The sequence below is a fragment of the Marinomonas sp. PE14-40 genome (assembly GCF_051623805.1).
GTDB lineage: Bacteria > Pseudomonadota > Gammaproteobacteria > Pseudomonadales > Marinomonadaceae > Marinomonas.
In genome coordinates this window covers 2,477,149-2,527,500 of sequence record NZ_CP130700.1, presented here as the reverse complement: position 1 = coordinate 2,527,500, position 50,352 = coordinate 2,477,149, and the positions used below count along the sequence as shown (strand labels likewise).

Genomic DNA, 50,352 nt, shown 5'->3' with positions numbered 1-50,352 from the left:
AACTGGAGGACCGAACCCACGTATGTTGAAAAATGCGGGGATGACTTGTGGATAGGAGTGAAAGGCTAATCAAGCTCGGAGATAGCTGGTTCTCCTCGAAAGCTATTTAGGTAGCGCCTCGTATCTCACCATTGGGGGTAGAGCACTGTTTGGGCTAGGGGGTCATCCCGACTTACCAACCCCATGCAAACTCCGAATACCAATGAGTGCAATTACGGGAGACACACGGCGGGTGCTAACGTCCGTCGTGGAAAGGGAAACAACCCAGACCGTCAGCTAAGGTCCCAAAGTTACAGTTAAGTGGGAAACGATGTGGGAAGGCTTAGACAGCTAGGAGGTTGGCTTAGAAGCAGCCATCCTTTAAAGAAAGCGTAATAGCTCACTAGTCGAGTCGGCCTGCGCGGAAGATATAACGGGGCTAAACTGTACACCGAAGCTACGGATGCTTAGTTTACTAGGCATGGTAGAGGAGCGTTCTGTAAGCCGTTGAAGGTCAAGCTGTAAGGCAGGCTGGAGGTATCAGAAGTGCGAATGTTGACATGAGTAACGATAAGGGGAGTGAAAAACTCCCCCGCCGGAAGACCAAGGTTTCCTGTCCCATGTTAATCAGGGCAGGGTGAGTCGGCCCCTAAGGCGAGGCAGAAATGCGTAGTCGATGGGAAACAGGTTAATATTCCTGTACTTGCATATATTGCGATGGAGAGACGGAGAAGGCTAGGCCAGCACAGCGATGGTTGTCTGTGTTTAAGGCGGTAGGCTGGTGACTTAGGTAAATCCGGGTTGCCTTAAGGCCGAGAACTGATGACGAGCCCTCTTTTGGGTGAAGTGGTTGATGCCATGCTTCCAGGAAAAACTTCTAAGCTTCAGATATATGGGAACCGTACCCCAAACCGACACAGGTGGTCAGGTAGAGAATACCAAGGCGCTTGAGAGAACTCTGGTGAAGGAACTAGGCAAAATGGTACCGTAACTTCGGGAGAAGGTACGCCGATTTTGGTGATGGGACTTGCTCCCTAAGCTGAGATTGGTCGAAGATACCAGGTGGCTGCGACTGTTTATTAAAAACACAGCACTCTGCAAACACGAAAGTGGACGTATAGGGTGTGACGCCTGCCCGGTGCTTGAAGGTTAATTGATGGGGTTAGCTTCGGCGAAGCTCTTGATCGAAGCCCAAGTAAACGGCGGCCGTAACTATAACGGTCCTAAGGTAGCGAAATTCCTTGTCGGGTAAGTTCCGACCTGCACGAATGGCGTAACGATGGCCACACTGTCTCCACCAGAGACTCAGTGAAATTGAAATCGCAGTGAAGATGCTGTGTATCCGCGGCTAGACGGAAAGACCCCGTGAACCTTTACTATAGCTTCACAGTGAACTTTGAACCTACTTGTGTAGGATAGGTGGGAGGCTTTGAAACCAAGACGCTAGTTTTGGTGGAGCCACTCTTGAAATACCACCCTGGTATGTTTGAGGTTCTAACTCAGGTCCCTAATCGGGATCGAGGACACTGTGTGGTGGGTAGTTTGACTGGGGCGGTCTCCTCCCAAAGAGTAACGGAGGAGCACGAAGGTGTGCTCAGCATGGTCGGAAATCATGCGAAGAGTGTAAAGGCAAAAGCGCGCTTAACTGCGAGACAGACACGTCGAGCAGGTACGAAAGTAGGTCTTAGTGATCCGGTGGTTCTGTATGGAAGGGCCATCGCTCAACGGATAAAAGGTACTCCGGGGATAACAGGCTGATACCGCCCAAGAGTTCACATCGACGGCGGTGTTTGGCACCTCGATGTCGGCTCATCACATCCTGGGGCTGAAGCCGGTCCCAAGGGTATGGCTGTTCGCCATTTAAAGTGGTACGCGAGCTGGGTTTAGAACGTCGTGAGACAGTTCGGTCCCTATCTGCCGTGGACGTTTGAGATTTGAGAGGAGCTGCTCCTAGTACGAGAGGACCGGAGTGGACGAACCTCTGGTGTTCCGGTTGTCACGCCAGTGGCATTGCCGGGTAGCTACGTTCGGACGGGATAACCGCTGAAAGCATCTAAGCGGGAAGCCTCCCTCAAGATGAGATCTCACTGGAACTTTAAGTTCCCTAAAGAGCCGTTGAAGACTACGACGTTGATAGGCAGGGTGTGTAAGTGCTGTGAGGCATTGAGCTAACCTGTACTAATTGCTCGTGAGGCTTGACCATATAACGCCAAAATGGTTTAGCGTTATATTACGATTTAAAAAGATGGTAAAACATCGCAAGCTGGTTTGAGGCTTGGTTATCGTTAACTTCTCTAATGAAGAGAAGACTATTCAAAAAGTATTGTTAAAGCATAAGCAAATTCGTCAATGAATAAGCCACAAACAGAGCTTGTTCTGACAAACAGAATTTCTTGATAATCACAGAGCGTCTGAACCACCTGATCCCATCCCGAACTCAGAAGTGAAAAGTCGCATCGCCGATGGTAGTGTGGGAGTTCCCATGTGAGAGTAGGTCGTTATCAAGATTGAATTATAAAAAGCCTGATCTTATGATCAGGCTTTTTTTTGTCTGAAATTTACTAGGTAAAGGGTAAGAGACGACAACATCTGAACCACCTGATCCCATCCCATTGTCTAAAAAGAGCCAGAAGTGAAAAGTGGTATCCTTAATGTTTTTGTGGGAGTTCCCATGTGAGAGTAGATCGTTATCAAGGTTACTCTCTAAAGATAAGTAGCCTGATCACTGATCAGGCTTTTTTTTTGCCTAAAATTTATGAGACGACAACGCATCGCCAAGAGTAGGTAATCCCCCCGAAAAATAATAGATATCAGTAGTAGAGTTTACTAAAAAGCTAATTATCGAACTGATAATTAGCTTTTGCTTACTGGCCTAAACACAGATTGAGAGGCTCATCTTAATCTGTATCTTTGAACTACTTATTAGGCTATTGGTTAAATCTAGTATGGAAAGCTTTTAGGCGTGCCTCAAGATCTTCTAGCTGTTCATCCTGCACTTGTGAGACACAAGCTCTTGCACCGTTTATCTGTTCTGAACCTGTATTATTCAAAGAGATAGCACTGATACCATGATAAAGCAGGTTAGTTAGTAGGGCGTCACCATCTAGATTTGGATGGAAGAAGGTGAAGTAGAAACCATCACTGAGTGGTGTTCCATTGTCTTCAGCGTAGACAATTTCAAAACCATATTTAATGAATAAGGCTTTCATTTTCGCCGCTCTATCTTGATATACCTTAGTTAGTTTTAAAAAAGGTAGCTGGCCATCGTTTGATGCTTTTAACATAGCACTTAGGCCATATTGTGTTGAGTGCGTTACACCTGCGGATAAGCCCGCTAAGGCGCCAAAAATTATGGCTTTACCAAATTGGTCATGGGTGAAATTTGAATTGAGAGTTGGGTATTGGCGTTCAAACAGGGCGTCTGAAATGACGAGGTTTGCGATTCTTTGCCCTGCATAGCTAAACACCTTCGAACTTGAAATCAGTAAGATGTATTCATCTGTATAATGAGCAATACTTGGCTGATAAGGTCCTTCACCTGGAACGCTATAATCTTCTCTATAGTCCATGCCAAAGTAAGCAAGATCTTCTATCACAATCACATCATACTTTTTAGCTAAAACCGCTATCGTCTTTAACTCTTCTTCGTTAAAGCAAATCCAAGCAGGGTTATTAGGATTAGAGTAAAGGAGTGTTGTGTATTTGCCACTTGCTAAATGCCTTTCGAGTTCTGCTCCAAGTGCATCTCCTCTGTGGTTGTAAACATCGAAGCTTCCCCATGTTTGACCTATCATTTCTAGCTGGCGCTTTTGATTAGGGAATCCTGGATCAATAAAGAGGGTCGCGCCTTTTTCTTTAGTTCGATTACCTACTAGGAAAGAGGCTAGTGCGCCTTGTGCTGCACCCACAGTGGGAAAACAACCAATTGGGCTTACTTTGATATTCATAAACAACTCACAGAAGCGACTGATCTCCTGCTTGAGTTGTGGTATGCCTTCAAGCATGGGATATTTTGAGGCTACACCAGACTCCAGCGCTTGAATCTCTCCTTCAATCCCTATGCTAGGTGCTGGTAACCCCGGTACTCCCATTTCCATACGGATGTACTTTTCACCTGTGTCTGACTCAATCGTATTCACTAATGCAACGAGTTCTCGAATAGATGCTTTAGCAAGAGAGGGGATCTTGGCTTTGTCTAATGCATTACTGACTTTATGAAAATTTATTGGGGTGTTATCTGTTGTTACTTTGGTCATCATATTTCTACTCTGCTAAAACTGTCTTATTTAATAAGGTTAGAAATATGTTACCTCATACAAAAAAGTGGTTTGAAACATTTAGCGCGAGGATTTTTTGCTTAGTCATTTCAAAAAATAATGCGAGATAATAAAGGGCCGACTCTGAAGACAGGTTTTCATCTTTGTGCTAGATTAGGCGAGTAAGCTTCAGAGTAATTCGCTTTCACAACTAACGCTTTTCAATGTAGATAATGATTTCTCCCACCTTGAAACCAAATTTAGTCATGTCTGTCTTATTAAAGAGTCGATCTTGATCCAGTAAAAACATCCAATCATCAAGTGTGACAGTATAGTTTTCGCCTTCTACCTCAATCTCAAGATCATACTGCCAATATAGTGCAGAGCCTTGAGTTCGGCCTTTTGCTATACCAATAACATCTGCAGCTTGCCCTATGTAGTTATTGTCCCCTACTTTTTCTAGTTGCCATATTCTGATTGACTTCTCTCCATCATCGAATTCAAACCATTCTTTAATTTCTCCTTTATTACCTTGCCAATCAGCCATCATTTTTACATTGAAACGTCTTAGTAAGTTGCCTGAGCGATCTAATATCATGCCATAGGCAACAAGCTCACCTTGAAAAAAAGTTTCTAGCTTCAGTTCAGGCGAACTACCCAGATGCTTATCTAGGCTAGGTGAGCTACAAGCCATGATTGATAGGCTGATAAAAATAAGCGTGATTATTTTGATTAATTTTGTCATGGGTTTTGCTATTCGTCTTTTAAAGCGTTTATTGAATAAAATAGTCATTGTGAGAGCCCTAATAACTGTTTTCTTAATTTGGGTTCTGAGGTGTTTTCGGATAACCAAATAGCCATAAAGGCAGGACCAAATGTTGTGTCTTTAATCACTCCAATTGGCTCAAGGTTTAAAAAAAACTGGCTTTGTCCTTGTGAATCTAACTTAAGAAGCAAACTGTCTTTTTTCTGTACGTCTGGAAATAAACTCGTTAAAGGCTTTAGCCATTTATCTATTTCTTCACTGGTGTAGTTAAGTTTCTGCCATTGATCCTTGGTGGCATCGACTAACGCTTTACTTGAAATCGTTTTTTGATAGATGATTTTCAGTGCTAACTCATCTTGATCTTTGAAGTCTACTTGCTGATTTGTACCGTAGAGTTCTGCTTGATACAAGGTCCAAAATAAGTAACTCATTTCTCCTTCACCTAATTTTGTTAGATGCTCTATGGGAGTGGCATATGCCTGTGAGCTGATGAAAATAATCATTAACCAGTACTTCATATATCACCTAACTTGATAGAAATCAGAGGGAATAAGTTGTCTATATACTTTAACTAGCAGAGGAAAAACGATGGCCCAACTTAAAGCTAAATAGATTAAACTTGTACTTGTTGATAAATGGCTATTACTTAAGGCGCCAGTCTTTATGCCTCCCCAGTAACTTAAAGTCCCTCCAACTGCACCAACTAAAGCTAAAATCCAATAAGCTTGTTTGGTAAACCAAATAAAACTGTGGTTAAAGCTGATACTGAACATCGCCCATAACATGATTAACCAAATAGGAAAAAAGCTAGCATCAGCTTTAAATGTGCCAATATAAAAGTGCAAGCTATCGACACAAACCCCAACCCCAATGAGAGCAAGCAGCTTAATATCCGTTTTCGGACTAGGAGATAGGTAAAAATTCAAACAAATAAAAGCGAAAATAATAGGGGCAGCATATTCAGTTAAAAAAGCGGCCACTAGCCAACTTGCTTGAAAGAGCCCTAAATTAATAAGCCAAAACCACTTCATCTTCTGCACCCTGGTACCTAGGTTTTCTTGCAACTATATGGTGTGTACTGATAACGCGTTCTAAAAAAGCGCCTTCACAATAACTCAAGTAAAATAACCAAAGGCGTTTGAACTCTTCGTTATAACCTAACTGTTTAAGTTGCTCCCACTCCTTCTCGAAAGCCTGTTTCCAGTCGTCCAAGGTCCGAGCATAATGCAAGCCGATATCATTAATTTGATGTATCACCATATCGGTACTTTTTTCAAAGTGGCGAGACATTTCTGCAATGGAAGGTAAGCAACCTCCAGGGAAAATATATTTTTGAATAAAGTCCACACCCTTTCGGTATTGTTCATAACGAGTATCGGCAATAGTGATGGATTGAATGAGCATCTTGCCACTTGGCTTAAGTAGGTTTGAGCAGGTAGAAAAAAAAGTAGGCAGAAACTCATGTCCCACTGCTTCAATCATTTCGATAGATACTAACTTGTCATATTGCCCTGAAAGCTTTCTATAATCTTGTTTGAGAAGGGTGATTTTATCTTCTAGACCAAGTTCATTAACTTGTTTTTGAGCATAATCAAACTGAGCATCTGAAATAGTGGTGGTTGTGACTTTGCAGCCATAATTTTGAGCCATATAAATCGCTAAACCACCCCAGCCAGTGCCAACTTCTACAACATGGTCATTCGCGGTCAAGCTAAGCCGCTCGCAAATGGTTTTCATTTTGTTTATTTGAGCTTGGCTTAGGTTTTGCGCTTTATCATTGTAGATGGCAGAAGAATACTGCATAGAAGTATCTAGAAAGCCTTGGTATAAATCATTGCCAATATCGTAGTGGGCAAGAATATTACGCTTAGATCCTTGTTCTGAATTTATGTTTTTACGTCTTAAAAAAAGGTTTTTTAACTTAGATAACCATCTCATATTTCTTTCTATTTTATCTAGCTCCATAGAGTTTCTTGCCATAACTTGTATGACTTTAGTCAGGTCTGGGCTGGTCCATTTAGAGTCAAGAAAAGCCTCAGCTGCACCTATGCTGCCATTAGCTAGAACATCCTGATAAAAGCTTAAATCACTTATCACTATTTGCCCTTTCAGATCCGTATTTTCATCACCAAAAAAATGACTATCATGAGTTTCAATCAACTCAAGTTGCGCATCTTTAAGTTGGCTAAGTAGGGCAAAAATGATGCGACGACTTTGAGAAACTTTGCCGTCAACCTCAACTGAATTGAGGTGATTTTGCTTAAATTGCTGTCTTTGCTTAACAATATTTTCCATGGAGAACCTCACATCGTAATCAATATATTAGGTGTTAGAGCGGGAGTCTGGGTGAGAGACAAAAGGCACACGTTTAACCAAGAGTTTTAATGCCTGCCAATAAATACCGAGGAGAATTTTGAGTGTCATAGAAGGTAATGACACTAAAGTAGCTCTTAGTTGTTTTGCATCTAACGTTTGTTTTTTTAAGGTAAGAGTCGCATCAAAAACCTTGCTAGCTTGATGATTCTCTATATGCACTATGGCTTTGTGTTCTGGTGGGGTAATTTGCCAATGATAATCCATGTCCATTTCCATAAAGGGAGACACATGAAAGTCTTTTTTAATTTTTACTTCTTGTCCTATTGGGATGAGATAATAGTGTCTCTCTCGCCATGGAGTATTGCTAACCTCAGCTAACATATATTGGCATTCATCTTTTTCGTTGTAGCAAAAATAGAAGTTAATTGGACTGAAATAGAGACCAAGACAGCGGCATTGGGCCAACATCATGACACGGTTTGTATGTTTCCAATGACCACCCAGTTTGGTGATTTTACTTTGGACTCGTTGCTTTAAGTTCCCGCTTTCAGACTTGATGTAATCAGCTTGTTGAAAGCGAATAGGATGAAACCAGCGACTGCCAAAGAGTCTACTTAATTTATTCGTGTGCTCTAGTTCATCTAAATCTAACCCCATCATATAAATACGATAGCTGAACTGGTGAAACACCTTAGCGTAGCGTCTGTGTCGAACGCTGCCAGAATAGATACCACTTTTGAGTGAAATGGGGGACTGTGTAGTGCTTAAACCTGTCATAACTCTGCTCCAAATCGCTTTGTTACATCAAGAGCACTTTTAACGCCATCTTCATGAAAACCGTTATACCAATAGGCGCCAACAAAGTGAGTGTTGTTTTTACCGCAAATGAGATGCCTTTTATTTTGTGCACTCACGCTTTGGGTATTTAAAACAGGATGATGGTAAGTAAAGGACTGAATAATCTTATCAGGGTCTATTGCCGCATCTTGATTGAGGGTCACACAAAAGGTCGAATCATTATTAATACCTTGCAAAATGTTCATAATATAAGTCACACAAGCAGGGTGATCTGATGCTTTATCTAATCTGTAATTCCAACTTGCCCAAGCAAGTTTACGTTTGGGTAGAAGCTTGGTGTCTGTATGGAGTGTGACTTGATTTGGGCTGTAGGGGATACCCGCTAAAATTGCCTTTTCATCAAGACTTGCATCACCAAGTAATTGCAAAGCTTGGTCTGAATGGCAGGAAAAAATGACCTCATCAAAGATCTTTTCATCGCCATTAGCAAATAATAGATGTACGCCATCAGTTTGGCGTGTGACTTGTCTAATGTCCGTGTTTAACTGAATTGCTTGGGTAAGTTTATCTGTGATTTTACTCACATAACTCCGTGATCCACCTTCAACAACATACCATTGAGGCCGATCGACAATATTGAGCAATCCATGATGGAAGAAAAATTGAATGAAGAACTTAAGCTCAAATGACTCCATTTCTTGTAGACTGGTCGACCAAATTGCAGCGCCCATTGGTAAAATGTAATGCTCAGCGAAAAAGCTAGAGAAGCCTTGTTTAGATAAGAAGTCTCCTAAGGTTTTTGCTTGGCTAAAATCATTTTCATGGAAGGCTTTCTTACAAAGTTTATTGAACTTCATAATCTCAAAAATAAGCTTCCAAAATCTAGGCTTTAGTAGGTTTCTTCTTTGAGCAAACAAGCTATTGATAGTGTGACCATTGTATTCAAAACCTGATTTCGGGTTATGAACGCTAAAGCTCATTTCGGTTTCTTTTTTATTAACTCCCAATTTGTCGAGCAACCTAATGAAATTGGGGTAGGTTCTGTTATTGAAAACAATAAAACCTGTATCAATCGCTAGCTTTTCACCCTTATGTTCTATGTCTATCGTTGCCGTGTGACCACCTACATAATGATTTTTTTCATACACTGTGACATTGTGTTTAGTGTCGAGTAAGTGAGCACAGGTAAGTCCTGATATACCTGAACCTATAATGGCAATATTCTTCATTTTTAAACCATCCTTGAGGCGAGTCGTTGCCAAATTGAAAGAGGCAGAAAACTGAAGCACTTCATTAAAAGTACAAAAACTAAGGGGAAATTGATCTCTGATTTTCCTTTTTCAATGCCTTGAGTAATCTTAATAGCGGCTTCTTTACTATTAATAAGCATAGGCATGGGAAAGTTGTTCTTTTGAGTGAGAGGGGTATCTACAAAACCCGGATGTACCGTGGTGACACTAATCTCATGCTCTTTTAAAGATACTGCGAGAGTTCTCCCTAAATAAGTTAACCCTGCTTTAGACGTGCCATAGGCTTCTGCTCTTGGTAGAGGTAATAGTGCAGCGCTAGAACTGACTAGAACGAGACGGCCGCTTTTATTTATATGTTTAAGCCACTTCTCTAAACCATATGCAACAGAGATAAGGTTGATGTTAATGACTCTCTCAAACATTTTTGCATCAAAATTTAGGCTGTCGTCTATGTACTCACAATCGCCCGCATTAAAAATGAGCATGTCTAATGGCTCTCTTAAATCTGGAAAATCTTGATATTCAGTCAAATCAAAACAAAGACTAGTGATATTTAAATTTTGTGTTATCAGCTGATCTAACTTGGCTTGATTACGACCGCAGGCAATTACTTGGTGGCCTTGCCTTGCATAAGCCAAAGCTAATTGATAACCAATTCCTGATGTTGCTCCTGTTATCATAATTCTCATGCTTGGCTCGCTCTAAACTTAATACTTTTAATTAATGCGCCTAACAGAGGTATTTGCTCATAAAGCATGGCACCAAGATCTAGATAATCACGATGGAAAATAACCTTGTCATCTTGGCTTTTGATATGTGAATGACCCTGAACTTTAATCGGTTGTTGTTTATTTAATTTTTTATGACAAAAGGTCATGGTCCAATAAATAGCCGCTTCACTATCGGCTTCTAAAACTTCTTCAACGACAAACTGGCAATGGCTTACTTGGGTGTAGAGTTCATCAAAATAATTAAGCAAAGTGTCTAGGCCTTTAAGCTGATGCATAGGGTCAACAAATTGAACATCTTGGTGATAGATTTCTTTTAGTAGGTGCAAATTGTTAATACCTAACTTGCTATAGGTTGTTATAAAGTTATCTAACCACAATGTATTTGCCATAGTTTGTGCCTTCAGTTTTATGCAGTTTTAGATTAATTAATTACCAATACGCCAGCTAATGAGTTTTAGATCACATTTCTTCTAAATTAGTTTTGGTCTTTGTATTAGGTGATGGCATTGCGAAATAGTTTTGGATTAAAACTAGTCGCTTAAAATGAAAAAAGAGAAGCTTTTAAACTTCTCTTTTCTTAGGATTAACTTTTAATATCTTGTTTTAATTAAGATTAGTTAGTTTTAATAGAAATGCTTGGGAAATTAATAAATGAGTTTTCCAAGAGGGTTAAGAAGCTTAGAAAATCCTTGAGTAAAGTGTAGGGCATCACTTACTAGAGTTAAGCAAATACACCCTTCTTGAGTAATTGGAGAATGAGTATTCTCCTTATCTAACCAGATAAAATCACCTTTTTGATATGTGCCCATATCATCCTCAAAGCTACCTTCTAATAAGAGCGTAATTTCAATACCGGTATGTGTGTGCTGTGGTATCTGTCCGCCTTTATCTATTTTTAGTAGGCTTAAGCGCCTCTCGTTGTCATCAAATTGAAAACGAGCACGAGAAACTTTACCAACCCCCTGCCAAGGCGCTGCATCTAAAGAACTCAGTGCTCTAGGAAGAGGTATTTGACCGTCTTTGTGGCTAATTATCTTCTGATTTTTTGGGGTGTGAGCTGCCACTGTATGTTCATACATTTCTTGGCTAAGGCCGCTTTCTTCAATTGTGTTCTCATCGATAGGTAGCGACATTATTTCATCAATCATACTTTCAGATAAACTAGAGTCGAATGCTTGAGAGTCGGCTTGATCGCTAACTTGATAAGTGCATGCGCTAAAACCATCTAATATGTCTTGCTCAAAGGCTTTCTCTGCTGCTATTTCTGTTAATTGACTGACCTCCTTTTGGCACTGTTCGCACATTTCAATGTGGCTTGACACTATTATGGCGATAGAAGCGTCAAGATCTCCTTGAATAAAGGCGCTTAAAACAGCTTGAGTAGGATGTTGTTTAATCATGGTATTTATCTCCCATTTGCTGTTTTAATTTTGAAAGTGCGAGACGAAGACGTGATTTAACTGTACCTAAAGGAATACCCAATTGTTTGGCCAATTGCTCTTGTGTGAGCTCTTGGTAATAAACCCCTTTAATGATGGACTGCTGTGCAAGAGGTAAAGAGTCGATACTTTTTAAGATCTTTTCATTAAGTAAGTGATCTTTAAATTCAGCGTCATCTGATAACACTTCAACTAACTCAGATGGCCAAATGTCATCTGAAAGGGACAAACTATCTTTGTGTTTCATTTTTCTGAGGGTATCGAAACAAGTGTTACGCATAAGGGTGTAAACCCACGTTGTGGCCGCTCCCTTGCTAGCTTCAAACAGATGAGCTTTTTTCCAAACGAGTGCCATAGTGTCTTGCACTAGTTCATGTGCCATTGCCTCATTGTTTAATTTATTGATGCCAAATCGCTTTATTTTTGGGGCAAAAAAATTAAACAGCTGAGTAAAAGCCTTTTTGTCTCTTTGCTTTGCAACCAAAGTTAGCCAACAGCAAAGTTCTGTCGATAATTGGGGTTGGTTATAGATACCATTATCCTTATTTGTCCCAAAATTCTTTATGCTTGTTTGCATTTTAAATCAGCCATAGTGATCATTTATAGTCCATTACGTTATCAATGAAAATAAGGTTCACTTTTTTATGAATTATTTCCTTGAATATAAGTGATTAAAAAAGTGGTAAGAGATGACAAACTATCGGGCTGTATAAAATGTGCTTTTACCTTATGTGGTATCGGTAGTATTTCAAGCAACCTAGCATTGACCCAATGAGCACTTTCAAAGTTAGGAATAGGGTAAAGTAAGTTTAGGTCTTGATACTGATAGAAAAGCTCTTTTAGAGTGGCTGCTAGTATCGGTTTAGGTATTACAGGTTCTGACTGTGTGGCAATAGGCCAATGCTGTCTTGGTAAGTAATCACCTAAAAGTAGTCCGTCTTCTTGATAATGAAAACCTTGTAGACTTACTAAAAGCTCTCCTTCAACATCAATTAAGAGCACGCCATCATCTCCTTGATCAAAGTCCACCACTTTGACTAGGGTGCCCCAATGGCTAACCGGCGTTAACGAGTCTTTCGTGATAGTAGCGCCCTGTTCTGAATGAGGGAATGAAATAATAAACCCTCGACTTTCTAGTGACGCCATTACCATAGTAAGGTACTTAGCTTCAAAAATTCTAAGCTTTTGCCTGCCCTTGGGCAAAAGGAAAACATGCAAAGGGAAAATAGGCATATTTGTAATGGGTACAGGTGCGCTAGTTAAATTTGGTGATGACATAAGTATTACGACACTTTTATAGGTTCGAATCTTTATACGAGTATCGTATTAAAAGAGATCACTTTTGCTCTATCAATCCTTAAAATAAGTTCAGTTTGATTAAAAATAGAAGGTCGTTAATGATTGAGAGGAAGAGAGATGCCTGTAGAATCATACGTTACCTATATGACAATTAACTTTCTAAGCATAAGGACATCACTTGGATATCAAAATTAGACATTTAGAAAAAGGCGATGCGCCCGCATTAAGAGACATCTATCGCTATGTCAGCGTTACTGAAAATACCTCACAACTACCCTATTTGAACTCTGAAACAATTGATGGCTTTTTTGAACGCCAGAATTGCTACAACCTAGTTGCAGAACTGGGCTTTGATGACGTTGCAGCAAAAGTACTAGGCCATGTGTCTATCATGACCTCGCATAAAATGCGCATGAAGCACTCTGGTGTTTTGATGATAGCGGTGCACCCAGATGCTCACGGTAAAGGAATTGGTAAAACCATGTTGGCTGAGATGCTGAATCAGGCGGATAACTGGCTTAATTTAGTGAGAATTGAGTTAGAAGTGCATGCAGATAATGCTATCGCGATATCCCTTTATCAAAAACTAGGCTTTGAAATAGAAGGGGAAAAACGCTTTAGTATTTTTAAAGAGGGGAAACTGTCTAGTCTGTTGTTAATGGCTAGAATTAAACCAGGTTTTAAACCTTAGTTATTATCTTTATTTTTTAACACGAAGAATACAACGAAAGATTTTGAAAAACTGATACAAATAGTTAAACGCAAAAGTAAATTAGATCAGGGGAATACTTGGTCAAATGGATCATCGACTTATTTAGAAGAAATTAAAAAAGAGGTCGATGAAGTTATCGAAGAAATGCCTAAACAACGTGATTGTTATTTGGAAGATGAATTGGCTGATGCGCTATGGGATTATCTGAATGTCTTACAAGCAATTGAGCAAGAAAGAGGTATCAGCACTGATTCTGTATTGGCACGAGCCTGCCATAAATATGAAGCGCGTATCTCTGGGTTAGAGTCAGGTAAGACTTGGGTTGACATAAAACATGGACAAAAGTTAGCGTTAGCTGAAGAGCAAGCGCAGCAGCCTAGTTAGCTCCTTATTGTTTTAAATACATTTTGAATAAGGTACCGACTTTCATTGCTCAAGGAGGGCTTATGATGTCAGAAAATCCAATTTTAGAAGTGGCTATATTAGATGTGAAGTCGGGGCAAAGTGAGAACTTTGAATTGGCTTTTGGCAAAGCTCAGGCCATCATAGTCAGTATGTCTGGTTACATCTCTCACCAATTACAGCAGTGTATTGAAAATCCTAATCGATATCTTTTATTGGTGAATTGGCAGACTATAGAAGACCATGAAGTGGGTTTTCGCCAATCCCCCGAGTATCAAGAATGGAAAGCATTGTTACACCATTTTTATGACCCTTTCCCTATAGTCGAGCACTATCAAGGTATTTATGCTGGAGCGGTAGAATGAAGCTAGAGCTGCTAGACGAAAAGCATCTGACGACTTTGATTGATTTTGAACTTGAGAATCGTCTTTATTTTGAAAGTCTGATTGCCTCGCGAGGCGATGGTTTTTATCGCCGACCTGTGATTCTTGCTCATATTCGAGATCTAGTATCAGACTATGATGCGGGGGAAAAGTTATCTTGTTTAGTATTTCAAGATGATGAAGTGATCGCTAGAGCGAATATTAAAGATATTAACGATGAAACTTCGACTGCTGAGGTTGGTTATCGCGTGGCTGAAGCCGCTGCAGGTAAAGGCGTTGCAAGCTTTGCATTAGCTGGTCTGATTCGATTAGCCAAGACTCAGCTAGGGCTTAAAAGTTTAACCGCTTGGGTGATGAATAATAACCCTGCTTCGGCGAGAGTACTGGAAAAACAGGGGTTTGTTGAGCAGGTAACCATGCAAAACCATTATTGCCTTAATGGGCGCTACCTTGCTTGCACTCAGTACAAGCTTAATTTAAATAACTAACTTAGCACCAATAAAAAGCCCAGAAAACGGGGCTTTTTATTGGTTAACAAAACCGACACATACACTTTTAATGTTTATGATGATGGTGTTCGTGATGATGCTCTTCGATATCTTCATCATGTATTTCAGGGTCTTGTTCGTATCTTACTCCCATATCTTGTCGTATTTCATCCAAGGTTTGAACCAATTCTAAGCTATGTTGCCAAGTATAATTCGGGCTTTGAATGAGTTCTTCTTCTAAGCAACGATTTACTTCGTCAACTTCAAATTGATAGCCCATACCAGGAAAATCAAAAGCAACGGCTCTTTCATTATTGTCTTTTGAAATCAAACGACACGATTTCGCTTTATGCCAGTCTGTATCAATTTCAATGTAGCCTTTGCTCCCTGATAGAACGGCTCTATTGGGAGAGTGGGACATAATAGAAGACTCTAACGATGCGAGTGCGCCATTATCCCAACCTAGTAGAATCTGGTTATGCACATCTACGTCAGTTTCGCTTAAAATAGCTTGGTTCTGTACAAAATCAGGTTTACCCCAAAAAAGCTGAGCTAGGAAGACAGGGTAAATTCCTACATCTAGTAAGGCTCCACCACCAAGAGTTAGATTATTCACTCTATGCTCTGGGTCTGACGGTGCAACAAAGCATAAGCTTGCTTGAATACTGTTTAACTGACCGATCTCTTCGTCAGCAACCCAATCGATAACTTGCTCAACAACAGGGTTAAAACGAGTCCACATAGCTTCCATAACAAATACTTTGTGCTTTTGGGCTAAAGCATATAGTTCCTGGGCTTGATACTCATTCATAGCAAAAGGCTTTTCACACAAAACCGCTTTACCTGCGAGAATACAAGCCTTGGTTAGTTCGTAATGATGCACATGAGGCACGGCAATATAGATAACATCGACTTCATCACTATTGATTAAAGAGTAATAGTCCTGCAAGGCTAATTCGATATCGAACTCTGTCGCAAACGCATCAGCAGTATCCTTATTGCGTGAGGCCACAGCTCTTAATTCCCCTGATTTAGTAAAGGAGAAATCCCTAGCAAAGTGGTGAGCAATTTTCCCTGTACCTAAAATGCCCCAACGGAAATTTTTCATAAGTTTCTCCTAATACGATAAAGCGTTACTAGTTTTAAAAAGTGACGCTTGCTGTTACTGCTGTTCGAATTAATTTAAGGCCTGTTCAAGTATCTCTAGCCGACTTTCTAAATCTAGGACCTTGTCTTCAAGGTAGCGAACTTTTTCTTCGAGCTCGTTTTGCTTTTCTGTCTTCATTGCTTGCTCTTGTTGCATAGGTTCAGCCGCAAAAGAGGGATTAATATTAGGTGTATATTCGCTAAAGCAATGGATAAAACGAGATTCTCTTTTACCTGGCTCTCTGGCAAGCTGTTGTACATAATTCACACCATTCTTATCTGATAAAGTGTGTAAACAGCTTTCAACTTCTGTCGAATTTGAAAATTGACAGAGGCGGCCGCTACGTGATTTCAGTTCGCCTGGGGTTTGAGGGCCTCGTAATAGTAATAAACAAATGATGGCAAACTCTTGCTCACTAAACTGTCTATCAGAGAACTCGGTATTACAGAATCTATGTTGAAATTTAGCTGTTCTACTATTGAAGTCTGATGTGTCGACGATCAATGCATCTTCTATTAAAGCGTCTATAACTGTTTGAACTTCCCCTTGTGAATAGTTTACAACAGGGTCACGATTCGACTTTTGATTACAGGCATTAGTAAGGGAGTTTAAAGATAAAGGATATTGATCAGGAGTAGTAACCTGCTTCTCCATTAGGCTACCAAGAATTCTACTTTGCGTGTCATCCAGCATAACGATACTCATACTTCATCCTTATGAATTGGTTTCTTGTCTCTCTATTTTATTGTTTTTTAATGAAAAAGGCATTTTTATTAAGAACAATAAGGTAAGTTTTTCTGGGTTCTTTTCAAAATTCTTAGCGTATTGTGGGTGTCCTGTTTTCAGGTTTTGGTCTGTATTTTCATCCCCTTGTGTATAGGAATGAAAAAGACGATCCCAAATGCTTAAAAAGAAGCTGTAATTGGAGTTTGCTTCTTTCGCTAATTGTGAGTGATGAATACGATGCATATCTGGTGTAACAAGAATAAACCTGATGAGTTTATCGAGCTTTTTAGGAAGGTAGCCATTAGCGTGGTTAAACAAAGCACTAGAGTTAAGTAAGACATCAAAAATAATAACGGCTTCGAAAGGAATAGAGAAAACAAAAATGATGACTGCTTTGTAAGCCAGTGATAGTAATATTTCCACTGGGTGAAAGCGAACGGCTGTCGTTAAGTCTATTTGTGGATCGGTATGATGCACTTGATGAATACGCCAAAGGAATGGAAATGCATGACTAGCTCTGTGTTGCCAATAAATGGCTAGGTCGAGAAGTAATATGGCTAGAACTAGACTGACAATAGGCTTATTGCTAAAAAGCTCTAGCCGTAAAAAAGAATTGTCATTTAAGGAAAGGGCAAGAGTCGCTAATAAGATAGGTTGAGCTAACCTTACGACAAATATATCGATAAAAAAAAGAGACAAATTATGACGCCAGCGACGCCCAATTTGCTCTAATTTGACTTTAGGTTTGATGCTTTGCCAAGATAAAAAACTTGTAAAGCACAATAGAAAAATCAGCACTCGAAAGTCATAGTCTGTCATGGTGGTTACATCAAACCTTAAGTCGGCTTTTAAAAGTGAGATAATAACTATCTAGTTGTTGTTATCATCTAGTGCAGGTCAATTTTTTTATGCTGAATTTTGTGAACCAAATCACTTTTTACTCTACTTAATAGTTCAGCAATCACATTAAGGTTCATTTTATCAAGATTTTCAAAGTGGAAACAGTCGCTACCCATATGCGCTGGCTGTAAACGTTCTTCAAAGTGACTTAATAGTTCTGAATCTGGAATGTATAGGCTTAAATAGCCTGGTCTTGCCGCTAATCCGAATAGCCCTTCATGATCAATTTCAAATAAAGGCATACCTGACTTCAAGCTTAAGGTTGCATCTGGGGCGATTAAGCTCATCAATGAAACGATTTCTTGAAAGTCATCCTTCATATGAACAGGGAGTTTATCGAGATAGTCTTGTAGCATTAAACTGGATGTGAGCGCTTGCATACTAACCTCTCTATCGACATAAGTACCTATGGCAGCCTCAAATAATAGGCACTAAGTCCTTTAAATAAAGGACTTAGCTCAAATTAATGTGATAGAGACAAGTAATGTTATGGGTTTACATTACCTTCAGCAGCCTAGTTAGTGCTTGGTCGAGTTGTTGATAGGAACACCCAAAGTTTAGGCGAATAAAGTTCGGATTGCCAAACTGTTTACCATCAGAAATTGCGACACCAGCCTTTAAAAAGTACGCTTCAGCGTTGTCTAACTTAAGGTATGAGACATCTATCCAAGCTAAATATGTCGCCTCAATTTGACTCATTGTACATTGGGTAGGTGCTAGCCTTTGCTGGATTAACGCTCTGTTTTTTCTTAGGTATTTTATGAGGTCTCGATGCCAATCTTGGCATTGAGTATAGGCAGCTTGAGTCGCATCAAAAGCTAATAAATTTGGGTCTGGCATTATCCCTGAACGCGCTAAATTAAATTTATTTTTTAACGTTAAATTTTGTGTCACTGAATAAGCTAGGCCTAAACCCGCAACGTTATAAGTTTTGCTTGGAGCCATAAGTGTGACTGTTCGACTAGCAGCATCTTGGTTTAGGCTAGCAAAAGGTATATGAGTAAGACCTTCGTCTAGAATGAGATCACAATGGATTTCATCTGATACAACAGTGAGATCGTACTTTGCTGCTAAAGCGTGAATTTGTAGTAATTCATCACGGCTAAATACTGTGCCACCAGGATTGTGTGGATTACAAAGTAAAATAAGTTTGGATTTTGTATCAGCGCAAGCGTCAGCAAATGCTTGCATATCTGGTAGCCAGCGGTCATTGATTAATTGCATTGGAATAGAATGTATTTTTCTATTCGCAAGCTCCGCCGCTTTTGTTAAGTGGAAATAAACGGGGCCAGGGATAATGACGGCTTCATCTTCTTTAGTGAAAGCGCGTACTGCTACATGTAAAGCACAAACTAAGCCTGGTAAGTAGTAAATTTGATTGGCTTTTATGTCCCACTGATAGTTGTTTTTTGCGTTGTCTATAATTGCTTTATCAAGCTCTGGGGCTGCTTTTGTATAGCCAAATACACCATCACTTACTCTGTCTTGAATCGCTTTAATGATAGGCTCAGGTGATGCAAAGTCCATATCTGCAACCCACATAGGAATAACATCATTGGGAAACTTATCCCACTTGATACTGTGGGTGTTGTGTCTATCTTTGGCTTTAATCAGGGAGTTTTCCTGTAGGTGGAAGTCTGACATTGATGGTTTCCTTACAAATATAATCCGCGGGAAAATTGATGAAATCAATCGTTAAAGACTATTTATCTAGGCGGCTTGTTAAAGTTTGATGTGTTAATTTACCTAGCGTCAATCTACTGGCTTGTTTGTTACTGAGCAAGTGTTATAAATTCATTTAGTCGTGAAATAAGGGCGAGACCTTGTTCGAAATGAACGCTTTATTAAAAAGAAGTTTTGTTGAACATTTAAGCAACTTATCCTAAACCGACATGGACCAATACAAAAAATCCCTGCATTAAAAATGTGTTATTATAAAAATAATTAATAAAAACAAATAGATATTTTATTTATCTATATTTCAGCAAAGAGTCATAAGCTTGACCCTTTTAATCATTACGTCCTAGTATGCGGTTATTGAACGCGCATTTAATAAAAAGGTAAATTGATGCCTAAAGTAGGAATGCCAGAGATCAGAAAGCCTCAATTAATTAAGGCTGCGATAGAAGCGATTGATGAATTAGGCTTTGCCGGTGCAACTGTTAGTGTGATTGGTAAAAAAGCAGGTGTATCGCCTGCTATTATCAATCATTACTTTGGTGGTAAAAATGGCCTTTTAGAAGAAACAATGAAAAGTTTGATTCGTGAGTTTTTTGATATTTTAAATGCTCAATTAGAAGCGAAACAATCTTATTCATGTAAAGAACAGGTAATAGCAATAGCGAATACTTGTTTTAGTCAGTCACAAACTAGTGCCCAAGCGATGAAGGCTTGGATAGGCTTTTGGGCCTCAGCTATGCATACGCAGAATCTGGCCCGATTACAAAAAGTCTATGCGCGCCGTCTTAATAGCATCTTGGTTGTCACTTTAAGACAACATTTTGCGATTGAAGAGGCGCGTCATATTGCAGCGACTCTGGCGGCTTTAATCGATGGTATGTGGTTAAGAAGCTGTTTAGCTGGTGATGAAAAGCACTCTTCAGAAAGTTTGATTGAAGAGTATTTAGAAATTGTTTTTAAAGTGAAGGATTAGTTAGTAAAAGCGTTAACACGTTAGAAGTACATATAAATACTACTCAATAAATTCGGTTGTATTTTTTAAACGAGACTTATCTCGATTGAAATACTATCAAAGCCCAATGGGCATAAATAAAGAGGGGAAATTATGTTATCTAAAGTTAGTAAGTCTCTATTTATAACCTCAGCCGTTGCTGTATCAAGTGCTGGTATCGCGGCTGAATGTTCGACAGTACGTTTCTCTGACGTAGGTTGGACTGATATCACAGCAACCACTGCTGTTGCTTCTGAAGTTCTTCAGGGCTTAGGTTATAAAACCAAAACTCAACTCTTGTCTGTTCCTGTTACTTATACATCTTTGGCCAATGGCGATATTGATGTCTTTTTAGGTAACTGGATGCCAACAATGGAAGCGGACATTGCGCCTTATTTAAAAGCAGGCACAGTTGAAGATTTAAGAGCTAACCTAAAAGGCGCGAAGTACACACTTGCAGTAAGTAAAAATGCTTATGATGCTGGTGTAAAAACTTTTGCAGATCTTGCTAAGTTCAAGAAGAAGTTTAATGGTCGCATCTATGGTATCGAACCTGGTAATGATGGTAACCGTATAATCCAAGACATGATTAACTCAAATGCGTTCGAATTGAGTGACTTTCAGTTAGTCGAGTCAAGTGAAGCTGGCATGCTTTCTCAAGTTTCGCGTAATACACGTCGTAACAAGTGGATCGCTTTCCTAGGTTGGGCCCCACACCCAATGAATGCTAACTTCGAAATGGAATATCTAGCGGGTGGTGATGATTACTTTGGCCCTAACTATGGTGGTGCGGACGTACACACCAACGTGCGTAAGTCTTATACCAGTGAATGCCCGAATGTAGGTAAGTTGCTAACTAACCTAGAATTCTCTCTAGCAATGGAGAATGAAATTATGGGTGCCATTCTTGATGATGGTAAGAAGCCAAGTCTTGCTGCAAAAGAGTGGTTGGCGAAAAATCCAGGTGCTTTGGATGCATGGTTAGAAGGGGTTAAAACCCAATCTGGTGGTAACGGCATGAGTGCTGTTAAGAGCCATTTAGGCCTTTAAGTTAGCAATACAATAATAATATAAAAATGGCCCAACTTAGTGACTTTAGGTTGGGCCAAGTTTTAAAGAGGGTAAGAGAATGAATTTGGCAGAGGTAAGAATATGAACTGGCTTACGGATAATAAAATACCACTCGGAAGCTGGATGGAATCCTTTGTCGATTGGTTGATCGATGTGGCAGGGGTGTTTTTTGACTTTTTATCTGAGGTACTAGAAACCCTTATTTTAACCTTGGTTGGTGCGATTGAATGGATGCACCCACTGGCCGTCATTGCAGTAGTTCTTGTTGGAGCTTGGTTCCTGCATAGAAGTATTGGTCTATTAGTTTTTATTAGTTTGGCCTTGTTATTGATTTTGAACTTAGGGTATTGGGTAGAAACCATACAGACTTTAGTCTTGGTTGTATCGGCAACCTTTATCAGTGTTTTGATCGGTGTGCCATTAGGGATCGCGGCTGCTCACAGGCCTTGGCTATATACCATAATGAGACCGATTCTGGATTTAATGCAGACCATTCCGACTTTTGTGTATTTGATTCCAACACTTATTTTATTTGGTCTAGGTTATGTTCCTGGTCTTATTTCGACCATTATATTTGCTGTCGCAGCACCTATTCGTTTGACCTACCTAGGTATTAGTAAGGTACCAAATGAGTTAATTGAAGCCGGTTTAGCGTTTGGTTGTACTAAGTCCAAGTTGCTTTATAAGGTAGAGTTACCTGCCGCTATGCCTAACATTATGGCAGGTATTACTCAGTGTATTATGTTGTCTCTTTCTATGGTGGTAATCGCAGCACTTGTTGGTGCTGATGGGCTTGGTAAGCCAGTTATTCGTGCCTTGAATACAGTTAATATTTCACAAGGGTTTGAAGCGGGTATTGCGATTGTATTAGTAGCAATTATGCTTGATCGAATTTGTAAATCTCCATCTCGCGGTAAAGAGGAATAAGCATGGCTGTTATCAGTATTCAAAACTTAGATGTTGTCTTTGGTGATAATCAAGCTGCTACTTTAAACCTAATGGATCAAGGTAAAAATCGAGAGCAGATTTTAGGTGAAACCGGCGACGTTGTTGGTGTTCAAAATGCAACGATTGAGGTAAATGAGGGCGAAATATGTGTCCTTATGGGGTTATCTGGATCAGGTAAATCAACCTTGCTTAGAACACTAAACGGACTAAATAAAGTCGCTCGTGGTAAGTGCCTTGTTCGTGATGGCGATGACATGGTTGATATGGCCACTTGTAATGAAGCAACTATGCGACATATGCGTACTCATAGGGTATCTATGGTATTTCAAAGCTTTGCTTTAATGCCTTGGTTAACGGTGCTTGAAAATGTTGCCTTTGGCCTAGAAATGCAAGGTATGGCAAAAGCTGAACGCTTAGAAAAAGCTATGCAGCAATTAAAAATGGTGAGCTTGGACCAATGGGCTGATAAAAAGCCTGATGAACTCTCGGGTGGTATGCGCCAGCGTGTTGGTCTTGCTCGTGCATTTGCTATGGATACAGATGTACTTTTAATGGATGAGCCTTTCTCAGCGCTTGATCCTCTAATTCGTACCCAGTTACAAGATGAGTTGATTGAACTTCAAAAGACGTTAAATAAAACGATCGTGTTCGTAAGTCATGACTTAGATGAAGCGTTGAAAATTGGTACTAAAATCGCAATTATGGAATCCGCCAATATTATTCAGGAAGATATTCCGGAGCAAATAGTATTGAATCCGGCAACACAATATGTCGAGAAGTTTGTTGCGCATACCAATCCTTTGAATGTACTTAAAGGTGATTCTCTAATGACACCAATTGATAAGCTACAAAAAGAAGGTCACGCTTACCTAGCGGAAAAAGGGCTTAACTTTGCGTTATCAACTGAAGGCAAACTTGAATCTGTTGAAAGTGCTGAAGGCTTTCATTTAATCGTTGATTGGGCTCACGGATTAGACATTAGCAAACTTGCTTTAGGAAGTGTTGTATTAGCGCCATCAGACATTAATATGCGTGATGCGGTAGAAGTGAGATATCAAACACAACAACCTCTTTTATTACAAAAAGAAGGTTCTGTGGTGGGTGTACTTGGGGATCATGATTTTTATCATGCACTTTTAGGTAAGCACTTTTCATCTAATGATAGTTAATTTCCATTAGATCATTTTAATGATTTTGAAAAAGCATAAACTTTACGACAAGGTTTATGCTTTTTTTATGGGGAAATTTAATTGAAGAGGTTAAATAGTCCTATTCAGGAAAGGACATAAGAGTAATTTGAATAGCAATGATAATAACTAAGGTGCCATTAAATCGATTTAGCCAACGCCAGAAAGTAGCTTTACCTAAATAAGGGGCTAATAGTCGACCAATTAAAGTAAGGGATAAAAACCATAATATGGATGCACTTATACCGCCCATAATGAATTCATAGGTATTCGCCTGCCATTGATTCGCTAAGCTTCCCATCAAGATTAATGTGTCTAAATAAAAGTGAGGGTTTAACCAAGTGACAGCCATCGCTGTAGTAAGTAATAAACCTAGTGGCATTTTAGTGTTTGCTTTTGTCAGTAAGAGTGTCTCGTCAGCAAAAGAAGCCTTAATTCTAGATAAGCCAAAATAGGTTAAAAAAAGTACGCCAGCGATACGGGTGACTTCAAGCAGTATAGGGTAGGACTGAATTAAAGCGCCAATCCCTAATGCACCAAGCGAGATGGATATCGCATCACTTAGCATGAACAGAATGGCGATGCTCAAAGCCCAGTGTCGTTTTAAGGCTTGTTCTAATAAGAATGCGTTCTGCGCACCAACAGCAATTATTAAGCTCCCGCCTGTAATAAAACCACTGAGAAAAGCTGCGCTCATTTGTTTACTCCTAAATAGCAAAGTTAAATGTCGTTGGGATTAAGAAACGAGTGGAAGAATATCAATAGACAATATATAAATATAATTAATATAAATAATCATTAAGTAATAAATATAATGTTGGTCTGGTTATGGATTACAAAGCAATTGAATGTTTGAGGCAGGTTGTAGAGTCGCAAGGTTTTGAAAAGGCGGGTGAAATTTTAGGTTTAACTCAATCGGCAGTCTCCCAAAAAATTAAACGATTAGAGCAATCCTATAATAATGTTTTATTAATCAGAGAAAAGCCTCTTCGTCTTACGGATTTAGGTAAAAAATTAAATATGCATTTTATCAAGGTGCAGTTAATGGAGCAGGCACTTGTACAAGATTCTTATGGCGATAAAAGCCTGCAATGTCTCCCTATAGCTATCAATAATGACAGTTTAGCGACTTGGTTTATTGAGGTAATTAGCCAGTTTTCAAAAGGACATAACCGTCGCTTACAAACCAAAGTCGCTGATCAAAGCCAAACACGAGATCTTATAAAAAAAGGGGAAGTTGTAGCCGCTTTAAGTGATGTCGGTTCTATTGTTGCTGGTGGTCAGTCTCTTTATTTAGGCGCTATGGAATATATCTTAGTCGCGAGTCCTGAGTTTATTAAGCGTTATTTAAGTGCTGATTACAGAGAAAAGGATATTCATAATATACCTGCCCTTATTTATGATGAAAATGATCAACTCTGGTCAAGTTACCAACATGAAGTATTAGGTTTACAAAATCATGCTGGCCCTAGTCACTGGTTGCCCTCAACACAAGGGTTTGTGCATATGTTACTCAGCCACTCTGTATGTGCTTTAGTGCCAAGAATACAGGTTAAACAAGAATTAGCAGAAGCAAGGTTAGTCGAATTATTTCCAAATAGAGTACTTAAAGTCCCCCTTTATTGGCACTGGTGTGGGTTAGACTCTGATTTACTGAATGAATTGACCGAGGCTGTTGTTGGTCAAGCTAGACTGAATTTAACTTAATCTATTTTATTCGAGTTGACCTAATGAAAACCTCACATTTTGAGATTTAATTTAAAGTGAATTTTGTTAGACTGCCTGCAATCAAATAAAAGGATTCACTATGATACGTAAATGCTTATTCCCTGTTGCGGGTTATGGCACTCGTTTTTTACCTGCAACCAAATCTATGCCTAAAGAAATGCTACCAATAGTAAATAAACCTTTGGTGCAATACGGTGTTGAGGAAGCTGCTCAAGCAGGGCTAAATAATGTGACTTTTGTAACAGGTCGCGGTAAGCGTGCCATAGCCGATCATTTTGATACCAGTTATGAGTTAGAGCACCAAATTGCTGGAACCAGTAAAGAAGAATATCTCGTTGATATTCGCCATTTGATTAACAATGTGAACTTCTCATATATTCGTCAAAATCAAATGTTAGGGTTAGGTCATGCGATTTTAACAGGAGAGCCTCTGATTGGTGAAGAGGCCTTTGGTGTCGTATTGGCTGATGATCTTTGTATTATGGAAGAGGAAGGTCAAGAAGGCGTATTAGAGCAAATGGTTAAGCTCTATAATCAATTTCGTTGTTCTATTGTGGCGATTGAAGAAGTACCTGCAGATGAAGTTGATAAGTATGGGGTTATTGCGGGAGAGAGCATGGGTGACGGTTTGTACCGGGTAACCGATATGGTTGAAAAACCGGCTATTGATGAAGCGCCATCTAATTTAGCTATCATTGGCCGTTATATTTTAACCCCAGACATTTTTGAAAAGCTAAAAACGACACCGCCAGGGCGTAATGGTGAAGTACAAATAACAGATGCTTTAATGCAACAAGCAAAAGAAGGTTGTGTCATGGCTTATAAATTTAAAGGCCGTCGTTTTGACTGTGGTAGTGTTGATGGATTTGTTGAAGCAACCAACTATTGTTACGAAAATATTTATAAACGCAAGTAGAATTAAGCATAAAAAAACCAGCATTAGCTGGTTTTTTTTGCTTTCTATAAGGCTAGTAACCTATTAGAAGTGTTTATTAAGCACTGGTAGTAGGTTCTTGAATAAACGAGGATTTGCACATAAGACAGTGTCGTTTACATTTGGAGAACCTTGGAAGTCTGCAAATAGACATCCCGCCTCTTTCGCAATAAATAGCGGAGCTTGTGTTTCCCAGTCATAAAGTTTCATTGCCCATACTGCATCAAGCTTACCTGCTGCAACGTTAGCAAGCATAAGTGCTGGTGAATCTTGCATCATGACGCGTGCGCCTTTTTCAGCAACTTCTTTAAGTGTATTAAACTGGCTAGTCATTAGGCTAGAAAGTTTATCTGTACCAGGGAATTGGCTACCTAGTGTGCTGTTCTCGATAGAGCCAATAGATGAGGTACGAATGCGTGAATTATTTAAATAAGCACCACGACCTTTACTTGCGTAAAATTCATCACGAGTTGATGAGTTGATCAGTAGTGCATGCTCTACTTTTCCATTTTCAACATAGCTTATTGTTAATGCATGACCTGAAAGGTTGCGAGAGAAAAGGTGCTGACCTTGAATCGCATCAATAATCCACTCACCTTTTTCACCGGTTTGGATTTCACCTTGTAAACGGGTTGAGATGGTTTCAGTTGGGTAAGCTTTTGCTAAAGTGTGCACGATTGTTTTTTCGGCACCAATACAAATATCTTTGTATGCTTGTTCAGGGTTTTGACCCTGTTCTTTATCAAACAAGATTTTTTCTTGTACATGAAGGATAAAATCAACTGCAGCGCGAGCTGCTTTTAGAGCGACATTAATTCGAGGTTGCATACAATACCATTACATTAAAAGAGACGTCAGTAGGCCTGAAGTCCATAAGCTATCGGAAAAGTGTTAAAGAGCGTTTCGGCCAAATTTCGTGAGTTAAAAGAAGCTCAAAGTGAAAGGCTAAAAGATGGCGCGGATTTTATCCGATTATTGGCTCTGTGACTAGGGTGGGTTGATTAAAAAACAAACAATGTTTGGTTTAATTTAATATTGGCATTGCTTACTCAAGTAAGATGATCTGCTATTATGCCTAGGGAAGCTGTGAATAAATCTTTCCGCCTCAGTGTGTGGATAAAACGCCTGAGATTTAAGGCGAGAGTCGTAACTTAATAGTTACTCTATTGATAAGACTCTCAACTTACTAGATAAGGCTTTTAGGGCACGCCCTTCGGGTCTTTCAGTAAAAGTGTCATCCTGTGTTGTCCCTTCTTGAAAGGTGCCTACATTACGTCAAAGTGACACCTTGTTCGACACTTTTTCTGAGAAGAGGTGACTTAATCGCAGCTTCCCTAGCAAAATATTATCAAATTTAATTGATTGAAAACCATCCAGTGAAAAGAGCATATTTCTAAAATGAATAAGGTACGTATTGTATTAGTTAACACTTCCCATCCGGGTAATATTGGCGCTGCTGCCAGAGCGATGAAAAATATGGGATTAGCAAGATTATACTTAGTTGCTCCTAAGGTTTTTCCAAGTGATGAAGCCAATAGCCGAGCATCAGGTGCTACTGATATTTTAGAAAATGCTGTTGTTGTGGACACATTGGAAGAGGCTATTGCTGATTGTCAGTTAGTTGTCGGAACAAGTGCTAGAGAGAGGCATATTCCTTGGCCTCTCGTGGATCCTAGGCAAGCTGCTGATATAGTTCATGAAGAAGGCTTGGAGTCTGCGTTTGTCTTTGGACGTGAGGATAGAGGGCTTACAAATGAAGAGCTACAACGTTGTCATTATCATGTTCATATCCCTTCTGTAGAAAGTTTTAGCTCTTTAAACTTAGGTTCTGCTGTGCAAGTGATTGCTTACGAACTGCGCATGCGTCATCTGGCGCAAAAGGATGCGCCTATTGTTGCTTCTAAATGGGATGTACCTGCAGCGACAAGTGAACAGCTGGATCATATGCTTACTCACTTAGAATCAGTGCTATCTAAGACTGAATTTTTAGATCCTAAGGCGCCACGTCAAGTAATGACACGTTTTAGACGCTTATTTCAACGTGCTCAATTAGATCAACAAGAAGTGGGTATGTTAAGAGGTGTGTTAACGTCGGTTGATAAACTAGAAGATAAAAGCAAATAAAGTCCTTTTCTAGAGTGAGTGGCTAAGGCATAAAATAAAAGAAGGCGCTCAAGGCGCCTTCTTTTATTTTATGAAGTTGGATAACCTATTTTACTTGGGTCTCAGGGCGGCCTTCTTGTTGCCAATGAGTATGAAATTTCTCTCCCCTCGCAGAATCCGCTCTTTCATAAGTATGAGCGCCAAAGTAGTCCCTTTGTGCCTGTAGTAGATTGGCAGGTAATACTTCAGAGCGATAACCATCAAAATAAGCAAGCGCAGAAAAGAATGTTGGTGCTGGAATGCCAGACTGTGCAGCTAATACTACCGAGTTTCTTAGACCTACCTGCCTCTCTTCTAATTGATCTGCGAAGTAATCAGACAGTAATAGATTGTCCAGTTCAGGTTCTTCAGTAAAAGCGTCAGCTATCTTTTGTAAGAAAGAGGCTCTAATAATGCAGCCGCCACGCCAAATTTTTGCGATATCAACAAAGTTGAGTTTCCAATCATATTCAGCTTGAGCAGCACGCATAATTTGAAAACCCTGTGCGTAAGCACAAATCTTAGCGCTATAGAGAGCATCATGAATGCTAGCTTCAACATGTTCTGCATTAACATCAGCAAGGTCGGTTATACCAACAAGAGTGCTCGCTGCTTGGTATCTTTGGCTTGTCAGCGTACTCAATGCTCTTGAATAAACTGCTTCGCTGATAATACCGGCAGGCACTCCCATTTGAGTCGCACTAATAGCTGTCCAACGACCAGTCCCTTTTTGACCCGCACTGTCTAATATGAGATCAACAAGAGGCTCACCTGTTTTGATATCATCTTGTTGTAAAATGTCGGCTGTAATTTCGACTAGATAGCTATTCAAAACGCCTTGGTTCCATTTTTCAAATAGCTTACCTATTTGTTTAGGGCTATAGCCTAAAATAGAACGTAGAAGGTGGTAGGCTTCACAAATAAGCTGCATATCCGCATATTCGATACCATTATGAACCATTTTTACATAATGACCTGCACCGTTTGGTCCTAGGTATGCAGTACAAGGCTCCCCATCAAAGATAGGTTTGCCAGGGGTTCTGGTTTCTATTGGTTTACCGTCTTCATCAACCTTTGCGGAGACAGCTTCCCACATAGGTTTTAAATACTGCCATGATTCAGCATCGCCACCAGGCATAAGAGAAGGGCCAAACCGAGCGCCAACTTCTCCACCAGATACTGCAGTACCAAAGAATTTTAGTTGATGTTTATATTCTGCTTCACGACGAATAGTATCCGTCCATTGGCTATTACCACAGTCAACAACAATATCATTCGGTTCAAGACCTGCTTGAATTAAGTTTTGACAAACATCATCAACAGGTTGGCCTGCAGGAACTAATAGTACAATAACCCTAGGTGTTGCTAGGTGATCTAGCATCTCTTTAAGGGAGTCACAGCCAATGATTCTTGCTTTTTCTACATCTGTTGGTCGTTCAGCAATTTCACTAGAAAGTACATCCTCTACTTTCTTAGTGTCTAGATCGAAGCCTGCAACACGATAGCCATGATCGGCTAAATTGAGGGCAAGGTTTTTGCCCATAACACCTAATCCAATAAATCCTATATTGCAGTCCTGAATCATATTAACCATAAATTTTGATCTACTTTGTGTGGGGGGTGGGGGATTCAGGTGCAAATTTTACCACGAAGATGTGGTGATATACGTCATATATCAGAGCGCGAAATGAAAAAAACTTAATTTAAGTTAAATTTTAAGAAATTAAGCGATTTTAGTGACTAAATGCTGACTTTTTGGTCAGAAAAAAGGTAATAAAACATCAAAAGTATAAAAACGCTATAAACCCGGTCTCAAAAGTAATAAAACAACAAAAATGTAAAAAATATATCAATAAAAAATAAATTAAGATAAAAATATTGATCTATTGGTTGTTTCCAAATTCTCTTTTATCAATGTATATTTCATAAAAATCATGTGGTTACGGTTAAATTACATAATTATTCTTGGTATTGAAATAAAATAACAAATTGATCTAACAATATTTTTTTTTATATTGATTTGTTACTATAAAAATCAATTAGCATCAGCACATTAAAAAGACGAACTAAGATTCGTTATGTTCATAGAGGAAAACTAAAAATGAGTTCGGCAACTGAGCTTCCAAAGATTCAAAAAAACTTAAATACGCCGGCGCTTGTTGAGCAAGCATTGGCAAATGGAGAAGGACAACTAGCAGACAATGGCGCTTTAGTCGTTGAAACAGGCGCTCGTACTGGCCGTTCTCCAATGGATCGTTTTATTGTTGAAGAAGCATCTAGTAAAGATTCAATACATTGGGGACCAGTAAACCGTCCTTTCCCAGAAGCAAAGTTTGCTCCATTGTGGGAACGTGTAGAAACTTATTTAAATGCTAAAAACTCTTATGAATCTAATATTCATGTTGGTGCTGGCGATGAGTATTATTTACCCGTAATTATGCGTACTGAAACTGCATGGCATCACTTGTTTGGACGTAATCTGTTTATTCGTCCAGATACTTACAATCCAGCATCTAAAGGCGAGTGGCAAATTATTAATGCGCCTGGTTTTGTCTGTGAGCCTGAACGCGATGGGACTAACTCTGATGGCTGTGTCATTTTAAACTTTGCAGCCAAGAAAGTTTTGATTGCAGGCATGCGCTATGCCGGTGAAATGAAGAAAGCTATGTTCTCTGTGCAAAACTATTTGTTACCAGCGAAAGATGTATTACCTATGCATTGTGCTGCTAACGTAGGCTCAGATGACGATGTTACGTTATTCTTTGGTTTGTCTGGTACAGGTAAAACAACCTTGTCAGCAGATCCTGAGCGTTTTTTGATTGGTGATGATGAGCACGGTTGGGGCAAAGATACTGTTTTCAATATTGAAGGCGGCTGTTATGCAAAATGTATCGACCTTTCTGAGAAAAATGAACCACTGATTTGGAAGGCGATTAAATTTGGTACCATAGTTGAAAACGTGGTGTTAGATAAAGAGTCTCGTGTCGCTGATTATGCTGATACTTCTTTGACTCAAAATAGCCGTGCAGGATACCCACGTGAGCATATTGAAAAACGTGCTGCAGGTAACCGTGCAGGTGAACCCAATGCGATCATCTTTTTGACATGTGATTTAACCGGTGTATTACCACCAGTATCTGTTCTAACGAAAGAAGCAGCAGCTTACCACTTCTTAAGTGGCTACACAGCCTTAGTTGGTTCAACAGAAATGGGCGCAGGTAGTGGTATTAAATCTACTTTCTCTACTTGTTTTGGTGCACCTTTCTTCCCTCGTGCTGCTCATGTATATGCTGAGCTATTAATTAAGCGTATTGAAGAGTTTGGTAGTAAAGTTTATCTAGTGAATACGGGTTGGACTGGTGGTGCTCATGGTAAAGGTGGTAAGCGCTTTAGTATCCCTACAACACGTGCGGTAATTTCTGCGATTCAAACTGGCGCATTAGAAAATGCTGAATTAGAGCAACTTGATAAGCTTAATCTTGCTGTTCCTAAGCAAGTTGAGGGTGTTGACTCAGTGTTATTAAACCCAAGAAATACTTGGGAAGATAAAGCTGCCTATGATGTACAAGCACAAGATTTGATTGGTCAGTTTGTAGATAACTTTACTAAGTTTGAAGGTGTTTCTGACAGCATTCTTGCTGCTGGACCGACTCGTTAGTCAAAGTTTCTGCTTAATCTCTTTGTTGATTAACGAAAAAAGCCGCTTTTGCGGCTTTTTTCGTTATTAATGCGGGCAAATGGTCTAGTGGTCGACATCGGCTTGAGTTAGTCTAGATTGATGTTTATTGATAGCCATTGCCATTTAGATTTTATTGACTTCGAACCCGACCTTGATCTTGTCATTGCACGAGCTTATGCCGAAAATGTACAAGCCTTTGTTGTGCCATCAACAAGTTACCAAAGCTGGAGTCGTGTGAGCGAGTTAAAATCTACACGCTCTTCTATACGTGCTGCTTATGGAATACATCCATATTTTTTGGCTCAGGAGAAGTTTGCAAATCTGGATTTTTTAGAAGCTTTTGCTGCTGAAAACAGCGCAATTGCAATTGGTGAAATCGGTTTGGATTATTGGCCTGGAAGCGTTAATTATGAAATTCAAAAACGTTTTTTATTAAGGCAGTTGGATATTGCTCAAAATTTACAGTTACCCGTCATTCTTCATGCAAGAAAAAGCTATGATGAGTTATTACGACTATTGAAGAATTATTCACTAGTTGGTGGCATTGTTCATGCTTTTACGGGAAGTGAAGTGCAAGCGAAGCGCTTTATTGAGCAAGGTTTGCTGTTAGGGATAGGTGGGAGTGTGACATACCCTAGAGCTCAAAAAACGAGACGTATGTTAAAAGGTTTAGCGGATCAGAACTTTGTTTTGGAAACTGATTCACCGGATATGCCGCTTTCAGGTTTGCAAGGTAAGCGAAATGAACCTGTAAATATCGCTAAGGTTGCTACTATTGTTGCTGAACTTAGAGAACAAGATGTTGATCAAGTAGCGGATTACACATCTGTTAATATTATTAAATTGTTTAAAAACTGGAATTAGAGGAAAGTAGACTTGCCTAACGAAAAAGACATCAATGCCCCAATTAAGATCTTATTGCTAGGTAGCGATACTAATATTGGTGAGGAGCTTTTAAGCTTTTCCACTGAGCTTAATGAGTTTTCTTTAACTTCTTTAACGCAAGAAAACTTTTATCAAACACAATTCTCGGTAAGTAGTTTTGAACATTATGATGTTGTGCTTGATGCGTTAAGTATTGGCGCAGATGCGGGTGATTACGCTCAAATAAAAGCCTGTAACATTATGCTGCAAGAAGCTGATGTGAGTATGTTCATGTTAAGTAGTGTTGAAGTGTTTTCTGGTGATAAGGGGGCGGCTTATGATGAGAATGAAGTCCCTGATGCCAAATCCCAGAAAGGTAAGCAGCTTGCTGAAATTGAACAGCTAGTACTTAAAGATGATAACAGTATTGTATTAAGAAGTGGTTGGTTGTTTGGCTGTAAGCAGCAAGATTTCGTTGCCAGCATATTGTCTAAGTTAAAGCTTGGGGAGCCAGTTTTACTTGAAGATGATTTACTTGGTAACCCAACTCCTATCTCTGATTTAGTGAGAGTTGCTTTCTCTTTGATTAAACAAAGGCATTTTGGCTCAAAAAATGCGGGTGTTTATCATTATTCTTGTGCTGAAGACATTAGCTGGTTTGGCTTTGGTGAAGCTGTTTTGACTAATGCATCTCAATTCAATATTCAATTTCAAGCAAGTTTGCAGGCGACAAGCTCTAGCCAGGCAGAAGTAACGGATTTAACGTTATTACGAAAGCAATCTCTTTCTTGTCGTAAAATATTTAATCATTTTGGTGTAAAACAGCGACCTTGGAGAGCAAGTTTAAGGAACTTGGTGAAAGATCTTTATCAAATGAACTAGTTCTGGCAGACTGAAACTGAACCATTAAGAACGAATAACGGGGCGTTAAAGGTGTATAGAATAAATCATAAAATGATATTTATTAGTATATTGACCCAGATTGCATTTGGTTTTTTCTGGTTAACAGCCGCACCTGCTCCTTTAATTTCTGCTCAGCCTGACGTGAGTTTGGTGTTAACGGCTTTGGCGTGTATCGTTACGTTTGTTTATTTTTATGCGTGGTTAATCAGTAGATTACGTTCCAGCTCTCGTTGGGAAATGGCTGGGATTGCTATTTCTCTGTGGCTGTTTTGTGTTTTACCAAACATTTTAATGACACATTTATTATTTGATTTAACCTTAGATGTACAAATTTATATTCTTGCTTTTAGCGCTGTAGCAACTCTGTTAAACGCTATTATTCTTCCTTTTTCTCGATCTTCAAGGTCAATTTTTAAAGGTTGAATCGTATTTTAAACATAAAAGAACCAGCTTTAAGCTGGTTTTTTTATGTTTAGGTGTTTTGACTAAGAGTTAAACTAGATCTGAGAACTCATTATCCACGTTTAAATCAACGGGATTAAGGTAGCCAGGCATCTTGATCTCATTGGCGCTCATTTCTAAGTCATAACCAGATAATACGTCTTTACCAAAGTGGTAAATAGGCAGGCTTTCACCGTGAATTGCGGCTTGGTGGTAATCCTGCGCTGCTTCTACCGTTTTAACCAGTTTTGCTTGGTAGCTTTCTAGCGTTGCTTTGTCATAGCGTTTCTCAAGCATTTCCATTGTTTTTCTAGGTGAAATAAGTACGGCAGTACCATTGTTTCCGCCAAAGCCTTTTGAATTTAATAACGCACCTTGGAAATGATCCTTACCATAGACTTCGTGTTTAAGTTGGAATTTTAGTCCATCAGTATAAACGTCATCAGCGATACTTTCAGTGGTTGTAAAGCCTGGTAGTATCCCGTGTTCCCAAACGCCTAAAGACAAATGAAGTTGGTCGCCACCTGCTGTGCCTTGAGAATGTCCAATAAAGGCTTTCATTGCTGTCACTGGTATGTTTACAGCGTTAAAGCTCTTAGCAACTTGGCTTAACACATGGGACTCAGTAATTCTGTTCTGAGGTGTGCTTGTACCATGAGCTTGAATGAAGGTGTGATTTTTTAAACCTTCTTCGCCAATGATTTTTTGTAAATATGCCATGGCTTTACCCATGGTGAGATAGTTACCAATACCAGGTGCTGAAATGGATTTCTTATGACCATCTGCATAAGCGTAAACAGCTGGCACTGAGCCAAATATTTGTGCACCAAGCTCTATTGCAAGAGCGTCATCCATTATGAGTGTCCACTGGCTAGATTCACCGATAGTGAAGCCAACATTATTGCCAAAAGGACGACAACTGCGAGTGTGATCAGGCTCTTTCAGGTCTTTAATAGCATCGAGAGCCAATAGGGCGCTGTCTTCAGCTAAGGCTCCCATGGTTCTAAAGCCTTCAATGACTTCTGGTGTGATAGGTGCGTCACTGCCGCCAACAATGGCAACACGTGTTTTGCCCGACTTGATGCCTTCAATGGCTTTTTCTAAGTTAAAAAAGTAAGTGGCGCAGGCCCCAATCGAAGTGCCTATCGAACCTACACTGCCTAATACATAAGCGTTAACGAAATCTGCAGGCATTTGTGCATACCCTAAAGGTAAATGCTTAGAGGTTGTGCGCTTTCCTATTAAGGCAGATTTAAGCATGCCACCAAAACCAAGGTCATCCATCTGACCAATAGAGTTAGCTGCGTACACTGCAACTTGGTCAGGTGCAACGGTATCTCTAATGGTTTGCCATGGAATACCGCTATTAGAAAGAGCATCTGACGCACCGTATACAGTCATCTGTAAACCACGTGGATGATTACGAGATTGATATAGCTTTGCAGGATCAAAGCCTGTTGGCAATTGGCCTGCAGCTTTTACGCTTAATGACTTACTGTCTTTAATAAAGGCTTCCAAGCTGCCGTTTATCACAACTTCACTGAGATTGTCTGATAATGCTTTTACTTGCCATTGAGAAGGTAAATCATCAGGAATAGAGCGTGTTTTAATGGTAAAGCTAATGCTCTCACCTTCCGAATTAGGTAATAAAGAGGTGCTTTTATGAATAGAGACCTTATCAACATCAAATAATGAGGGATGGATTCTTCTGATTAGTGTCTTTGCTAAAACATCTTCACTGATTAATTCTAATAATTCTTCAGGCGTATTAGTTTTAATATCACCTTTATACCAGTGACCATGATGGAAATGAGCGGTATTAGTAAGCGTAGCTAGATCTAATAATACCTCTTGCTGGATTGATTTAGGTAGTAAGTCAAAAACAATACGGCGGTATGCTTGGTGTGAAGATGTGCGACCAGCCGGGTTAATTCCGCCAAATCCAACAATAACAGGTAAACGTGCCAATTCAATTTCCTCGATTCAAATATGAATTAAAGTGGTGTCATTGTAATAAAGCCGATAATGCTTAGCCACCTAGAATTCAAAAATAAGTTAATGAATTTAATGATTTATAATTTACCTGCATTTGTATTTCTGATCATTATGCTTTTTGGTTATTTGTTAGAGGCTACTTTTTCGATTTCCTGATCGAAGCGCGCTAACTTGTTATAACTAATAAGTGACTTTATCTCTTCAACATAAGCTTGACCACGCTGAGAATAAGACAATAAACCTGATACCAGATCTACCCCTGTAATACTTTTGTTTTCTTCTCTAAGTTTAGCGCGCTCTTTTCTGAGTGATCTATAAGCCGCATTTGAATTTAAGTTATCGATATAGGCATAAACTGACTCTCTTGCGCTTTTAAACTTTTGTACTTCATGGTCTGCATCTTCATCGCGAGATTCTGGCACTAACCCACAACCTATTTTGAAGCACCATTGGCCAAAGTAGTTATTGCCTTTTAGTGCGAAGCGAGAAGTACCCCAGGCTGACTCATTCGCCGCCTGAGCGAGTACTAGGGACTCTGGGATAATATCTAAATGAGGATAAAGTTCAGCAAGGTTTTCCGGTGTATAAACACCGACCTTTTTTAGTTTGAAGATTTTTCTAAGTGCTGCAAGCCATCTTTTCTCTTCTCGTGTTGGTGGCTCTGCATTGTGAATGATGCGTGTTAATTCATTTCTATCTCGAATCAATAAGGCATTTTTTTCTGCAGCAAAGGGAACTAAGAACTGAAAAAAGGTCTCTTTCCTTTGTTTAATATCTTGAATCTCAGCAAAATTAGGTTTCACTGGCATAGGCTGAAAAGGCGTTGCCTTGTTAATCACAAGCTGGTTCTCAAGTAACGGTGCGTCTTCTTGAGACTGAGTGACTTCTTGTTCGTTAGGGGTGGGCTTATCTCCCAATTTAAACCAAAGAACTAGTACGACAGCAATAGAAATTAGCCAAAGAATTTTTCTGTCCATAAAGATAACAAACCTATTTTGAGCAAATGTGAACAAATAAACTGATCAAAAGATCAATCATGCTGAACCTGAGTACATATTATCGCCAAAAATCGTGACATTTTATAGACCTTGTTGGTCACAAGCTTAAAAAGTCCACATTAATCAAAGCTAATGGAAATGAAAAAGAGTTCATATGTCATGCTTTATGTTTTTTATTCCCTGATTTTCTCCTGAAAATACGATGCTAAGGATTGAGCTTCACAATTTTTAACCGATTTTAGTCGTTCAATGCATGGCTCTAGAGTGCTTATCTAGAGTGGGTGTGGTTAAATTCAATTTATTTTAAGCTTGAGGTTAAAAGCTTGTTTTAACCTTTAAAAGGCGAAATTAAGTTATAAGAGTATTTATGACATCACGATTTACGAGTCTATTTATCCCCTTAGTGATTGCACTATTGAGTTTGTATCTTAGTGTCTATGTGGAGAAAATTCCTGCAGTTTGGCTTGCTCTGCTTGAGTGGCTTCCTTATATTTTTTCTAGTCTTGTGATACTGCTAGCCTGGCATTTTAATAAGGGCTTAATCCTTATGGTGTGCCTGATTCTAATGCTGCCTCTTTTGCCTATTTCAAGTTTAGGTAATCAAGATAATGTTTCAGTTTATTTACTCTTAACAAGTTTGAACCTCGCTCTTGTTAGTCAATTACAAGAACGAGGTTTTTTAAATCGCTTTGCTTTAAACCGTATTATTTTTGTTGCAGTGCAACTTTTATGGTGCTTGGCATTAAGTAAAGCTTGGGTAAAAATTCCTGGGATATCTCTGTATCTAATTAGTATTAAAAGTTTTAGTTTTGCTTTGGTGTTTTTTGTACTGACCTTTGCTATTAGTTTGGCATTTTTAGCAAGTAAATGGTGGTTTAAATCTGATACTTTTAGTGGTGCTATTCTAGTCTCTCTATTGCTTTTAACCTTAATACATTTCTTATCACTTAGTAGTAAGCAAGCGGCCCTTATGCATACGGGCGTCTTCGTTATCTGGTGCATCTATTTGTTAATTGATAGCCATAAGATGGCTTATGTGGATGAGTTAACCCAATTACCAGGACGAAGGGCGCTAAATGAAAGGTTATTAGGCTTATCGAAACATTATGTCATTGCCATGTTAGATGTGGATCATTTTAAAAAGTTTAACGATACCTATGGTCACGATATGGGTGATCTAGTTTTAAAAAGTGTGGCGAATAGTATGGATAAGGTCGCGTCTGGTGGTAAAGCTTTCCGATATGGGGGGGAGGAGTTTGCCATTGTTTTCGCACATAAAAAGAAAGAAGATATATTGGCGGCACTAGAAGGTGTAAGAGAGTCAATCGCCTCTGAGATGGTCGATGTTTATGATAGTAAAAAAGATGCCTACAAAGGCGTCTCTGTCACTATAAGTATCGGTGCAGCCCTTTCAAGCTCTGAACGCCATGCTCAAGATGTTATTAAACATGCTGATCAGCTTTTATACAAAGCCAAGAAAAAAGGTCGTAATTGCGTGATTCTTGAGTGATCTTCCTTAAATTAAGTGTATTAGATCTTTTTATTTGGTTTCATTATACAAAAAATAAAACTTGACCATGTGGTTAATTTTTCTTGATCTGTGTAATTCTTAAGCATATAATTCCAAGATTGAAAAAAACGTTTCTAATTTTGTTTTTTTGAAATCAAGTAATAAATAACGAATTTAATGCTGCTAGAAAGTTTCTAGCGCTGGGTCAAACAAGATTGATCGAACAGAATATTTCATGCCGTCTATTATTTTTAGGTGAGTGAAACTATAAGAGCCAACGTGGTGCAACAAAATATTCAATAACGAATGCCTATAGTTATTGCTTAATTTTGTTGTAGGGGTAAAAGGGGGAGCAGCCAAGCTTCCCCTTTTTTTATGCCTGAAAAAAGCTTCATTATGAATGACTGTTTATCTTTCTAAGTCTATCTTTTGCTTGTGTATTCTTGCTCTTAATAAAACGTGTTATGGTAAAACTTGCTTTAATTAGACTCACTTTAATAGATTGCCTGTAATATCTGACTGAGGACAGCTCCCTGTGGAAGAAAAACGTGCAAAAGATCAGCTAAAAGCTCATATTCGAGCTCAAAATCAAGCGTTAATTTTATCAACTGCAGAGCGTGTTTTTGCTCGACAAGGTTTGGCTAAAACAACGACTCAGATGATAGCAAATGAAGCAGGGTTACCTAAGGCGAATATTCACTATTATTATCGCTCTAAAAAGGATTTGTTAGAGGCTGTGCTGGGTAACATACTTCAACTTTGGTTAGAGTCTGTTAGTTGCTTTGTATTAGAAGATGGGCCAAAAGCCTGTTTAACACGTTATATCAGCGAAAAAATAGATCAGTCACGAATTAATACTAATGCTTCAAAGGTCTTTGCAATGGCCCTGATTGGTGAGGAACCTTTTGTCTTAGAATACTTGAATAAGCATTTTGTGAGTGAGTTAGCGAGAGAGAAGCAAACAATTCAAACTTGGATTGAGCAAGGTGAGATGAAACCTGTTTCAGCCGAGCATTTATTTATTAGTTTGTGGGCATTGACTCAAACTTACGCTGATTTTGATGCGCAAATTAAAATAGTGTTAAATAAGGCTGAGTTGGAAGAAGAGGATTATGGTCAGGCAAAAATATTTGTCACCAACATGATTCTAAGTAGCTGCGGTATCACTGACTAATGTGCCAGTTAGGTTAAAGGTAGAAGATTATGACGCTTGAAAGTGGTATCACATTTTTCCTCGCGATATTTATTTTTGGTATTACGCCAGGACCTGGTATTTTTGCCATTTTAGCTAAAAGCATGACTCAAGGTGCTAGATCATGTAATTGGCTAAGCGTGGGCATGGTGATTAGTGATATATGTTATTTGGTAATGGCGTGTTTTGGTTTAGCAAGCCTTGCTCATGCTTGGGAAGAGGTCTTTCTAATCATTCGTATCTTAGGTGGTGCTTACCTAGTGTATTTAGGATGGAAGATGTGGACTTCTGTTCCAGCGCTCGCCCAAGAATTATCTAACCCAGATTTAAAGGTTAAACAGCAAGATAAATTATCCTCATTTATTCAAGGGTTTATGATTTCGGCTTCAAACCCTAAGGTGATTTTATTCTATATTGCTTTTTTGCCTACCTTTATGGATGTGACTCAGTTAGGCGTACAAGATATTGCTATTGCAAGTTTACTCACATTTATCGCATTGATGACAGGACTGACATTGATTGCGCTAATGGCTGCACAGGCAAGAAAGCATTTAAATTCGCCTAAATCATTAAAGCTTGTGAATCGAACTGCTGGTTCCATTATGGCAACAGCGGGTTTATATGTAGGTCTAAAGGGCTAGGTTAAAAAGTTAGTTCTCTAAGGTAATATAAAGCCGCTAAAACATTGTTGTTTCAGCGGCTTTTTTATCTGAAGCTATAGCTCAAAAAAACTATTAGCGAGTACCGTAGATACGATCACCAGCATCACCCACACCTGGACGTATGTAAGCATTCTCATCTAGGCAACGATCAATAACACCAATATACATAGGCACGTCAGGGTGCTCTTCTTTAAATGCTTTGATGCCTTCCGGTGCTGCAAATAAACAAATAAAGCGAATGCTTTTTGCGCCTAAGTCTTTCATTTTTTGAATGGCAGCAGCGGCTGAATTGCCTGTAGCTAACATAGGATCAACAACGATTATGGTTCTTTGGTCTAAAGAGTGAGGCATCTTTAAGTAATAATCGACAGGTTGTTTTGTATCAGGGTCGCGATACATGCCTATGTGTCCAACACGTGCAGAAGGAGAAAGTTTGAGAACACCTTCTGCTAAGCCATTACCTGCTCGCATAATAGTAACAATACAGAGTTTTTTACCTTTAAGAACAGGACTCATAGCTTTTTCAAGCGGTGTTTCTACTTCAACGTCTTCTGTTTCAAGATCCCTTGTTGCTTCATAACCAATCAGGGTTCCTAGCTCTTCCACTAGCATTCTGAATTCACGCGTACCCGTATTTACATCTCTTAAACTGGTGAGTTTATGTTGTACAAACGGGTGGTCAATAAGATGAATATCTGAGTAAGTATCGAGAATGTTATTTGCTGTCATAACTGGGTCCTTATTCTTTTAGACTCAAAATTAAGTGTTTAAGCCATGATAAAACTGTGTCTATTCTGAGGCAGGATTATGAATTAATCCTGACCTAATAGATAGATCTAGGCCAAGTACAGAGAGTTAATAATGCCTTTTTCAACTTATCTTGATATCAGTTATACCGCTTGATTCTTGATAGTTGCTTGTATTTATTTTATTCGACATTACATAAAGAGTTATCAAACATAAACTGAATGAGAAAAGTAGGTAAGTTTAATATTTCATATGCTTGATGGTGTATTCAGGCAGCTTACCTGTCGCATCTCAATAATAGACAAATTGAGAATAGAATGAGCAACGAAGATAATTTTTCAGATGATACAGATACATTAACAAAACAAGATGTTGTAATTGATGAGCTTGAAGGGGATGACGTTGTCCTTAATGATCCAAAGGCTTTAGCGCTTCCTGAAGACGTACTACCAGATATTATTTATGTATTGCCTCTATCAAGCAGACCTTTTTTTCCTGCTCAAGTGCAGCCTGTCGCTGTTGATCTAGACCCTTGGGAAGAAACTTTAGAAAGAATTTCACTAGACTCACAATCAAGCGTTGGTCTGCTTTTTAGCGAGAGCGCGACAGATGGTGCCCCTTCTGTCAATGAGTTTAAGCAAATTGGTTGTGTGGTTAAGGTGCACAAAGCTACCCCAGAATCAGGCAAGATGACCTTTTTAGCTCAAGGCATAAAGCGTTTTGAAGTGGTTGAATGGTTAGACGAAGAGGCACCTTATCGTGCACGAGTGAAGTACTTAACTGATACTAAGGTTAATGATGATGAATCTAAGGCTTATTCCATCTCTATTTTAGATTCTATTAAAGAGTTGATACGTGTAAACCCTTTGTTTAGTGAAGACTTAAGGCAATACTTAGCCCGATTTTCGTTTAATCAGCCCGGCCTGTTAGCTGACTTTGCTGCCTCTATTACATCTGCAGAAGCTGATGAGCTGTATCATGTTTTAGAAACCCGACCTGTTCATAAACGTATGCATTTGTCTCTTTTGTTGTTAAAGCGAGAATTAGAAATAGCGCGCTTACAAAATGAAATCAGCGCTGAGGTAAATGATAAAATAAGCACGCACCAAAGGGAGTTTTTCTTAAAGGAACAGCTTAAGGTTATTCAGAAGGAACTTGGCTTATCAAAAGATGATAAAACCTCTGATATTGATAAGTTTCGACAAAGGCTGGAAGGCAAGCAGCTAAGTGAAAAGCAACAAGAAAAAATTGATGAAGAGCTAGAGAAATTAAGCGTACTTGAGTCTGGATCGCCAGAGTATGGCGTGACTCGTAATTATCTTGAATGGGCAGCTGCCTTACCTTGGGGTGTTTGTTCACAAGATAATATGGATATTATTAAAGCTCGCCAAGTTTTAGAAGATCATCATACAAGCTTGGATGATGTTAAAGATCGCATTATTGAGTTTCTTGCTTTAGGAGCGCATCGTGGTGAGATGGGCGGATCTATTATGCTGCTTGTAGGGCCTCCTGGTGTTGGCAAAACATCAATCGGTAAATCTATAGCGGCATCTTTAGATCGTGAATTTTACCGTTTTAGTTTAGGTGGCATGAGGGATGAGGCGGAAATAAAGGGACATAGACGTACGTATATTGGTGCTCTTCCTGGTAAATTTGTACAGGCATTAAAGGATGTAAAAGTCGAGAATCCTGTCATCATGTTAGATGAAATTGATAAGATTGGCGCTTCTCATCAAGGTGATCCTGCCTCTGCACTGCTTGAGGCGTTAGACCCTGAGCAGAACGCTGAGTTCTTAGATCATTATTTAGATATGAGAATAGATTTATCTAAGGCGTTATTTGTTTGTACGGCGAACCAGCTAGATACTATTCCTAGTGCATTATTAGATCGTATGGATGTGATTCGCCTATCTGGCTATATTGCAGAAGAGAAGTTAGCGATTGCAAAACAGCATTTATGGCCTAAGCTGCTGAAAAAGAACAAGTTGCTTAAAAAGCAGTTAAATATTACCGATGCAGCATTGAAACACCTTATTGAAAATTATGCCCGAGAGGCAGGTGTGCGTGGTTTAGATAAACTGCTGCAAAAAGTACTAAGAAAATGTGTCGTGCAGCTGATGACCGAAAGTGCTGAAAGCATCAATGTAGGTATTAAAGATATTGAGACCTTATTAGGCGCCCCTTACTTTAAAGCTGACTCTTCAATTAGAGGGGTAGGTGTTGTGACAGGCTTAGCTTGGACTTCTATGGGAGGGGCAACCTTACCTGTTGAAGCAAACAGAGTGCATGAGCTAAGCCGCGGTTTGAAACTAACCGGTAAGCTTGGAGATGTTATGAAAGAGTCAGCTGAGATAGCACACTCCTATGTCGCTTCACACACAAAAACCTTTAATCTGCAACCTGATTATTTTGATAAAAGTACGATACATCTACATGTCCCAGAAGGCGCGACACCTAAAGATGGGCCAAGCGCGGGTGTGACGATGGCAACTGCACTTATGTCCTTAGCGAGAAATGAGCCTATTAAAAAAGGCTTGGCTATGACGGGAGAATTAACATTAACAGGTCAAGTGCTCGCTATTGGTGGTGTTAAAGAAAAAATTATTGCAGCGAAGCGCAGTAAGATTTTCGAAGTTATCTTACCTGAGCCAAATAGACGAGATTTTGATGAGCTACCAGACTCAATTAAAGTTGGGATGACAGTACATTTTGCGCAACGCTTCTCAGATGTTGAGAAGGTGGTTTTTGTCAAAGCAAAAGGTTCCGTTCACTAAATCGACAGTTAAATTTTTTCCTTGGCTTCTTCTTGTTGCCATTTCGTGAGAAAATCTTGTTTCAGAAAGGCACTATCGTTTTGATGGTGCCTTTTATCGTGTTTTGATGGAGGTTAGTCTGGATTAATCTCTAACGCTTATTTCTAGTCTCTTCACATTCTAATGTATCAATTCGATGGAGCATGTTGAATGCCGTTAAAGGCAACGTTTACTTCTGGATCAACTTTGCGCCATGTTGTGGTTATGTCAGCAACCGGTGCTTTCGGACTTATGTCCATGTTTATGGTTGATTTAATTGATATCTTATTCCTCTCCATGCTTGACCAAAAAGAAGTTGTTGCAGCTGTTGGTTTTGCAAGTTCTATCATGTTTTTTACCATTTCTTTGAGTATAGCGGTATCGATATCAGCGACAGCTTTGGTGTCTAAAGCGGTTGGAAAGGGTGATAGAGAGCAAGCTAAGCGGCGAGCAACAAATGTTCTCGTGTTTGGGGTTTTGTTCTCTTTTATTATTATTTATTTTTTAATGCCAAGAATTCCCCATTTGTTGTACTTCTTGGGTGCGAATGGGGTTACCCTGGATCTAGCGACTAGTTATTTACAGATCTCAATTTTAGGTATGCCAGCTATTATGGTCGGCATGATAGGGTCTGGAATAATGCGTGCACTTGGTGATGCTAAGCGTGCTATGTATGCCACCTTAATTAGCGGCTTAGTGAATGCAGTTTTGGATCCTCTGCTTATTTTTGGATTTGATTTGGGGTTAGATGGCGCTGCAATTGCTTCTTTGATTGCTCGTTGCTCTATGGTTGTCATTGCGTATTACGGCTTGATACATGTGCATCAGATATTATCTCGTTTTGATTGGGTGTATTTTGCTCAAGACTTTAAACAGATTTCGTTTATTGCTTTTCCTGCTATGTTAACCAATATGTCGTCGCCACTAGCGAATGCCATAGTGACTGAGCACATGGCGACTTTTGGTGATGATGCTGTTGCTGCTTATTCAATTATTGGACGTGTGATCCCCGTTGTTTTTGGTGGGCTATTTGCTTTATCTGGTGCGGTAGGGCCTATACTGGGACAGAACTATGGTGCGGGTAACTTCCTGCGAATGCAGCAAACACTTACCAGTGCTGTTGTTTATAGTTTAAGTTACTGCTTATTACTCTGCCTAAGTTTGTACGAATTACAGTTCTGGTTGATTGAGGTGTTTAGTGCCAGTAAAGAAACCGCTTCTTTGATTTCATTCTTTGCTACCTACATATCTTTTAGTTTCTTCTTTCAAAGTTTACTTTTCATTGGAATAGCCACTTTTAACAACCTAGGAAGCCCTAAAACATCCGCATGGTTAAACTTTGGTAGGGCAACCTTGGGTACTTGGCCTTTAATCGTATTTTTTGGTTGGTTCTTCGATGCAAAAGGAATTTTTGTTGGTCAGGCGTTAGGTTCAATTATTTTTGGCTGTATCGCTTTTACTTTAGCTAGGCGCTATATCGCTGAACTTGAAGTGAAAGCGAGTTAATGAGGCTTGTCTGCATTGGCATTTAAACTTGCCCAAATGAGATATTCCTGATTACCATCGCCACCTTTGATCTGGCTCTTGATATAACAGTGAACACTAAAGCCAAGATCTTTGATTAGATCAGTCATCTTTATCTCTAGCTCTGATACTGCTGTTTTGTCTTTAACTATGCCGCCTTTTCCTATTGCTTGTTTACCAACTTCAAATTGTGGTTTGACTAAGGTGATAAGGTGCCCATTAGGTTTTAATAAATCGGGAAAATTTGGTAGGATTTTTGTTTGGGATATAAAGGATACGTCCATTACGATGAGGTCAAAACCATCAGATGGAAAGTGATTGCCGATATCGTGTTTGCTTAAATTACGCGCGTTAACCCCCTCAAGGCAAACGATGTTAGGGTTCTGTCTTAAGCTTTGATCTAATTGATCATGCCCTACTTCTATACCTACAACTTTGGCTGCATTTTCTTGAATAGCACAGTCACTAAATCCACCAGTGGATTGACCAACATCCAAGACATTAAAACCACTAATATTCAGTTTTGTGTATTCAAGTGCACCCGCTAATTTGAGTGCGCCGCGTGATACATATTTATCTGTATCATCAAGTAATAGCTTTATCTCTATGTCTTGCTCTACTTTAAGGCTTGGCTTTAGTACTGTTTGCCATTGACCCTTGATGAAAATGGTGACTTTTTTCTCAGAAATGTAGGTTTGTGCTTGGGCGCGAGATTTACAAAGTTTTTTTTGCGTAAGTAGCTGGTCAATACGGATCATTTTCTGAGCTTAGTAATTGTGAGTGATGGACTCATTTTAGCAAATAAGTAATAGCAACTATAGGCTTACAAACTTATTCAGCAAGGCATAAAATATAGCGAGTTTATGGATGAAAGTAGGGCATGTTATGCAAATTTCAGAGTTGTTTGATCAAATAGAACAGTTACCTATGGTGCCTGAAGTAGTACGCACTTTAATTATGCAGTTAAATGACCCTGATATAGATTTAAGCTCGGTTGCATCAGATGTTGCAAAAGATCAGGTGATCTCTCTTAAGGTTTTAAAAATTGTAAACTCAGCTCATTTTGGCTTAAACCGAAAAATTTCATCAATTGATGAAGCTGTGGTAATGCTAGGTATGGCTAAGTTGAAGAATATTGTTGTTGCGTCGGGTTTGACGTCAAGTGTTCATCATGTAGTGGGCATGGATATGAAGGTTTTTTGGCAAGAGTCAATTTATATTGCTGGTATTGCCAAAGAGTTGGCTATCCTTGCTGACGAATCAGATCCAGATGCGGCTTTTACGGCAGGTTTGTTATCAACGATAGGTAGCCTATTGATAGTGATGGGTGTCCCTTCTCAGTCAATTGTGATTAAAGATAGGCAAGAAACTGGGTTAGGGTTATATGAAGCAGAGCTTGAGGTGTTAGGTTTTTCTAGTGGTAATCTTGCATCAGATTTAATCGAAAAATGGCGTTTTCCTCATATTTTAGGTGATGCTATTTTTGCTTATCAAAAGCCTTTGGAGCTCGCTAAAGATAACTCTCTAGCTTCTTTATTACATCTGGCACACTATCTAGCAAGAGAGAAATTGAGTAATAGTGATTTTGATACCATCATGGCTAGCTTTCCGTATGATGTTGCTAATAATGTCGAGCTTAATCATGAAACCATGGAATGTCACCTAGATGCTATTTTTGTTGAGATTTCAGGTTTAGACGAATTACTAAATTAATCATTTAAAACTGCTTTACTAGGGGAAACGGAATGCGAACATTAATATCGGCACAGGCGTTAAAAAGTGAATTAGCTAATCCAGATTTGATCATTTTGGACTCAAGGTTCTATTTAACAGATTTAGATAAAGGTCTGCTTGAGTACAATAAAGGTCATATTCCTGGTGCATTGTTTGTTGACCTTCACCATGATTTAGCATCCCCAGAAAATAAGCTGAGTGGGCGACACCCTTTGCCTTCACCTATAGATTTTAGTGGTTACCTTCAGAAAATGGGAATCCAGCATAACTCCAATGTGGTTGTTTATGATGATATGTCTGGTGCTATTGCAGCAAGGGCCTGGTGGATGCTTGCTCAAAATAATATTGACGTTCGTGTTTTAGATGGAGGTATTAGTGCATGGCAAGCATTAGGTGGTGAGCTAGATACGGCTAAGTCTTCCTTGACCCCTGCAGAACAACCTTTGGATATATCGTTTCCATGGGTGGTCAGTGAAGACGAAGTATTAGAAAATATGGAAACAGAAGCGTTTCAATTACTTGATGCTAGAGCAAACGATAGGTTTGAAGGGCAAAATGAAACCATGGACGCATTGGCAGGTCATATACCTGGTGCACTAAATCATCCTTTTTCAACTAACTTGGATGGCCAAGGTGCTTTTTTATCGCCTGAATCTTTAGCGCAGGGGTTTAAGCAATTTGAAACGGGTTCGGAAATTGTGCATTACTGTGGATCTGGAGTGACAGCTTGTCATAATGTATTAGCTAATTTATCTGCGGGTGGTAATAATAAGCGTGTATTTATTGGGTCGTGGAGTCAATGGTCAAAGCGAATGCTCCGATTGATGTCCGAACAGCAAAATTAAATTGCTAAAATGAAAAGTTTGAAAAGCACCTAATAATTCTCTAGGTGCTTTTATCTCTGTATCTATTTAGGTGTTACACCTGCAATAAATATTTGTACTTCTTGAGTTTTCTCTCCAAAGATATGTTCTTTGACTAAATGTAGAAATAAATCGGCTTCTTTGGCTGTGACTATGCCATCTACTAACTGAATTCCAATGCCTTCTTGGGTAAAGAAAAAGTGCCAGGTGTGACCTTCTATGCGCACCTCACCTTCACCATTTTCAAAGGAAACCTGTTCCCATTTATAGTCAGTTGGAACGAAACAAGACAGTTCTTTTCCTTGGTCTCCGTAGTTTAAATCTGGAATGTAACCTTGACGATCAACAAGTTCAAATTTCATATAGGATCTCCTGTTAGACTTAATTAGAGATTACTCCTAAGTTAACAATTTGGCTCGTGTTTTTTTGCAAACATGTTTATTTTATTTATTTAGATCAAAGGTGCTTATGGTTAAGAATTAGATAGAATGAGCTGAATAGAATGCTTATAATCTACTTATAAATAAATTTAGCTTAGGTGCATTGCGTTTAAGTATGTGAAAGGTGGTTAAATGAAAATAGCTGTAGCGGGCACAGGGTATGTTGGTATTTCAAATGCGCTTTTACTTGCACAACATAATGAAGTAGTAGCGCTTGATATTATTCCTGAAAAAGTTGAGATGTTAAATAACAAGTTATCACCTATTTCTGATCAAGATATAGAGCGATTTTTACAAGAAGAAGCTCTTAACTTTAAGGCAACACTTGATAAACATCAGGCCTATGAAAATGCCGATTTCATTATCATTGCGACGCCAACGGATTATGACCCTGAAACGAATTATTTTAATACCTCTCACGTTGAATCTGTCATTCAAGATGTTCTAGCAATCAATCCCTATGCTTGTATGGTGATTAAATCTACTGTTCCTGTTGGTTTTACCGCCTCTATGAAAGAGAAGTTTAATTCGCAAAATATTATTTTTTCTCCTGAGTTTTTAAGGGAAGGAAAGGCTCTTCACGACAATCTTTATCCTTCTCGTATCATTGTTGGAGAAAAGTCAGATCGGGCTCAGATATTTGCAAATCTTTTAGCTGAAGGCGCAACTAAAGAGACTATTGATATCTTGACAACAGACTCGACAGAAGCAGAAGCAATTAAGTTATTTGCCAATACTTATTTAGCTATGCGAGTTGCTTTTTTTAATGAACTTGATAGCTATGCAGAAGCACATAAGTTGGACTCAAAGCAGATTATCGATGGTGTTAGCTTAGATCCCAGAATTGGTTCCCACTATAACAACCCTTCTTTTGGTTATGGTGGTTACTGTTTGCCGAAAGACACTAAGCAACTACTTGCTAATTATAAACAGGTGCCTAATAACATTATTGGTGCGATTGTAGATGCTAATAGTACAAGAAAAGACTTTGTTGCTGATGCTATTTTAAAACGCCAGCCTAAAATTGTTGGAATTTATCGACTTGTAATGAAGGTTGACTCAGATAACTTTAGGGCATCAGCTATTCAAGGAGTAATGAAACGTATTAAAGCGAAAGGGGTTGAGGTGGTTATTTACGAGCCAGCTCTTAATGAAGAAAGTTTTTTTAATTCTATGGTTGTAAATGATTTAGATGCTTTTAAAAATATGAGTGATGTCATTGTTGCAAATCGTGTAACAGATGATATTTCAGATGTTGATGACAAAGTTTATACGCGAGACCTATTTGGTGTGGATAGCTAAAAATAAGAATTTTTATGAAAGATATAGCTTATGTTAAGCAAAGAATTAAAAAAATTTATTATTACCTAAGTGAAACAGTAAAAATAAATTTACCCGTTGAAAAGTTTCACACTTCTGACTTTCTAGATTTAAAAAAAAATGATTATGTTGTGGATAGAGTGAATTACTACTGCAAAGATCAATCAAATTTTCTTGTTTCTGAGAATGCTGTAAAAATAGCTAATTTTAGAAAAATGAAAAGCTTTGCATATTATGCTGATACAAAAAAAATTGTTCGTAGGTTTTCAAAAAAATTAAAATTTGATTTCTTATTTGGTGACATCATTTATGTCCCTGATACTCCAAGTTTTTTGAAGAGCAGACCAATATCGAATAAGAACCAAAACTCTATTTTATTAAAACTCAATTCAATAAGGCACTATCAATTTGTTGA

The 50,352-nt window shown here is 39.1% G+C and carries 49 protein-coding genes and 2 rRNA genes (2 of these 51 cut by a window edge); 26 read left to right on the top strand and 25 right to left on the bottom strand.

The features are described from left to right. Positions 1 to 2,182: ribosomal RNA gene (locus tag Q0A08_RS11685) — 23S ribosomal RNA — on the top strand (it extends 706 nt beyond the left edge of the window). Between the two features lie 189 nt (positions 2,183 to 2,371). Next, positions 2,372 to 2,486 (top strand): 5S ribosomal RNA (rrf, locus tag Q0A08_RS11680). A gap of 420 nt (positions 2,487 to 2,906) precedes the next feature. Here the strand turns inward: rrf and Q0A08_RS11675 are convergent. The 12 genes from Q0A08_RS11675 to Q0A08_RS11620 all read right to left on the bottom strand — a co-directional run bounded on the left by Q0A08_RS11675 (position 2,907) and on the right by Q0A08_RS11620 (position 12,813). Beyond that, positions 2,907 to 4,238: a pyridoxal phosphate-dependent aminotransferase gene (locus Q0A08_RS11675; RefSeq protein WP_438467447.1), complete on the bottom strand. Its 1,332-nt coding sequence runs from the start codon at positions 4,236 to 4,238 to the stop codon at positions 2,907 to 2,909. Positions 4,239 to 4,446: 208 nt separating this feature from the next. After that, positions 4,447 to 4,980, bottom strand: coding sequence for a DUF3833 domain-containing protein (locus Q0A08_RS11670; protein ID WP_438467445.1), 534 nt, complete (start codon positions 4,978 to 4,980; stop codon positions 4,447 to 4,449). A 44-nt stretch (positions 4,981 to 5,024) separates the two neighbouring features. Continuing rightward, positions 5,025 to 5,519: a chalcone isomerase family protein gene (locus Q0A08_RS11665; protein WP_438467443.1), complete on the bottom strand. Its 495-nt coding sequence runs from the start codon at positions 5,517 to 5,519 to the stop codon at positions 5,025 to 5,027. A 3-nt stretch (positions 5,520 to 5,522) separates the two neighbouring features. After that, entirely contained in the window at positions 5,523 to 6,032 is a 510-nt protein-coding gene (locus Q0A08_RS11660) for a DUF2878 domain-containing protein (protein WP_438467441.1), read from the bottom strand. Next, positions 6,010 to 7,296 (bottom strand): class I SAM-dependent methyltransferase, encoded by a 1,287-nt coding sequence (locus tag Q0A08_RS11655; RefSeq protein ID WP_438467439.1) that lies wholly within the window; start codon positions 7,294 to 7,296, stop codon positions 6,010 to 6,012. The genes Q0A08_RS11660 and Q0A08_RS11655 overlap by 23 nt, the downstream gene beginning before the upstream one ends. Before the next feature lie 27 nt (positions 7,297 to 7,323). Beyond that, a complete protein-coding gene (locus tag Q0A08_RS11650) occupies positions 7,324 to 8,094 on the bottom strand; it encodes a DUF1365 domain-containing protein (protein ID WP_438467437.1) in 771 nt (256 codons plus the stop codon). After that, positions 8,091 to 9,344: an NAD(P)/FAD-dependent oxidoreductase gene (locus Q0A08_RS11645; protein WP_438467435.1), complete on the bottom strand. Its 1,254-nt coding sequence runs from the start codon at positions 9,342 to 9,344 to the stop codon at positions 8,091 to 8,093. Before Q0A08_RS11645 ends, Q0A08_RS11650 begins: the two co-directional genes overlap by 4 nt. A gap of 2 nt (positions 9,345 to 9,346) precedes the next feature. Then, positions 9,347 to 10,054: an SDR family NAD(P)-dependent oxidoreductase gene (locus Q0A08_RS11640; RefSeq protein WP_438467434.1), complete on the bottom strand. Its 708-nt coding sequence runs from the start codon at positions 10,052 to 10,054 to the stop codon at positions 9,347 to 9,349. Beyond that, entirely contained in the window at positions 10,051 to 10,485 is a 435-nt protein-coding gene (locus tag Q0A08_RS11635; protein WP_438467432.1) for a nuclear transport factor 2 family protein, read from the bottom strand. Before Q0A08_RS11635 ends, Q0A08_RS11640 begins: the two co-directional genes overlap by 4 nt. A 255-nt stretch (positions 10,486 to 10,740) precedes the next feature. Further along, a complete protein-coding gene (locus Q0A08_RS11630; protein WP_438467430.1) occupies positions 10,741 to 11,496 on the bottom strand; it encodes a ChrR family anti-sigma-E factor in 756 nt (251 codons plus the stop codon). Next, entirely contained in the window at positions 11,489 to 12,112 is a 624-nt protein-coding gene (locus Q0A08_RS11625) for a sigma-70 family RNA polymerase sigma factor (RefSeq protein ID WP_438467428.1), read from the bottom strand. The genes Q0A08_RS11630 and Q0A08_RS11625 overlap by 8 nt, the downstream gene beginning before the upstream one ends. Before the next feature lie 65 nt (positions 12,113 to 12,177). Next, positions 12,178 to 12,813, bottom strand: a complete 636-nt coding sequence (locus Q0A08_RS11620; protein ID WP_438467426.1) for an LON peptidase substrate-binding domain-containing protein — start codon at positions 12,811 to 12,813, stop codon at positions 12,178 to 12,180. A gap of 199 nt (positions 12,814 to 13,012) precedes the next feature. Between Q0A08_RS11620 and Q0A08_RS11615 the strand changes: the two genes are divergently transcribed. The 4 genes from Q0A08_RS11615 (at position 13,013) to Q0A08_RS11600 (ending at position 14,819) form a co-directional block, all read left to right on the top strand. Continuing rightward, a complete protein-coding gene (locus Q0A08_RS11615) occupies positions 13,013 to 13,525 on the top strand; it encodes a GNAT family N-acetyltransferase (RefSeq protein ID WP_438467424.1) in 513 nt (170 codons plus the stop codon). 51 nt (positions 13,526 to 13,576) lie between these two features. Then, complete coding sequence (locus tag Q0A08_RS11610; protein ID WP_438467631.1) at positions 13,577 to 13,930, top strand: MazG nucleotide pyrophosphohydrolase domain-containing protein; 354 nt, start codon at positions 13,577 to 13,579, stop codon at positions 13,928 to 13,930. A gap of 62 nt (positions 13,931 to 13,992) precedes the next feature. Continuing rightward, entirely contained in the window at positions 13,993 to 14,313 is a 321-nt protein-coding gene (locus Q0A08_RS11605; RefSeq protein ID WP_438467422.1) for an antibiotic biosynthesis monooxygenase family protein, read from the top strand. Continuing rightward, positions 14,310 to 14,819: a GNAT family N-acetyltransferase gene (locus Q0A08_RS11600; RefSeq protein ID WP_438467420.1), complete on the top strand. Its 510-nt coding sequence runs from the start codon at positions 14,310 to 14,312 to the stop codon at positions 14,817 to 14,819. Before Q0A08_RS11605 ends, Q0A08_RS11600 begins: the two co-directional genes overlap by 4 nt. A gap of 67 nt (positions 14,820 to 14,886) precedes the next feature. Here the strand turns inward: Q0A08_RS11600 and Q0A08_RS11595 are convergent, their stop codons facing one another. The 5 genes from Q0A08_RS11595 to Q0A08_RS11575 all read right to left on the bottom strand — a co-directional run bounded on the left by Q0A08_RS11595 (position 14,887) and on the right by Q0A08_RS11575 (position 19,236). Continuing rightward, a complete protein-coding gene (locus Q0A08_RS11595; RefSeq protein WP_438467418.1) occupies positions 14,887 to 15,927 on the bottom strand; it encodes a Gfo/Idh/MocA family protein in 1,041 nt (346 codons plus the stop codon). Positions 15,928 to 15,996: 69 nt separating this feature from the next. After that, a complete protein-coding gene (locus Q0A08_RS11590) occupies positions 15,997 to 16,671 on the bottom strand; it encodes a YceH family protein (protein ID WP_438467416.1) in 675 nt (224 codons plus the stop codon). 9 nt (positions 16,672 to 16,680) lie between these two features. After that, the gene (locus Q0A08_RS11585) at positions 16,681 to 17,511 is read right to left on the bottom strand and encodes a sterol desaturase family protein (RefSeq protein ID WP_438467414.1); all 831 of its coding nucleotides are present in this window, start codon (positions 17,509 to 17,511) and stop codon (positions 16,681 to 16,683) included. A 68-nt stretch (positions 17,512 to 17,579) separates the two neighbouring features. Further along, complete coding sequence (locus Q0A08_RS11580; protein WP_438467412.1) at positions 17,580 to 17,972, bottom strand: DUF1801 domain-containing protein; 393 nt, start codon at positions 17,970 to 17,972, stop codon at positions 17,580 to 17,582. A gap of 115 nt (positions 17,973 to 18,087) precedes the next feature. Then, on the bottom strand, positions 18,088 to 19,236 hold the full coding sequence (locus Q0A08_RS11575) for a MalY/PatB family protein (protein ID WP_438467410.1): 1,149 nt from the start codon (positions 19,234 to 19,236) through the stop codon (positions 18,088 to 18,090). Between the two features lie 424 nt (positions 19,237 to 19,660). On the opposite strand from Q0A08_RS11575, the gene betI reads away from it, so the two are divergent. The 4 genes from betI to choV all read left to right on the top strand — a co-directional run bounded on the left by betI (position 19,661) and on the right by choV (position 23,451). Then, positions 19,661 to 20,245, top strand: a complete 585-nt coding sequence (gene betI, locus Q0A08_RS11570; protein ID WP_438467408.1) for a transcriptional regulator BetI — start codon at positions 19,661 to 19,663, stop codon at positions 20,243 to 20,245. Between the two features lie 132 nt (positions 20,246 to 20,377). Continuing rightward, complete coding sequence (locus tag Q0A08_RS11565) at positions 20,378 to 21,313, top strand: choline ABC transporter substrate-binding protein (RefSeq protein ID WP_438467407.1); 936 nt, start codon at positions 20,378 to 20,380, stop codon at positions 21,311 to 21,313. A 102-nt stretch (positions 21,314 to 21,415) separates the two neighbouring features. Further along, on the top strand, positions 21,416 to 22,261 hold the full coding sequence (gene choW / locus Q0A08_RS11560; protein ID WP_438467405.1) for a choline ABC transporter permease subunit: 846 nt from the start codon (positions 21,416 to 21,418) through the stop codon (positions 22,259 to 22,261). A 2-nt stretch (positions 22,262 to 22,263) separates the two neighbouring features. Then, positions 22,264 to 23,451 carry a choline ABC transporter ATP-binding protein gene (choV, locus tag Q0A08_RS11555; protein ID WP_438467403.1) on the top strand — a complete coding sequence of 396 codons (1,188 nt, stop codon included), beginning with the start codon at positions 22,264 to 22,266 and terminating at the stop codon, positions 23,449 to 23,451. Positions 23,452 to 23,551: 100 nt separating this feature from the next. Here choV and Q0A08_RS11550 read toward each other — a convergent pair whose 3' ends face one another. Further along, a complete protein-coding gene (locus Q0A08_RS11550; protein WP_438467401.1) occupies positions 23,552 to 24,166 on the bottom strand; it encodes a LysE/ArgO family amino acid transporter in 615 nt (204 codons plus the stop codon). A gap of 131 nt (positions 24,167 to 24,297) precedes the next feature. On the opposite strand from Q0A08_RS11550, the gene Q0A08_RS11545 reads away from it, so the two are divergent. Together Q0A08_RS11545 and galU are read left to right on the top strand one after the other, a co-directional pair. Then, complete coding sequence (locus Q0A08_RS11545) at positions 24,298 to 25,176, top strand: ArgP/LysG family DNA-binding transcriptional regulator (protein WP_438467399.1); 879 nt, start codon at positions 24,298 to 24,300, stop codon at positions 25,174 to 25,176. A gap of 100 nt (positions 25,177 to 25,276) precedes the next feature. Continuing rightward, positions 25,277 to 26,113, top strand: coding sequence for a UTP--glucose-1-phosphate uridylyltransferase GalU (gene galU / locus Q0A08_RS11540; RefSeq protein ID WP_438467397.1), 837 nt, complete (start codon positions 25,277 to 25,279; stop codon positions 26,111 to 26,113). Positions 26,114 to 26,176: 63 nt separating this feature from the next. Here galU and Q0A08_RS11535 read toward each other — a convergent pair whose 3' ends face one another. Beyond that, complete coding sequence (locus Q0A08_RS11535) at positions 26,177 to 26,959, bottom strand: inositol monophosphatase family protein (RefSeq protein WP_438467395.1); 783 nt, start codon at positions 26,957 to 26,959, stop codon at positions 26,177 to 26,179. A gap of 570 nt (positions 26,960 to 27,529) precedes the next feature. Here Q0A08_RS11535 and Q0A08_RS11530 point away from each other — a divergent pair. Continuing rightward, positions 27,530 to 28,255: an RNA methyltransferase gene (locus Q0A08_RS11530; RefSeq protein ID WP_438467393.1), complete on the top strand. Its 726-nt coding sequence runs from the start codon at positions 27,530 to 27,532 to the stop codon at positions 28,253 to 28,255. An 85-nt stretch (positions 28,256 to 28,340) separates the two neighbouring features. On the opposite strand, the gene gndA is transcribed toward Q0A08_RS11530, so the two are convergent. After that, positions 28,341 to 29,867, bottom strand: a complete 1,527-nt coding sequence (gene gndA / locus Q0A08_RS11525) for an NADP-dependent phosphogluconate dehydrogenase (RefSeq protein ID WP_438467391.1) — start codon at positions 29,865 to 29,867, stop codon at positions 28,341 to 28,343. A gap of 507 nt (positions 29,868 to 30,374) precedes the next feature. Between gndA and Q0A08_RS11520 the strand changes: the two genes are divergently transcribed. From Q0A08_RS11520 to Q0A08_RS11505, 4 genes are all read left to right on the top strand, one after another. Next, positions 30,375 to 31,931 carry a phosphoenolpyruvate carboxykinase gene (locus tag Q0A08_RS11520; protein ID WP_438467389.1) on the top strand — a complete coding sequence of 519 codons (1,557 nt, stop codon included), beginning with the start codon at positions 30,375 to 30,377 and terminating at the stop codon, positions 31,929 to 31,931. A gap of 120 nt (positions 31,932 to 32,051) precedes the next feature. After that, a complete protein-coding gene (locus Q0A08_RS11515) occupies positions 32,052 to 32,816 on the top strand; it encodes a TatD family hydrolase (protein ID WP_438467387.1) in 765 nt (254 codons plus the stop codon). A gap of 12 nt (positions 32,817 to 32,828) precedes the next feature. After that, positions 32,829 to 33,698: a sugar nucleotide-binding protein gene (locus Q0A08_RS11510; RefSeq protein WP_438467386.1), complete on the top strand. Its 870-nt coding sequence runs from the start codon at positions 32,829 to 32,831 to the stop codon at positions 33,696 to 33,698. Positions 33,699 to 33,770: 72 nt separating this feature from the next. Then, positions 33,771 to 34,142: a hypothetical protein gene (locus Q0A08_RS11505; protein ID WP_438467384.1), complete on the top strand. Its 372-nt coding sequence runs from the start codon at positions 33,771 to 33,773 to the stop codon at positions 34,140 to 34,142. A gap of 69 nt (positions 34,143 to 34,211) precedes the next feature. On the opposite strand, the gene Q0A08_RS11500 is transcribed toward Q0A08_RS11505, so the two are convergent. Together Q0A08_RS11500 and Q0A08_RS11495 are read right to left on the bottom strand one after the other, a co-directional pair. Further along, on the bottom strand, positions 34,212 to 36,128 hold the full coding sequence (locus Q0A08_RS11500) for a beta-ketoacyl synthase (RefSeq protein WP_438467382.1): 1,917 nt from the start codon (positions 36,126 to 36,128) through the stop codon (positions 34,212 to 34,214). 149 nt (positions 36,129 to 36,277) lie between these two features. Next, the gene (locus Q0A08_RS11495; RefSeq protein ID WP_438467380.1) at positions 36,278 to 37,132 is read right to left on the bottom strand and encodes a glucosaminidase domain-containing protein; all 855 of its coding nucleotides are present in this window, start codon (positions 37,130 to 37,132) and stop codon (positions 36,278 to 36,280) included. Positions 37,133 to 37,520: 388 nt separating this feature from the next. Between Q0A08_RS11495 and Q0A08_RS11490 the strand changes: the two genes are divergently transcribed. The 3 genes from Q0A08_RS11490 (at position 37,521) to Q0A08_RS11480 (ending at position 40,496) form a co-directional block, all read left to right on the top strand. After that, on the top strand, positions 37,521 to 38,663 hold the full coding sequence (locus tag Q0A08_RS11490; protein WP_438467378.1) for a GGDEF domain-containing protein: 1,143 nt from the start codon (positions 37,521 to 37,523) through the stop codon (positions 38,661 to 38,663). A 535-nt stretch (positions 38,664 to 39,198) separates the two neighbouring features. Next, a complete protein-coding gene (locus Q0A08_RS11485) occupies positions 39,199 to 39,837 on the top strand; it encodes a TetR/AcrR family transcriptional regulator (protein ID WP_438467376.1) in 639 nt (212 codons plus the stop codon). Between the two features lie 29 nt (positions 39,838 to 39,866). Then, a complete protein-coding gene (locus tag Q0A08_RS11480) occupies positions 39,867 to 40,496 on the top strand; it encodes a LysE family translocator (protein ID WP_438467374.1) in 630 nt (209 codons plus the stop codon). A 93-nt stretch (positions 40,497 to 40,589) separates the two neighbouring features. Here the strand turns inward: Q0A08_RS11480 and upp are convergent, their stop codons facing one another. Next, entirely contained in the window at positions 40,590 to 41,246 is a 657-nt protein-coding gene (gene upp, locus Q0A08_RS11475; RefSeq protein ID WP_438467372.1) for a uracil phosphoribosyltransferase, read from the bottom strand. A 335-nt stretch (positions 41,247 to 41,581) separates the two neighbouring features. Here upp and lon point away from each other — a divergent pair, with 335 nt between their 5' ends. Together lon and Q0A08_RS11465 are read left to right on the top strand one after the other, a co-directional pair. Continuing rightward, complete coding sequence (gene lon, locus Q0A08_RS11470; RefSeq protein WP_438467370.1) at positions 41,582 to 44,038, top strand: endopeptidase La; 2,457 nt, start codon at positions 41,582 to 41,584, stop codon at positions 44,036 to 44,038. 189 nt (positions 44,039 to 44,227) lie between these two features. Further along, the gene (locus Q0A08_RS11465; protein ID WP_438467368.1) at positions 44,228 to 45,562 is read left to right on the top strand and encodes an MATE family efflux transporter; all 1,335 of its coding nucleotides are present in this window, start codon (positions 44,228 to 44,230) and stop codon (positions 45,560 to 45,562) included. On the opposite strand, the gene Q0A08_RS11460 is transcribed toward Q0A08_RS11465, so the two are convergent. Next, positions 45,559 to 46,338, bottom strand: coding sequence for a TlyA family RNA methyltransferase (locus Q0A08_RS11460; RefSeq protein ID WP_438467367.1), 780 nt, complete (start codon positions 46,336 to 46,338; stop codon positions 45,559 to 45,561). The genes Q0A08_RS11465 and Q0A08_RS11460 overlap by 4 nt on opposite strands. A 127-nt stretch (positions 46,339 to 46,465) precedes the next feature. Here Q0A08_RS11460 and Q0A08_RS11455 point away from each other — a divergent pair, with 127 nt between their 5' ends. Together Q0A08_RS11455 and Q0A08_RS11450 are read left to right on the top strand one after the other, a co-directional pair. After that, positions 46,466 to 47,293 carry an HDOD domain-containing protein gene (locus Q0A08_RS11455; RefSeq protein WP_438467366.1) on the top strand — a complete coding sequence of 276 codons (828 nt, stop codon included), beginning with the start codon at positions 46,466 to 46,468 and terminating at the stop codon, positions 47,291 to 47,293. Positions 47,294 to 47,325: 32 nt separating this feature from the next. Next, complete coding sequence (locus Q0A08_RS11450; RefSeq protein WP_438467364.1) at positions 47,326 to 48,159, top strand: sulfurtransferase; 834 nt, start codon at positions 47,326 to 47,328, stop codon at positions 48,157 to 48,159. Positions 48,160 to 48,221: 62 nt separating this feature from the next. Here Q0A08_RS11450 and Q0A08_RS11445 read toward each other — a convergent pair whose 3' ends face one another. Further along, positions 48,222 to 48,539: a hypothetical protein gene (locus tag Q0A08_RS11445; protein ID WP_438467362.1), complete on the bottom strand. Its 318-nt coding sequence runs from the start codon at positions 48,537 to 48,539 to the stop codon at positions 48,222 to 48,224. 210 nt (positions 48,540 to 48,749) lie between these two features. Here Q0A08_RS11445 and Q0A08_RS11440 point away from each other — a divergent pair, with 210 nt between their 5' ends. Continuing rightward, positions 48,750 to 49,919 carry a nucleotide sugar dehydrogenase gene (locus Q0A08_RS11440; protein WP_438467360.1) on the top strand — a complete coding sequence of 390 codons (1,170 nt, stop codon included), beginning with the start codon at positions 48,750 to 48,752 and terminating at the stop codon, positions 49,917 to 49,919. A 14-nt stretch (positions 49,920 to 49,933) separates the two neighbouring features. Then, positions 49,934 to 50,352 carry the 5' end (the start) of a glycosyl transferase family 90 gene (locus tag Q0A08_RS11435; RefSeq protein ID WP_438467358.1) on the top strand. The gene runs 526 nt beyond the window's last position, so the window shows 419 of its 945 coding nt (coding positions 1-419); it begins with the start codon at positions 49,934 to 49,936; the stop codon falls past the right edge of the window.

What these genes read in the sequence shown, in the direction of transcription:
- Q0A08_RS11535 (WP_438467395.1), bottom strand. Translation starts at nt 26,959, where the DNA reads ATGCAACCTCGAATTAATGTCGCTCTAAAAGCAGCTCGCGCTGCAGTT.
- Q0A08_RS11620 (WP_438467426.1), bottom strand. Translation starts at nt 12,813, where the DNA reads ATGTCATCACCAAATTTAACTAGCGCACCTGTACCCATTACAAATATG.
- Q0A08_RS11630 (WP_438467430.1), bottom strand. Translation starts at nt 11,496, where the DNA reads ATGATTAAACAACATCCTACTCAAGCTGTTTTAAGCGCCTTTATTCAA.
- Q0A08_RS11665 (WP_438467443.1), bottom strand. Translation starts at nt 5,519, where the DNA reads ATGAAGTACTGGTTAATGATTATTTTCATCAGCTCACAGGCATATGCC.
- Q0A08_RS11465 (WP_438467368.1), top strand. Translation starts at nt 44,228, where the DNA reads ATGCCGTTAAAGGCAACGTTTACTTCTGGATCAACTTTGCGCCATGTT.
- gndA (WP_438467391.1), bottom strand. Translation starts at nt 29,867, where the DNA reads ATGGTTAATATGATTCAGGACTGCAATATAGGATTTATTGGATTAGGT.
- Q0A08_RS11450 (WP_438467364.1), top strand. Translation starts at nt 47,326, where the DNA reads ATGCGAACATTAATATCGGCACAGGCGTTAAAAAGTGAATTAGCTAAT.
- Q0A08_RS11600 (WP_438467420.1), top strand. Translation starts at nt 14,310, where the DNA reads ATGAAGCTAGAGCTGCTAGACGAAAAGCATCTGACGACTTTGATTGAT.
- Q0A08_RS11445 (WP_438467362.1), bottom strand. Translation starts at nt 48,539, where the DNA reads ATGAAATTTGAACTTGTTGATCGTCAAGGTTACATTCCAGATTTAAAC.
- upp (WP_438467372.1), bottom strand. Translation starts at nt 41,246, where the DNA reads ATGACAGCAAATAACATTCTCGATACTTACTCAGATATTCATCTTATT.
- Q0A08_RS11590 (WP_438467416.1), bottom strand. Translation starts at nt 16,671, where the DNA reads ATGAGTATCGTTATGCTGGATGACACGCAAAGTAGAATTCTTGGTAGC.
- Q0A08_RS11515 (WP_438467387.1), top strand. Translation starts at nt 32,052, where the DNA reads ATGTTTATTGATAGCCATTGCCATTTAGATTTTATTGACTTCGAACCC.
- Q0A08_RS11605 (WP_438467422.1), top strand. Translation starts at nt 13,993, where the DNA reads ATGATGTCAGAAAATCCAATTTTAGAAGTGGCTATATTAGATGTGAAG.
- Q0A08_RS11625 (WP_438467428.1), bottom strand. Translation starts at nt 12,112, where the DNA reads ATGCAAACAAGCATAAAGAATTTTGGGACAAATAAGGATAATGGTATC.
- Q0A08_RS11660 (WP_438467441.1), bottom strand. Translation starts at nt 6,032, where the DNA reads ATGAAGTGGTTTTGGCTTATTAATTTAGGGCTCTTTCAAGCAAGTTGG.
- Q0A08_RS11565 (WP_438467407.1), top strand. Translation starts at nt 20,378, where the DNA reads ATGTTATCTAAAGTTAGTAAGTCTCTATTTATAACCTCAGCCGTTGCT.
- Q0A08_RS11675 (WP_438467447.1), bottom strand. Translation starts at nt 4,238, where the DNA reads ATGATGACCAAAGTAACAACAGATAACACCCCAATAAATTTTCATAAA.
- Q0A08_RS11580 (WP_438467412.1), bottom strand. Translation starts at nt 17,972, where the DNA reads ATGCAAGCGCTCACATCCAGTTTAATGCTACAAGACTATCTCGATAAA.
- Q0A08_RS11505 (WP_438467384.1), top strand. Translation starts at nt 33,771, where the DNA reads ATGATATTTATTAGTATATTGACCCAGATTGCATTTGGTTTTTTCTGG.
- Q0A08_RS11585 (WP_438467414.1), bottom strand. Translation starts at nt 17,511, where the DNA reads ATGACAGACTATGACTTTCGAGTGCTGATTTTTCTATTGTGCTTTACA.
- lon (WP_438467370.1), top strand. Translation starts at nt 41,582, where the DNA reads ATGAGCAACGAAGATAATTTTTCAGATGATACAGATACATTAACAAAA.
- Q0A08_RS11520 (WP_438467389.1), top strand. Translation starts at nt 30,375, where the DNA reads ATGAGTTCGGCAACTGAGCTTCCAAAGATTCAAAAAAACTTAAATACG.
- Q0A08_RS11460 (WP_438467367.1), bottom strand. Translation starts at nt 46,338, where the DNA reads ATGATCCGTATTGACCAGCTACTTACGCAAAAAAAACTTTGTAAATCT.
- Q0A08_RS11575 (WP_438467410.1), bottom strand. Translation starts at nt 19,236, where the DNA reads ATGTCAGACTTCCACCTACAGGAAAACTCCCTGATTAAAGCCAAAGAT.
- Q0A08_RS11670 (WP_438467445.1), bottom strand. Translation starts at nt 4,980, where the DNA reads ATGACAAAATTAATCAAAATAATCACGCTTATTTTTATCAGCCTATCA.
- choW (WP_438467405.1), top strand. Translation starts at nt 21,416, where the DNA reads ATGAACTGGCTTACGGATAATAAAATACCACTCGGAAGCTGGATGGAA.
- Q0A08_RS11550 (WP_438467401.1), bottom strand. Translation starts at nt 24,166, where the DNA reads ATGAGCGCAGCTTTTCTCAGTGGTTTTATTACAGGCGGGAGCTTAATA.
- Q0A08_RS11635 (WP_438467432.1), bottom strand. Translation starts at nt 10,485, where the DNA reads ATGGCAAATACATTGTGGTTAGATAACTTTATAACAACCTATAGCAAG.
- Q0A08_RS11595 (WP_438467418.1), bottom strand. Translation starts at nt 15,927, where the DNA reads ATGAAAAATTTCCGTTGGGGCATTTTAGGTACAGGGAAAATTGCTCAC.
- choV (WP_438467403.1), top strand. Translation starts at nt 22,264, where the DNA reads ATGGCTGTTATCAGTATTCAAAACTTAGATGTTGTCTTTGGTGATAAT.
- Q0A08_RS11530 (WP_438467393.1), top strand. Translation starts at nt 27,530, where the DNA reads ATGAATAAGGTACGTATTGTATTAGTTAACACTTCCCATCCGGGTAAT.
- Q0A08_RS11650 (WP_438467437.1), bottom strand. Translation starts at nt 8,094, where the DNA reads ATGACAGGTTTAAGCACTACACAGTCCCCCATTTCACTCAAAAGTGGT.
- Q0A08_RS11490 (WP_438467378.1), top strand. Translation starts at nt 37,521, where the DNA reads ATGACATCACGATTTACGAGTCTATTTATCCCCTTAGTGATTGCACTA.
- Q0A08_RS11655 (WP_438467439.1), bottom strand. Translation starts at nt 7,296, where the DNA reads ATGGAAAATATTGTTAAGCAAAGACAGCAATTTAAGCAAAATCACCTC.
- Q0A08_RS11640 (WP_438467434.1), bottom strand. Translation starts at nt 10,054, where the DNA reads ATGAGAATTATGATAACAGGAGCAACATCAGGAATTGGTTATCAATTA.
- Q0A08_RS11455 (WP_438467366.1), top strand. Translation starts at nt 46,466, where the DNA reads ATGCAAATTTCAGAGTTGTTTGATCAAATAGAACAGTTACCTATGGTG.
- Q0A08_RS11495 (WP_438467380.1), bottom strand. Translation starts at nt 37,132, where the DNA reads ATGGACAGAAAAATTCTTTGGCTAATTTCTATTGCTGTCGTACTAGTT.
- Q0A08_RS11440 (WP_438467360.1), top strand. Translation starts at nt 48,750, where the DNA reads ATGAAAATAGCTGTAGCGGGCACAGGGTATGTTGGTATTTCAAATGCG.
- galU (WP_438467397.1), top strand. Translation starts at nt 25,277, where the DNA reads ATGATACGTAAATGCTTATTCCCTGTTGCGGGTTATGGCACTCGTTTT.
- Q0A08_RS11545 (WP_438467399.1), top strand. Translation starts at nt 24,298, where the DNA reads ATGGATTACAAAGCAATTGAATGTTTGAGGCAGGTTGTAGAGTCGCAA.
- Q0A08_RS11480 (WP_438467374.1), top strand. Translation starts at nt 39,867, where the DNA reads ATGACGCTTGAAAGTGGTATCACATTTTTCCTCGCGATATTTATTTTT.
- betI (WP_438467408.1), top strand. Translation starts at nt 19,661, where the DNA reads ATGCCTAAAGTAGGAATGCCAGAGATCAGAAAGCCTCAATTAATTAAG.
- Q0A08_RS11645 (WP_438467435.1), bottom strand. Translation starts at nt 9,344, where the DNA reads ATGAAGAATATTGCCATTATAGGTTCAGGTATATCAGGACTTACCTGT.